The sequence below is a fragment of the Phaeobacter sp. JH20_37 genome (assembly GCF_048056015.1).
Classification (GTDB): domain Bacteria; phylum Pseudomonadota; class Alphaproteobacteria; order Rhodobacterales; family Rhodobacteraceae; genus Phaeobacter; species Phaeobacter bryozoorum.
This window is the reverse complement of the sequence record NZ_JAYMWW010000017.1, coordinates 224,301-272,829: the sequence shown is the minus strand read 5'-3', so window position 1 is coordinate 272,829 and position 48,529 is coordinate 224,301. Positions and strand designations below refer to the sequence as shown.

Here is a 48,529-nt window from a genome sequence, read left to right as displayed (position 1 = left end):
GGCGCGAGGCTCTTCGGGAGTCGGTAGCCCTGATGCTGCGCGTTGAATTGCGCCCGCATAGGTGGCTAAGAGGGTGTCAAAATCACGCCATAATAGTTTCACATTCCAAGCGTTTTCCTCCGCCAAGAAAGGGGAAAGCTTTTAGGGAGTTCTTTGAATGGGACGTTTAATTTATTTGTTTCTGATCGCCCCTTGGTGGGTATACGCAGCTGCTGCCGCAGGTTTCTTGTATTTGAGTGAGCAAGTTTATCAGAACGAGTTGAAAGAACAGGCCGATGCCACAGCTGCGTTGGCCCAGCCGATTCCGGGCCGGGTGGATTTGTCTGCTTTTGACAGGCAGAGCGATGTCGGTCTGGCGGACGAGGTTCACATTGGTGGGTGGATCAATACGAATTTCAATTATCATCTTCGCAAGACCAAGAAAGGCAGCGTCCGCACAGAAGGGTATATGTATGTGCTGCAAGGCGCCGCTGACACTTCGAGCACTAAACAGGTCCGTGCCATTATTTTGATGTCGGAGCGTGAGAAAGCTGATTTCATCAGCCGAATCTCCGAGTTTCAGGTCCCTGGTAAGCTGGACGAGACTGGGCATTCGTACTTTGCGTTCAATGGTGTGAGCACCAATGCAGGATCTTTTTCAGACCTGGTTAACGATGCCTTCAAAGAACAGGGGCTGACGAAGGGCCCGGACTTCATAGTCGTCGAGCCTTTTTGGGAAGGCCGGGAAAAGGGATTGACCTATGCGGGCGATCCTCAAAGGTTGCGCGGGAAGTTGTGGAAGCTTTCCGGCGTTCTGCTTGTACTGGCAGCGATCAAATTCGGATTGGCTCGCCGTAGCAAGCAGCGGCAGAGCGAACGGGACGCTGCCAGTGTCGAACGGGCAATCTTCGCCAGTTCTCCCATCGCCAGTGCTGGCGAGAAAGGTGCCCGGTTTGGCAGGCCGGACCCTGGAGTGTCTCAGCCGAAAACACTGCGCCAGACTGCAGCAAGAGTGCAGAAAACGTTACCTGAGCGGCCCAGTCCTGAACTGCAGTCCGAGGAAGAAGGGGAGGCCCATGGATTGGCAAAAGCAGGGTTTATGCAGCGATTTACCCAGGCGTCCAGAAAATCCCAGATGATCCTCTTGGGGATGGTTTTTATTCTTCCGTTTTGCGTAGTGAAACCCGCCTTTGGAGGGATGGTTCTGCCTGTCGCGTTTATGGTCTACATCTACTGGTCAATTGGCGCGAAGGCTGCGACATCAGTACGGAAGGCGTTGGAGGAGGTTGGCCTTCTCAAACCCAGAATCTCCCGCTTAGCAAAGCAGGACCCTTTCAGCCGGCTGGAAGCCCAAGCAAGGAATGTCCGATAGCGCAAGTCAGGGCGGTTGGCCTGACTGCCCTAACTATCTGGACAAGATGATAAACAAACCCCAAACCCGTCGCCCGCCCCAAACGCAAACGTATCGGTGCGGAACCCCTTGCCACACACGGCTATCAGGCGTATACGGCGCCATCCCGCACTGCGGGGCAAAGGCGGGGTGATTCCCGCCTTTTGGGTTCGATGAGGGTGCGCGGTGGTCGCTTGCCCTCCTCTCAACCCCAACGCCTGAAAAAAAGGCATGACTATGCAAAGCCAAAATATCCGTATCCGGCTGAAGGCATTCGACTTCCGCGTACTGGACGCCAGCACGCAGGAAATCGTGAACACTGCCAAGCGGACCGGCGCGCAGGTGCGCGGCCCGATCCCCCTGCCGAACAAGATTGAGAAATTCACCGTTCTGCGTGGCCCGCACGTTGACAAGAAATCTCGTGACCAGTTCGAGATCCGCACCCACAAGCGGCTCCTGGACATCGTTGATCCGACCCCCCAGACCGTGGACGCGCTGATGAAGCTCGACCTCGCCGCTGGTGTGGACGTCGAAATCAAGCTGCAATCCTAAGATCGGAGGGTAAACATATGCGCTCTGGTATTATCGCAAAGAAAGTCGGCATGACCCGGCTGTTCCTCGAAGACGGCAAGCAGGTTCCTGTGACCGTTCTTCAGCTGGACGGCCTGCAAGTGACCGCACAGCGCACCGAGGAAAAAGACGGCTACACCGCCGTTCAGCTCGGCGCAGGTTCGGCCAAGGTCAAGCGCGTCTCCAAAGCCATGCGCGGCCACTTCGCAGCAGCGAAGGTTGAGCCCAAGCGCAAGCTGGTTGAGTTCCGCGTGCCTGCGGACGCCCTGATCGAAGTGGGCGCGGAAATCTCCGCCGAGCACTTCCTGGAAGGTCAGAAGGTAGACGTGACCGGCACCTCCATCGGTAAAGGTTTTGCCGGTGCGATGAAGCGTTGGAACTTCGGTGGTCTGCGCGCCTCGCACGGTGTGTCGATCTCCCACCGTTCCCACGGTTCGACCGGTCAGTGTCAGGATCCCGGCAAGGTTTTCAAAGGCAAGAAAATGGCCGGCCACATGGGTGCTGCCCGCGTGACCACTCAGAACCTTGAAGTCGTCAAGACCGACGCCGATCGTGGCCTGATCATGATCAAAGGCGCCGTTCCCGGCTCCAAAGGTGGCTGGGTCACCGTCAAAGACGCCGTGAAAAAGAAAGCCCCCGAAGGTCTGCCTTTCCCGGCAGCTCTGAAGTCGGCTGCAGCGGAAGAAGTCTCCGCGGAAGGTGGTGAAGCATGAAACTTGATGTGATCAAACTGGACGGCGGCAAAGCCGGCGACATCGAGCTGGATGCAGAGCTGTTCGGCCTGGAGCCGCGCACCGACATCCTGCACCGTGTGGTTCGCTGGCAGCGTAACAACGCGCAGGCCGGTACCCACAAGGTCAAGACGCGGTCCGAGACCTCCTACTCGACCAAGAAGATCTATCGCCAGAAGGGCACCGGCGGCGCACGCCACGGTGACCGTAACGCGCCGATCTTCCGCAAGGGTGGTGTCTACAAGGGTCCGACCCCGCGTTCGCACGGCCACGAGCTGACCAAGAAATTCCGCAAGCTGGGTCTGCGCCACGCGCTGTCCGCCAAGGCAAAAGCGGGTGAACTGGTCGTTATCGAAAACGCCGATTCCGAAGGCAAGACCGCCGCTCTGGCCAAACAGGTCAAGGACCTGGGCTGGAAGCGCGCGCTGGTCATCGATGGTGCATCCGTGAACGAGGGCTTCGCCCGCGCCGCGCGCAACATCGAAGGTCTGGATATCCTGCCGACAATGGGCGCAAACGTCTATGACATCCTGAAGCGTGACACCCTGGTGCTCACCAAAGCAGGTGTCGAAGCACTGGAGGCTCGCCTGAAATGAGCGCGAAGGCAGAACACTACGACGTGATCCGCAAGCCGATCATCACCGAAAAAGCAACCATGGCATCCGAAACCGGTGCGGTGGTCTTCGAAGTGGCGATCGACTCCAACAAACCCCAGATCAAAGAAGCCGTTGAGGCGCTCTTTGGTGTGAAGGTCAAAGCGGTCAACACCACCATCACCAAGGGTAAGGTCAAGCGTTTCCGCGGCCAGCTGGGCAAGCGTAAAGACGTGAAAAAAGCCTACGTCACCCTGGAAGAAGGCAACACCATCGACGTGTCCACCGGACTCTGAGATCTGCCTTTTTACAAGATTGAGAGGCCCTCGCGGAAGCGGGGGCCTTTTTCGTTGGGGTTGTCCTGCCTGCAATCATTGATTGTGCCGTAGCCGCTGTCATATATAGTTGACATAATCAGCAGCTTTATGTAGAACAAAAAGAGAACGAATTGGCTATTCAGCGCGTCCGCGACCCCGTTCACAACTTGATAGAATTTGATACCCGCAACGAGCTAGAGAGAGTGGTTTGGAAACTTTTACAAAGCCGCCCTTTCCAGCGGCTACGGAGAGTTAAGCAGTTAGGGTTTTCCGAGCTAGTTTACCCCGGCGCCACTCATACTAGGTTTGCGCATAGTGTTGGGGTGTTTCATACGGCAAGGGAATTGATGGAGATTGTGCGAAGGAAGTGTGAAACACAGCAAAGCTCTCGCGAGCAGATCGCGCTTGCAGCCGCTATGGTTCATGATGTTGGCCACGGTCCTTTCAGCCATGCCTTCGAAACAGTGGGAAAGCGTTTGAATCTCAAACTTGCCGACCATGAAGTAATGAGCGATGAACTAATCCGGAATGGCGAGATAGCGGAAATCTTAAATCAAGATGTTATGCCGGGTTTCGCTTCGAACGTTGCCAATATGATCAAGAAGGAAGGGCAGATAACGGTACATAACTCGGTGGTGTCCAGCCAGTTTGATGCTGACCGCCTTGATTACATGCAGCGTGATAGGTTGATGACGGGGAGTAAGCACTCGGCAATCGACCTAACTTGGTTGTTGGCCAATCTTGATATCGGCGATGTTGAAACAGGGGTGGATGACATGCAGTTGGGTAAAATCCCGACGTTTGTTATCGGACCGAAAGCGATCCAGGCAGCAGAAGCATATGTTCTTGGACTGTTTCAACTTTATCCCACGATCTATTTTCACAAGACTACTCGTGGAGCGGAGAAGCTATTTGCCGAGGTTCTTGTGCGGCTCGTGGAGCTGGTAGGCGATGGTTTTCATGCAAAAACGGGCTTGCCAAAAAATCACCCCCTCATCAAGTTCGCGAAGGACCCTGAGAGCATCGAAACTGCGTTGGCCTTGGATGACACTGTCGTGTGGGGGGCGCTTCAGCTGTTGCGTGAAGCGGAAGATCCGGTTTTGTCCAAGTTTTCCGATCGATTGCTGAATCGTAAGTTGTTCAAGTGTTATGATATTCGGTCCGAAATCGCTCATAAGTGTGATCCGCACAACAGGAGGGATCCTCAAGATGTGGAGAAAATTGAAAGATGTTGCGCATCTGTGAACGTCAAACTACAATCTCTAGAAAAACAACAGGGAGACATTGTTCCGCGTATCATAACTGATACGGCAGAGAGGAAGCCGTACAAGCCTGGTGGTGGAAACAATGGCCAGACAGAGCAAATTAACGTTCGAACGGACGGCGGAGAGTTGATTGATATTTGTCAGCGCTCTGAGCTTGTTCAATCTTTGAGCGTTTACAAGCTGAACCGCGCGTACTACGACGGCGCAGATTCTGAAGCCCGTGACGTGATTACGAAGATCGTTGAAGGGGAGGTCACTTGATGTCTGAACTGAAAATCCAAGAAGTTACGAACATCATTCGCGATGCGGGTGGTAAAGTGGTGGGCCGTACTCGGCTTCAAAAAATTGCGTACCTTCTATATGCGACTGGATTGGACGATAACTTTCGGTTCGCTTACAAGCATTATGGACCTTTCAGTGAGCAACTTGCCTCATCCGCTGAAGTGGGCGCGTTGTTGGGGGAATTGAATGAACGCCAGTCTCCAACTTCGTGGGGAGGGACGTATTCGACCTATTCCCTTGATGAGGCGGACAGACGTGATGCCGACAGTCCAAGATGCGTTCTTGCATCAAAGGCCTCTGAGGCGGACTCCATTGTGTTGGAGCTGGCGGCCACCGCTGTATTCCTCATGATTGATGGTTACGGAGACCCTTGGGAAGAAACCGCACAGAGAAAGCCAGAAAAGGCCACTCAGGCTCGTTTAACTGCTGCCAAGGATCTTCTGAGCAGTATGTCGTCAATCAATGTGCCGAAGCCAATACCCCAGGCTCTATTCTCCTAAGGTCTGTGTGCGGGAAAGTCGTTGGAGCCCCCTAGACTCCCCCAAACACCTCTGCTAAGCCGCACCAATCCTGACGACCCCGGATTCGCTCCGGGGTTATTACGTTTGTCAGGATGTTCGAACCTGGGGACCTTCGGGGCCCTATAATCTGGCCACCCTAGTAGGGCGTCTCATTGTGGGACAACCGGGCGGGGGGCTTACACATAGCGGGCCCAAAGACAAAAACCTAAGGGTCTGCACGCTAAACGGAAGACAGAAAGCATGGCACTCAAGTCGTATAAGCCGACGACGCCGGGCCAGCGTGGGCTGGTTCTGATCGACCGTTCGGAGCTTTGGAAAGGGCGTCCGGTCAAATCTCTCACTGAGGGTCTGACCAAATCGGGCGGCCGGAACAACACCGGACGGATCACTTCACGTCGTCGTGGCGGCGGCGCAAAGCGTCTCTACCGGATCGTTGACTTCAAACGGAACAAATTTGATGTCGCGGCAACCGTTGAACGGATCGAATATGACCCGAACCGGACCGCATTCATCGCGCTGATCAAATACGAAGACGGCGAGCAGGCCTATATCCTCGCTCCGCAGCGTCTGGCAGTTGGTGACAAAGTCGTTGCATCCGCAAAGGCCGACATCAAGCCGGGCAACGCAATGCCGTTCTCGGGCATGCCGATCGGTACCATCGTTCACAACATCGAAATGAAGCCCGGCAAAGGCGGCCAGATCGCCCGTGCAGCCGGTACTTACGCTCAGTTCGTTGGTCGTGATGGTGGCTACGCTCAGATCCGCCTGTCCTCGGGCGAACTGCGCCTGGTTCGTCAGGAATGCATGGCCACCGTTGGTGCCGTCAGCAACCCCGACAACTCGAACCAGAACTTTGGTAAAGCCGGCCGTATGCGCCACAAGGGCAAGCGTCCTTCTGTGCGTGGTGTGGTTATGAACCCGATCGACCACCCGCACGGTGGTGGTGAAGGCCGTACCTCCGGTGGTCGTCACCCGGTGACACCCTGGGGTAAGCCGACCAAAGGCAAGCGTACCCGCAACAAAAACAAAGCGTCGCAAAAGCTTATCATCCGCTCGCGCCACGCCAAGAAGAAGGGACGTTAACATATGTCTCGCTCTGTATGGAAAGGCCCCTTTGTCGATGCTTACGTGCTGAAAAAAGCCGAAGCAGCGCGCGAGTCGGGCCGCAATGAAGTCATCAAGATCTGGTCGCGCCGCTCGACGATCCTGCCCCAGTTCGTGGGCCTGACGTTTGGCGTTTACAACGGTCAGAAGCACATCCCCGTCAACGTCTCGGAAGACATGATCGGTCAGAAGTTCGGTGAATATTCGCCGACACGGACCTACTACGGTCATGCTGCGGACAAAAAAGCGAAGCGGAAGTAAGTCATGGGCAAGGCAAAAAATCCCCGCCGCGTGGCAGACAACGAAGCAATGGCAAAACTGCGCATGCTCCGTACCTCCCCGCAGAAACTGAACCTCGTCGCCGCTATGATCCGTGGCAAGAAAGTTGAGAAGGCTCTGACCGACCTGACTTTCTCCAACAAGCGGGTCGCACAGGACGTGAAGAAATGCCTTCAGTCCGCCATCGCGAACGCCGAGAACAACCATAACCTGGACGTCGATGAACTGATCGTTGCCGAGGCTTATGTGGGTAAGAACCTGACCATGAAACGCGGCCGTCCTCGTGCCCGTGGCCGGTTTGGCAAAATCCTCAAGCCGTTTTCGGAGATCACCATCAAGGTGCGTCAAGTTGAGGAGCAAGCCTAATGGGACATAAAGTCAATCCGGTCGGCATGCGCCTTCAGGTCAACCGCACCTGGGACAGCCGTTGGTACGCCGACACCAAAGACTATGGTGATCTGCTGCTGGAAGACCTGCGCATCCGTGATTTCATCAAGGAAGAGTGCAAGCAGGCAGGCATCGCCCGCGTGATCATCGAACGCCCCCACAAGAAGTGCCGTGTGACCATTCACACCGCACGTCCGGGCGTGATCATCGGTAAAAAAGGTGCTGACATCGAAGTGCTGCGCAAGAAGCTCGCCTCGATGACAGACTCGGAACTGCACCTCAACATCGTTGAAGTCCGCAAGCCCGAGCTCGACGCACAGCTGGTTGGCGAGTCCATCGCTCAGCAGCTGGAACGTCGTGTGTCCTTCCGTCGCGCGATGAAGCGTGCCGTGCAGAACGCCATGCGTATGGGCGCCCTGGGTATCCGGGTGAACGTTGCAGGTCGTCTGGGTGGTGCTGAAATCGCACGGACCGAATGGTACCGTGAAGGTCGTGTGCCGCTGCACACGCTGCGCGCCGACATCGATTACGCTCACTCCGAAGCCATGACCCCTTACGGGATCATCGGGATCAAAGTCTGGATCTTCAAAGGCGAGATCATGGAACACGATCCTCAGGCGCGTGACCGTAAAGCACAGGAACTCCAGGACGGTCCGGCACCTCGCGGTGCAGGCGGTCGTCGCTAAGGAGGAGATGACATGCTTCAACCAAAGCGTACTAAATTCCGCAAAATGCACAAAGGCCGGATTTCCGGCGAAGCAAAAGGCGGTTCGGACCTGAACTTCGGCACCTATGGCCTGAAGGCAACCACTCCTGAGCGTGTTACCGCGCGTCAGATTGAGGCTGCTCGTCGTGCCATGACCCGCCACATGAAGCGTCAGGGTCGTGTCTGGATCCGCATCTTCCCGGATACCCCGGTAACCTCCAAGCCCGTCGAAGTTCGTATGGGTAAAGGTAAGGGCTCCGTGGATTACTGGGCATGCAAAGTGAAGCCCGGTCGCGTGATGTTCGAGATCGACGGCGTCAATGACGACATCGCACGCGAGGCCCTGCGCCTGGCCGCGATGAAGCTGCCGGTCAAGACCCGCGTCGTGGTTCGCGAAGACTGGTAAGCTGCGGCGCTCTTGCGCATCCGATGAAAAACAAAAAGCCCCCGCCGAGCAATCGGTGGGGGTTTTCTTATGTGCCTTCGGCGTAGAATGATTTGTCCGCCCCGGCGGCGGGCGGTCAGGCTAGCGATATTTTGCGGCGGTGATGAACTCTCCGAAGGCCTCACACCAGATCACCACGGTGGTGTAATCCTCGATGTTGATCCCTTCGGGGATGGGCAGGATCAGCCCGTCGAACATCTTCACATCGCCAATCCGCGCCGACGCGGCCTTAATCGCCTCGAACCCGGCCTCATCGTCAACAAACTCTGGCGTCAGGTAGAGTTTGTAGTCCGGTCCCGGTGCCAGCTCGCCCATATGGGTGATCTGCTGCGGCGACAGGCTGATGCTGCCGGTGCCCCAATGCAGGAAATCGCTGCCGGCCAGATTGCGGCTGAAACTGCCGGTAAAGCGTGCTCCCTTGGCGCTTTCGCTCAGGGTTGCGGCATCCGGGCTCTGCGGCGCGGTCAGGATCGGCAACATGTAGATTCCCAAAGCAAATCCGAACGCCAGCGCGATCCCATGGCTCAGCAGTCTCAATATCCAGCGCATGTTCTGCTCCTCATCCTGGGTGAGGCCAGCTTATGGGCGGGCGCGGTGAAAAGGGAAGGGGGCAGACCTATCTTGTCCGGCAAAGCATCTCGTACTCACCCTGATGTTGCGCTAAAGGACAGATATGGCACAGATAGATTCCCTCTTTGTAACCCGTCTCTACCGCGCAGCCCTGTCCGAACACGGACCAAAGGTTGATGCCGGTGAACTTGAAAACTCCTGCTTCGTGATCGCTCAGGATGATGAAGCCGGTCAGGATTGGTGCGAGGAGAACGGCTATCCCGGCTATACCTCCTATGCCTCGCTGACCGATCTGCCGTGGCGCTTCCCGATTTTTGCCGATCTGGTGAAGTCGCTTGATCTGCATGTCGCGGCCTTTGCCAAGGATCTGGAGCTGGATCTGGACGGACGTGCGTTGGTTCTGGAGGATCTCTGGATCAACATCCTGCCCGAGGGCGGCACCCACGCCAGTCACATCCACCCTCATTCGGTGATCTCCGGCACGACCTATGTGTCGATGCCCGAAGGCGCGAGCGCGCTGAAGCTGGAGGACCCGCGCCACGCCATGATGATGGCGCATCCCCCGCGCATGAAGGACTGCCGTCAGGAGCTGAAGACATTTGTCTACCAGTCGCCCGCCGTCGGGGATGTGCTGCTGTGGGAAAGCTTCATCCGCCACGAGGTGCCGATGAACATGGCCGAAGACGAGCGCGTTTCGGTGAGCTTTAATTACCGCTGGGAGTGAGGCTCCGCAGAGATTTCGGTCTCTGCTAGCAGAGCTATGATGGTTCTCGAACTTGCGGTGAGGCGCGGTTTTGTGAGAGTGTTTGGATATGGCGAAATCTACTAACTCTGAAACTGTAAAAGGTGGGAAGATTGCTCGAAGCGCGAATACAGGGCGCTTCGTCGAGGTTCGCACGGCTAAGGGTACCAGTAAGGCGACGGAGAAAACGTTGGCTGTGGTCAAGGAGGCTTCATCGAAACGTAAGGACGCGATGAAGAGGCTGGTCAATCGGTAGGCGTCATTATGTCGTGACGCTGGCGGATGCTATAACTGCGCACGACGAGGCGCTGACATATGGTGGTCGATCGGGAATAAGTAGCCTTGATCTGATCGAATCTGCCATAGGGCGGCCATACTCTGGATACCATCGTCCAATTTACCGCAAAGCGGCCGCGCTGCTCGAAAGCTTGGTCGGAAATCACGGCTTTATCGATGGCAACAAGCGAACGGCGTGGCTTGTGACTGAAATTTTGATTGAGCGGAGCGGGTATTTCCTGGCCATACCGGACGATGCGCGGGTAGATGATTTGGTTGTCGGTATCGCAGACGGCTCGCTTTCATTTGGTGACCTCTGTAAATGGTTCAAAGACCACTTGCAGCCTGCGTAGGAGCGATGGCGGCTAAAGCCCTCCAACCTTTCCCTTGCCCCCACCCTATATCTCCTCTATAGGGACCCATCGCCTGACCCCTGTCCCGCGTGGATCTGGGGCTGGTGATTCTTTTTGCCGCGTCTTTCGGCGCGGTGTGACATAACCCACCAGGTTTAAAGGTGACCCATCTCGGGGCCTTCTGGTGCTTAGGACAAGGAACAAAGGCGATGAACGCCAATGATCTGCGCGAGAAAACCGTGGATGAACTCCGCGATACCCTCGCATCCCTGAAAAAAGAGAGCTTCAACCTGCGTTTTCAGCAGGCAACCGGTCAGCTGGAATCGACCGCAGGCATCAAGGCGGCCCGCCGCAATGCTGCACGCGTCAAAACCATCCTGAACGAAAAAGCTGCTGCTGCAGCTGAATAAGGAGCTTCTCGAATGCCCAAACGTATCCTGCAAGGCGTTGTGACCTCCGACGCTAACGCACAGACCGTCACCGTTTCCGTTGAGCGCCGCTTTACGCATCCGGTTCTGAAGAAAACCATCCGTAAGTCCAAGAAGTACCGGGCTCACGATGAAAAGAACGCTTTCAAGGTCGGCGATTCCGTACGCATCATCGAGTGCGCGCCGAAATCGAAAACGAAACGCTGGGAAGTTCTGGAAGCCTAAGAGTCTCATCTCGAGACTCCTGGCGACTAGACTTAACAGTTAGTCGAAACCCTGGGGGATTACGCCACGCATCGGCGCCCCAAAGGTCGGGAGAAACCACATGATCCAGATGCAAACAAACCTGGATGTTGCTGACAACTCCGGCGCTCGCCGAGTTCAGTGCATCAAGGTTCTGGGTGGTTCCAAGCGTAAGTACGCATCCGTTGGCGACATCATTGTCGTCTCGGTCAAGGAAGCCATCCCGCGCGGCCGCGTGAAAAAAGGGGACGTCCGCAAGGCCGTCGTCGTACGCACCGCCAAAGAGGTCCGTCGTGAAGACGGTACCGCAATCCGTTTTGACCGCAATGCAGCTGTCATCCTGAACAACAACAACGAGCCGGTCGGTACCCGTATCTTTGGCCCGGTTGTTCGTGAGCTGCGCGCGAAAAACTTCATGAAGATCATCTCGCTCGCTCCGGAGGTGCTGTAATCATGGCTGCGAAACTCCGCAAAGGCGACAAGGTCGTCGTGCTGGCCGGTAAGGACAAGGGCAAAGAAGGCACCATCGCCTCCGTTGACCCCAAAGCCGGCAAAGCCATCGTTGACGGTGTGAACATGGCAATCCGCCACACACGTCAGACCCAGTCTGACCAGGGTGGCCGTCTGCCCAAGGCACTGCCCATCCAGCTGTCGAACCTGGCCCTGCTGGACGCAAACGGCAAAGCAACCCGCGTTGGCTTCCGTATGGAAGGTGACAAGAAAGTGCGCTTCGCCAAAACCACGGGGGACGTGATTGATGCTTGATAACGCAACCTATACCCCGCGTCTGAAAGCTCTCTACAAGGAAACCATCCGTGGCGCCCTGAAAGAAGAGTTCGGCTACAAGAACGACATGATGATCCCCAAGCTGGACAAAATCGTTCTGAACATCGGCTGCGGCCGTGCTGCCGTCAAAGACAGCAAGAAAGCCAAGTCTGCTCAGGCTGATCTGACCGCAATCGCGGGCCAGAAGGCACTGACCACAGTGGCAAAGAACTCCATCGCCGGCTTCCGCGTTCGCGAAGGCATGCCGATGGGCGCAAAGGTGACTCTGCGCGGCGACCGGATGTACGAATTCCTCGACCGTCTGACCACCATCGCGATGCCCCGTATCCGCGACTTCCGCGGCGTGTCGGGCACGTCTTTTGACGGCCGTGGCAACTATGCCATGGGTCTGAAAGAGCACATGGTCTTCCCTGAGATCGACTTCGACAAGATCGACGAAGCTTGGGGTATGGACATCGTGATTGCCACCACCGCGAATACCGACGCGGAAGCAAAGGCGCTGTTGAAAGCTTTCAACATGCCCTTCAATAGCTAAGCGCGGGAAGGAAGAGACATGGCTAAGAAAAGCATGATCGAACGCGAGAAGAAGCGCGAACGCCTGGTGGCAAAATACGCCGCAAAGCGTGCCGAGCTGAAAGAAATCGCAAACGACGAATCTCGCCCGATGGAAGAGCGCTTCAAGGCGCGCCTCGACCTGGCGAAACTGCCGCGTAACTCGTCGGCAACCCGTCTGCACAACCGCTGCCAGCTGACCGGCCGTCCTCACGCTTACTACCGTAAGCTGAAGATCAGCCGTATCGCACTGCGGGAACTGGGCTCGAATGGCCAGATCCCCGGCATGGTGAAATCGAGCTGGTAAGGGAGAGACTGATATGAACGATCCTATCGGCGATATGCTCACCCGTATCCGTAACTCGCAAATGCGCGGCAAATCCACTGTCATGACACCGGCTTCCAAGCTGCGTGCATGGGTTCTGGATGTGCTGAAGCAAGAGGGTTACATCCGCGGTTATGAGTCTGCGACTGATGCAAAGGGCCACCCGGCTCTGGAAATCAGCCTGAAATACTTCGATGGCGAACCTGTCATTCGTGAACTGAAGCGGGTCTCCAAACCCGGTCGTCGCGTTTACATGGGCGTCAATGACATCCCGTCGGTCCGTCAGGGCCTGGGTGTGTCGATTGTCTCCACCCCCAAGGGTGTGATGTCGGACGCAAGCGCACGCGCAGCCAACGTTGGCGGCGAAGTGCTCTGCACCGTCTTCTAAGGAGGCCCCACGATGTCCCGTATTGGTAAAAAACCGGTCGAACTTCCCAGCGGCGTAACTGCTTCTGTGTCCGGCCAGACCATCGAAGTCAAAGGCCCGAAAGGCGCCCGCAGCTTCACCGCGACCGACGACGTCACCCTGACTGTTGATGACAATGTCATCAAAGTGGATCCCCGCGGCAAATCCAAGCGCGCGCGCCAGCAGTGGGGCATGTCCCGCACCATGGTCGCGAACCTGGTTGCAGGCGTGACCACCGGCTTCAAAAAAGAGCTGGAGATCCAGGGTGTGGGTTACCGGGCTCAGATGCAGGGCAACACCCTGAAGCTGAACCTGGGCTACAGCCACGACGTTGATTTCACTGCCCCGGAAGGTGTCACCATCACCGCACCGAAGCAGACCGAAATCGTTGTCGAAGGTAATGATCAACAACTCGTTGGCGAAGTTGCGGCCAAAATCCGCGACTGGCGTCGTCCCGAGCCCTACAAGGGCAAAGGCATTCGCTACAAAGGCGAGTTTATCTTCCGCAAGGAAGGCAAGAAGAAGTAAGGACCAGCAAAATGGCAAACAGCAAACGTACCCTGTTTCTGAAGCGCCGGCTGCGCGTCCGGAACAAGCTTCGCAAGGTCAACGCAGGCCGTCCGCGCCTGTCCGTACACCGTTCGAACAAGAACATCTCTGTTCAGCTGATCGACGACGTACGCGGTGTGACCCTCGCTTCGGCATCGACCCTGGAAAAAGACCTGGGTCACGTTGGCAAGAACAACGTCGAAGCAGCTACCAAAGTGGGTTCGGTTATCGCCGAGCGCGCCAAGGCGGCTGGCGTCACCGAGGCCTATTTCGATCGTGGCGGCTTCCTGTTTCACGGCAAGGTGAAGGCTCTGGCCGACGCTGCGCGTGAAGGCGGCCTGAAGATCTAAGGATCTGTGCGCCTCGGTTCCGGCAGTCGTCGGGTCCGGGGCACACACCCAAAGTCAAAGTGGGTGGCGTTCGCGCCATCCCGATGATCCGGGGGCGGGCCGATCCGGTCCTAACCCACCTGGATTGAGTTCAAGTCAGGCGCTTGTCGTCAGAATGAAAAGGATTGCCTCATGGCAGAACGTGAAAATCGCCGTGGCCGTGGCCGCCGCGAAGAAGAAACCCCGGAATTCGCCGACCGTCTGGTCGCGATCAACCGGGTGTCGAAAACCGTAAAAGGTGGTAAGCGCTTCGGCTTCGCCGCTCTGGTGGTTGTTGGCGATCAGAAAGGCCGCGTCGGCTTTGGTAAAGGTAAAGCGAAAGAGGTCCCCGAGGCCATTCGTAAAGCCACCGAGCAGGCCAAGCGTCAGATGATCCGCGTGCAGCTGAAAGAAGGCCGCACCCTGCATCACGACATGCACGGCCGTCACGGCGCAGGCAAAGTTGTCATGCGCACTGCACCGGAAGGTACCGGTATCATCGCAGGTGGTCCGATGCGTGCCGTCTTCGAAATGCTCGGCGTCAAAGACGTTGTTTCGAAGTCGATCGGTTCGCAGAACCCCTACAACATGATCCGCGCCACCATCGACGGTCTGAAAAAAGAGCAGTCGCCCCGTTCGGTTGCTCAGCGTCGTGGCAAAAAAGTCGCCGACATCCTGCCCAAGCGGGATGAAGCCCCTGCTGCTGAAGCAGAAGCGTAAGGAGACGGACACATGGCAAAAACCATCGTCGTTAAGCAGATCGGTTCCCCGATCCGCCGCCCCGCAGACCAGCGCGCAACCCTCGTTGGCCTGGGCCTGAACAAGATGCACAAGACCCGCGAACTGGAAGATACCCCTTCCGTACGTGGTATGGTCAACAAGATCCCGCATCTGGTTGAGATCATCGAAGAGCGCGACTAAGCGCTCTCTCGTATGAGCCAAACAAAAGAAAGCGCCCCGATTTCGGGGCGCTTTTTTGTTGCAGAGATCAATTTGGGAGGAGGGGGTATCTATCTGATCCGCCGGGAGAGAGGCCCCCGGCCATCTGGACTGTCGGTTTTCAACATCAGCGATGATCACCGGATCCGCGATGGCACAGACTAGGGGCGGCCAGCGGTGGTCGGTAGATCAGCCGAAGTAGGTGCGGGCGTCGTAGTAGGGCAGATCAGGGGCGGTTTCAGCCGCGTCCCGGCGGTCGATGATGGCCTGCAGCAGGCGGGTCGCCAGCTCGGCAGTCAGAGGGTAGAGAACCAGCAGCGCCACCACGGTGGTGGAGAGGCCGATAAAGCCGGTTGCGATTGCGGTGACGGTTGCGCTTGCGCCGATGAGAGTGCTGAAGAGTGCCATGATCGTGTTCCTTGATGCTGATGATTTCCTTGTCCTCAATGTGCCATTTGCCTCAAATTGCATCAATCACACGAAAGGATAGTTCGCGGCTCCGGAGGCTAGCCCAGGCATCCCTAGGGTGACGGAAAACGCCGTTGGAGCGCGGAAATACCGGTATCTGCGGTGGTGGGGCGCAATCGCGCCAGCATCCGGCCTGCCGCGCCCCCTCCAGATCGGCCTTGCGCCGAACCTCCACGATTCCCACGGCCGCAAAGGCTGCGCGCCATCCGGCCCAGACCGCACGCCGGAGATTAATATCTCAGTCATCTCCTATGCTTGGCGTGCATAGCGGGCAGTCCGACCTGTCAGTTGTTTGCGCAAACATTTCCACCTATCTCTCGGGTGTCACTGAAACAGACATAACTGAGACCACCCGGAAATTCGTCCGGTCAGATAAAGGACCAACATTATGGCACATGTCATCAACACCACCGACACCGGCTTTAACCTCGCAGCGCGCCTGCGTGGCTTCGCAGAAGAGGTCAAGGACAGCTGGGCCCGTCGCGCCGAGTACAAACGCACCTTCGCCGAGCTGGACGGCCTGTCCAACCGCGACCTGGCGGACATCGGCGTGCGCCGCTGCGACATTCCGCAAATCGCCCACGCGCAGGCCTACGGCCAGTAAGGCGAGAGCCGCAACAGATTGTCATCCGGCGGGGACCGCAACGACGGCCCCCCCCGGATCGACCCAAGCTCCAGACCGTCTCTTTCTCCTCCCTCAGGGGTCGGGCTGGACACGCCTCCGCGCTGCGGGGGCGTTTTTGGTTTCTGGCGCGACGATGCCGATGGCCGACCCGTTGCCAGCCAGTCGCTGGCCGTTGCCACCCCGGCGCGCGCCCGCTCCATGATCCGTTTACGCGCCCGTGGCATTCTACACAGGATCGCGATCCCCGCCGGGCCTGACACCCCCGGCACCCATGACCAGGGCCCCGGTGTGGCAACCGGGGAGCTTGATAATATTATTTCGCACGGGAGAGATCCCGTTCCACATCCCCCGGCGGCGCCGCCACCCTTTATCGGTCGGCCACAGACGCAACGGACACCGCAACAGACCTGCAATAGCAGCCACCGACAGGGCCGACGCCCTGGCGGTCCTTGGTGCTTGGCAGCTGCCCTGATCCGCTTTGGAACCCGGTGTCCGCCGCATATGGACTGAACCCTTGATCCGGCGCGGTATCGGGTCTATACGCCCCCGGTGGTCCTCTGGACGACAGAATCAGAAAACCAAGAAACGCCGTGTTTGCCCTAATCCGCTTCGGGGGCAGTTCCGGCAAAGGAGAAGCGATATGAAACTCAATGAACTGCGCGACAATCCAGGCGCCGCCAAGAAACGCACCCGCGTAGCACGTGGTCCGGGTTCCGGCAAAGGTAAAATGGGTGGCCGTGGTATCAAAGGTCAGAAATCCCGTTCGGGTGTTTCGATCAATGGCTACGAAGGCGGCCAGATGCCCCTCTACCAGCGTCTGCCCAAGCGCGGCTTCAACAAGCCGAACCGCAAGTCCTACGCTGTTGTGAACCTGGGCCTGATCCAGAAATTCATCGACGAAGGCAAGCTGGAAGCCGGTTCCATCACCGAAGACACCCTGATCTCGTCGGGTCTGGTACGTCGTAAGCTGGACGGTATCCGCGTTCTGGCAAAGGGTGACTTCACCGCCAAGGCAACCATCGCTGTGACCGGCGCCTCCAAGGCCGCCGTAGACGCAGTCGCAAAGGCCGGTGGCGCCCTGACCGTGGCAAACACTGCCGCAGCTGAGTAACAGCTTGTGAGCGGCGCCGATGCCGCTTACATAGACTTCAGTTTTCCATTAACGCCGCCCGAGCCGGAAAACGGCCCTGGGCGGCGTTTTCGCAAGAAGAGACCTTTTTTATGGTATCAGCAGCAGAACAAATGGCGGCGAACACCAGCTGGGCCGCTCTTGGCAAAGCCACGGATCTGCGCAACCGTATCCTGTTTACGCTCGGGCTTTTGATTGTCTATCGCCTGGGCACGTATATTCCCGTTCCGGGGATTGATGCGGATGCACTGCGCCAGTTCATGACCTCGGCAGGGCAGGGCATCGGGGGCATGGTGTCCATGTTCACCGGCGGCGCGCTTGGCCGTATGGGCATCTTTGCACTTGGCATCATGCCCTATATTTCGGCGTCGATCATTGTGCAGCTGCTGACCTCGATGGTCCCGGCGCTCGAACAGCTCAAGAAAGAGGGCGAGCAGGGCCGCAAGAAGATCAACCAATACACCCGCTACGGCACCGTGCTTCTGGCGACAGCGCAGGCCTATGGTCTGGCGGTCTCGCTCGAATCGGGGGATCTGGCGACCGATCCGGGGCTCTATTTCCGCCTCGCCTGCATGATCACCCTGGTGGGGGGCACCATGTTCCTGATGTGGCTGGGCGAGCAGATCACCCAGCGCGGCATCGGCAATGGTATCTCCCTGATCATCTTCGTTGGCATCATCGCCGAAGTGCCCGCCGCGATTGCCCAGTTCCTGGCCTCAGGCCGCTCCGGCGCGATCAGCCCGGCGGTGATCATCGCGGTGATCGTGATGATGATCGCCATCATCATGTTCGTGGTGTTCATGGAGCGCGCCCTGCGCAAGATCCATATCCAGTACCCGCGCCGTCAGGTCGGCATGAAGGTCTATGACGGTGGCTCCAGCCACCTGCCGGTCAAGGTGAACCCCGCAGGCGTGATCCCGGCGATCTTTGCGTCCTCGCTGCTGCTGCTGCCGGTGACCATCTCGACCTTCTCCGCAGGCAGCACCTCCGGCCCGATCATGTCCTGGCTGCTGGCCAACTTCGGCCCCGGTCAGCCGCTCTACCTGCTGTTCTTTGTCGGTATGATCGTGTTCTTCGCCTATTTCTACACCTTCAACGTGTCCTTCAAACCTGATGAGGTCGCGACCAACCTGAAGAATCAGAACGGCTTTGTTCCCGGTATCCGTCCCGGCAAGAAAACCGCCGAATACCTCGAATATGTGGTCAATCGCGTGCTGGTTCTGGGTTCGGCCTATCTCGCGGCTGTCTGTCTGCTGCCGGAAATCCTGCGTGGTCAGCTTGCAATCCCGGTTTACTTTGGCGGCACCTCCGTGTTGATTGTGGTTTCTGTTGTGATGGACACCATTCAACAGGCACAAAGCCACCTGCTTGCGCACCAATACGAAGGTCTCATTGAAAAGAGCCAGCTGCGCGGCCGCAATAAGAAACGGACACGACGGGGACCTGCACGCCGATGAGCAATATTATCCTTCTGGGCCCGCCCGGCGCGGGCAAGGGAACACAAGCACGCTACCTGGTTGAATCGCGCAATATGGTTCAGCTCAGCACCGGCGACATGCTGCGCGATGCGCAGGCGTCGGGCAGCGAAATGGGCAAGCGGGTTGCCGCTGTGATCGCCCGCGGCGAGCTGGTGACTGACCGTATCGTGATTGGGCTCATTCGCGAAAAGATCGAAGAAGGAGCCGAGGGCGGCTTTATCTTCGACGGTTTCCCGCGGACGCTGGCGCAGGCGGATGCGCTGGCCGAACTGCTGAGCGAAACCGGCCAGAAGCTGGACGCGGTGATCGAGATGCAGGTGGATGACGCCGCGCTGGTTGCCCGCATCACCGGTCGTTCGACCTGTGGCGATTGCGGTGAAGTCTATCACGACGAGACCAAGCCCTGGCCTGCCGATGGCAAATGCGCCAACTGCGGCGGTACCTCGCAGAAACGTCGCCCCGACGACAACGAGGAAAGCCTGCGCACCCGGCTGATGGAATACTACAAGAAGACCTCGCCGCTGATCGGCTACTACTACGCCAAGGGCAACCTTCAGCGTCTCGACGGTCTGGCCTCCATCGAAGAGGTTCGCAAGAATCTCGGCTGGATCATGGGCGACTGAACCACGGCCTCTCCAGCACTGATAGATCATCGCCCCGCGCCATTCTGGCCGGGGCGTTTTTGTTGCGGGGGAGGGCAATATGCAGATAAAACGTCACAAATGCTGCCGTTGACGGTTGACCTTGCGGGAAACTTCGGTCCCAGTCTTGCCGATGGGTTGACCATAGCACGATTTCCACATACGGAAGCCCATCCCTTCTGGGAATCATCACAGGTGCGCGCAATTTTTGCCTGCCCTGACCACCTCGAAATGCTGGACCCACGGGCGACACTGCCAAGGTCAAGCGTTGTGAAAAAAGGTTCCGGCGCTACGGAACCGCAACGAAAAGGAAAGTGACACGTGGCACGTATTGCCGGCGTAAACATCCCGACTGCAAAGCGGGTACCTATCGCCCTTACCTATATCACCGGCATTGGCACGACCTCTGCTCAAGCCATCTGCGAAGCCGTAGGCATCGACGCAACCCGTCGTGTGAACGAGCTGTCCGACGCTGAAGTTCTGGCCGTGCGTGAGCACATCGACGCCAACTACACCGTCGAAGGCGACCTGCGCCGTGAAGTTCAGATGAACATCAAGCGTCTGATGGACCTGGGCTGCTACCGCGGTCTGCGCCATCGTCGTAACCTGCCCGTTCGCGGTCAGCGTACCCACACCAACGCTCGTACTCGCAAAGGCCCCGCAAAGGCCATTGCTGGTAAGAAGAAATAAGGGAGGGTTTGATCAATGGCACGCGATAAGACTCGTACCAAGCGCAAAGAGCGCAAGAACATCGCCTCCGGCGTTGCACATGTGAACTCCTCGTTCAACAACACCAAGATCCTGATCTCGGATGTGCAAGGCAATGCGATTTCCTGGTCCTCCGCAGGCACCATGGGCTTCAAAGGGTCGCGTAAATCGACTCCTTATGCCGCTCAGATGGCTGCTGAAGATGCAGGCAAAAAAGCGCAGGAACACGGCGTTAAAACTCTGGAAGTCGAAGTTCAGGGCCCCGGTTCGGGCCGTGAATCCGCACTGCGCGCCCTGGCCGCAGTGGGCTTCAACATCACCTCGATCCGTGATGTGACCCCGATCGCGCACAACGGCTGCCGCCCGCCGAAGCGCCGCCGCGTCTAAGCGACACTGATTTTTTGCTGGGGCTTTGCGATTTCTGCAAGGCCCCAGTACGCCATTTGAAACCTCGGGCGTCTGTACCTTTCGGACATGAGGTACGGACAGGAATGGAGGGACCGCATGATCCACAAGAATTGGGCTGAACTGATCAAGCCGACTCAGCTTGACGTGAAGCCGGGCAATGATCCCGCACGCCAGGCCACCGTTGTGGCTGAACCGCTGGAACGCGGCTTTGGCCTGACACTGGGCAACGCGCTGCGCCGCGTTCTGATGAGCTCGCTGCAAGGCGCCGCCATCACCTCCGTGCAGATCGACAATGTTCTGCATGAATTCTCCAGCGTCGCCGGCGTTCGCGAAGATGTCACCGACATCATCCTGAACCTCAAAGGCGTATCGCTGCGCATGGAAGTCGAAGGCCCCAAGCGCCTGTCGATCAATGCCAAAGGCCCCGCAGTTGTCACCGCCGGTGACATCTCCGAATCCGCTGGCATCGAAGTGCTGAACCGTGAGCACGTGATCTGCCACCTTGACGATGGTGCCGATCTGTTCATGGAACTGACCGTCAACACCGGCAAGGGCTATGTCTCTGCTGACAAGAACAAGCCTGAAGATGCGCCCATCGGTCTGATCCCGATCGACGCCATCTACTCGCCGGTCAAGAAGGTCTCCTATGACGTTCAGCCGACCCGTGAAGGTCAGGTTCTGGACTATGACAAGCTGACCATGAAGATCGAAACCGATGGCTCCATCACGCCCGACGACGCGGTCGCCTATGCGGCCCGTATCGTGCAGGATCAGCTGTCGATCTTCGTCAACTTCGACGAGCCGGAATCGGCAAACCGTCAGGACGACGACGACGGTCTCGAGTTCAACCCGCTTCTGCTGAAGAAAGTGGACGAACTGGAACTGTCTGTCCGGTCTGCAAACTGCCTGAAGAACGACAACATCGTCTACATCGGCGATCTCATCCAGAAGACCGAAGCAGAAATGCTGCGCACGCCGAACTTTGGCCGCAAGTCGCTGAACGAGATCAAAGAAGTGCTGTCGGGCATGGGTCTGCACCTTGGCATGGATGTCGAGGACTGGCCGCCGGACAACATCGAAGATCTGGCCAAGAAGTTCGAAGACAGCTTCTAAGAGATTGGGCGGCCTCTAGGGCCGCCCGAAATGCCCCGGTTGCGGGGGAAGACCCGGGCACCTGCCCCAAGGAGAGCAGCTGACACGCATCAGCCGCCTGACAAAGCAAAACGCGAAGTAAAGGATTGAAAAAATGCGTCACGCACGTGGTTACCGCCGCCTGAACCGTACTCATGAGCACCGTAAGGCCCTGTTCTCCAACATGGCCGGCTCGCTGATCGAGCACGAGCAGATCAAGACAACCCTTCCCAAAGCAAAAGAACTGCGCCCGATCATCGAAAAGATGATCACCCTGGCAAAGCGTGGCGACCTGCACGCCCGCCGTCAGGCCGCGTCCAAGCTGAAGGAAGACAAGGACGTTGCAAAACTGTTCGACGTTCTGGGCCCGCGCTACAAAGACCGTCAGGGCGGCTATGTCCGTATCCTGAAAGCCGGTTTCCGCTATGGCGACATGGCACCGATGGCGATCATCGAATTCGTTGATCGTGATCGCGATGCCAAAGGCGCCGCCGACAAGGCACGCCTGGCCGAAGCAGAAGCTGCTGCTGACGAATAAGAACTCCCGGTTTCCACCGGACCTGACCCCCGCTCTGGCAACAGGGCGGGGGTTTTTCGTTCTGCGCCCCCGTTTCGCGGGAGGCCCCCGGTTGGGGATAGGGGCCAAAGTCGCGGATTTTCCCCTGTGAATCCTACCTTGTAAAAGACGGCAGCGGTCCGCATATCCTGTTCACAAGAACAATCGGAGTCGTCATGTTTCGTGCCATCCTGACCGCAGCGGGCCTGTTTCTGGCCACTCAGATCCCCTCCACACAGGCCTTTGCCGAAACCCGCGTGCCCCAGTCGCAGGCAGAAATCTCGCTTGGTTTTGCGCCTCTGGTGAAACAGGCGGCGCCTGCGGTGGTGAACATCTATGCCAAGATCGTGCAGGAACAGCGCCGCACGCCTTTTATGAACGATCCCTTCTTCGACGATTTCTTTCGCGGCCTGTCAAAGCCGCAGCCACGGGTGCAGAACTCGCTTGGCTCCGGGGTGATCCTGTCGGCTGATGGCATCGTGGTGTCGAACTACCATGTGGTTGGCATGGCGACGGATATCCGGGTGGTGACCACCGACCGGCGCGAATATGCCGCTCAGGTGGTGCTGGCGGATGAGGCCAGCGATCTGGCCATTCTCCAGCTACAGGACGCCAAGGACCTCCCCTTTCTGGAGCTGCGTGACAGTGACCGGGTAGAGGTGGGCGAACTGGCACTGGCGATCGGCAACCCCTTTGGGGTGGGCCAGACCGTCAGCAGCGGCATCGTCTCCGGGCTGGCGCGCTCCGGCGCGGCGACGGGCGAGGGGATCGGCTATTTCATTCAGACCGACGCGCCGATTAACCCCGGCAACTCTGGTGGGGCGCTGATTGATGTGAATGGCAATCTGATTGGCATCAACACCCGCATCGTCACCCGCTCCGGCGGCTCTAACGGGATCGGTTTTGCGATCCCGGCCAATCTGGTGCGGGCCTTCATGCGGCAGGCCCATGATGGTGCCGAGGAATTCCAGCGCCCCTGGGCAGGCATGATGGGCCAGCCGGTCGATGCCGATCTGGCGGCGTCGCTTGGGATGGAGCTGCCAGAAGGCATGGTGATCTCGGAACTGCATCCCGCCAGCCCCTTTGCCAAGGCCGGGTTCGAGGTGGGGGATGTGGTGCTCGACGTGGCGGGGGAGGCGGTGAATTCGCCCTCCGAAATGGTCTTCCGCATGTCGGTGGCCGGTCTGGGCGACAGCGCCGAGGTGACCAGGCTGCGCGGCACCGAGCGCAGCACGGTGATGGTCGAGATGATGCTGGCCCCCGATGATCCGCCCGCCGATCCGCTTACCCTGCCCGAAGGGACGCCGCTGCCGGGGCTGACCCTTGCGCGGATCAACCCGCAGTCGATTGTTCGTTTGCAGCTGCCGATGACCGCCACAGGTGTGGTGATCACCGATCCCGGCGCCTATGGCGGCCGTGTCGGTCTGCGCGCCGGTGACATTATCCTTGGCATCAACAATGAGGCCATCGAGACCCCCTCCGATGTCTCTGCCGTGCTGGCGGCGATTGGCCGCTGGATGAAGATTGATCTGAACCGTCAGGGCCAGCGCGTGTCGCTGCGTTACCGGCTCTGATCATGGCTGATCTCTTTGACAGCGGTGATGCCGCGCCCCGGCCAGATCCGACCGCCGAGCTGAACCGCCCGCTGGCGGATCGGCTGCGGCCGAAGACGCTGGCAGAGGTGATCGGCCAGACGCAGGTTCTGGGCGAGGACGCCCCGCTGGGGGTGATGCTGGCATCGGGCTCGCTGTCATCGCTGATCTTCTGGGGACCACCGGGCGTGGGCAAGACCACCATCGCCCGGCTGCTGGCCCGTGAAACCGATCTCCATTTCGTGCAGATCTCGGCCATTTTCACCGGCGTGCCGGATCTGAAAAAGGTGTTCGAAGCCGCAAGGATCCGCCGTCAGAACGGGCAGGGGACATTGCTGTTCGTGGATGAGATCCACCGGTTCAACAAGGCGCAGCAGGACGGCTTCCTGCCGCACATGGAGGATGGCACCATTCTGCTGGTGGGGGCGACCACTGAAAACCCGTCGTTTGAACTGAACGCCGCTGTGCTGAGCCGGGCGCAGGTGCTGGTGCTGGAACGCCTGTCTCTGGTCGATCTGGAGCGGCTGACCCAGCGCGCCGAGCAGGAGCTGGGCCGCGCCCTGACGCTGACGCCCGATGCCCGCGACGCGCTTCAGGGGATGGCCGACGGCGACGGGCGGGCGCTGCTGAACCTCATCGAACAGATCGCCGCGTGGACCGTGGACAGCCCGCTGGGCCGCGAGGCGCTGGCCACCCGGCTGATGCGGCGGGCGGCGAAATACGACAAATCCGGCGATGAGCATTACAACCTGATTTCTGCCCTGCATAAATCCGTGCGCGGCTCCGACCCGGATGCAGCCCTCTACTGGTTTGCCCGGATGCTGGAGGGTGGCGAGGATCCGCGCTATCTGGCGCGCCGGCTCACCCGCATGGCTGTGGAGGATATCGCGCTGGCCGATCCGCAGGCGCAGGGCATCTGCATCGAGGCCTGGGAGACCTATGAGCGCCTTGGCAGCCCGGAGGGCGAGCTGGCGCTGGCCCAGGCGGTGATCTACCTGGCCCTCGCCCCCAAGACCAACGCGGGCTACATGGCCTATAAGGCGGCGCGACGGCTCGCGAAACAGACCGGCAGCGCGCCGCCGCCCAAACATATCCTGAACGCGCCGACCAAGCTGATGAAGTCGCAAGGCTACGGTGAGGGTTATGATTACGATCACAACGCCGCCGACGGGTTTTCGGGGCAGAACTATTTTCCCGACGACGTGCCGCGCCCGGTGCTTTATCAGCCGGTCGAGCGGGGCTTTGAGCGCGAGTTGAAGCGCCGGACCGAGTATTTTGCCAATCTGCGCGCCAAGCGGAACAGCTGATCCGGCTTTGCCGGGCAAAGCCGGGCCTGCGGCGCGAGTATTTCTGGAAAGATGACGGGCCTGCGCCGTGGCTGCAATGCTGCCATGCAGCGCGCAAAACTTGACATCACCGCGCCAGCCGGCGACAGACCGCAGATGGTTTTTTCGGTTCTATATGTGGCTCTGGGCGGCGCGATCGGCGCGGCCTGCCGCTATCTGGCCGGTTTGGGGATCCACCGCGTCTTCGGGGTGGGGGATTTTCCGGTGGCGATCCTTGCGGTGAATGTGATCGGTTCCTTTGTTATGGGGCTGTTTGTGGTTGCTGCCGCCCATAAGGGGCTGACCCATCTCAGCCCGTTTGTGATGACCGGCCTGCTGGGCGGCTTCACGACGTTTTCGGCCTTCTCGCTTGAGACGGCCACCCTGATCGAGCGCGGCGCCCTGGGGCAGGCTGCGCTATATGTGCTGTTGTCCGTTGGCCTGTCGGTCGGCGGGCTGTTTTTGGGCCTGATGGCCGCCAGAGGAGTGTTCGCATGAGCGGCGTACAGATGATTACTGTCACTGAAGACGACGCAGGCCAGCGTATCGACCGCTGGTTGCGCCGCCTGTTTCCCCATGTGAGCCAGGGCCGCATCGAGAAGATGTGCCGCAAGGGCGAGCTGCGTCTGGATGGGGGCCGGGTCAAGGCCAGTTCCCGCGTCGAGGCCGGGCAGGTGGTGCGGGTGCCGCCGCTTGGCGCCAGCGATCTGAAACCGGCAGAGGCGCCGAGCTACCGGATTTCCGAGGCCGACGCCAAGATGATCCGGGGCTGCGTGATCTACAAGGATGATGCCGTCATCGTGCTGAACAAACCCGCGGGTCTGGCGGTGCAGGGCGGCAGCGGCACCACCAAACATGTCGACGGGCTGAGTGCCGCCTTGCAGTTCGACGCCGAGGAGAAGCCGCGTCTGGTGCACCGGCTGGACAAGGATACCTCCGGTGTTCTGGTGCTGGCGCGCACCCGTCTGGCGGCGCAGTCGCTGACGGCGGCGTTCCGGCATCGTGCCACGCGCAAGATCTACTGGGCGCTGGTGGCGGGCGTGCCGACTCCCTATCTGGGCGAGATCAAATGCGGGCTGGTCAAGGCTCCGGGCCATGGCAAAAGCGGCGAAGGCGAGAAGATGATCGCCATCCATTCCAACGAGGTGGACAGCACACCCGGCGCCAAACGCTCGCATACCCAATATGCCACGCTCTACCGGGTTGCCAGCCGGGCGGCCTGGGTGGCGATGGAGCCGATCACCGGTCGCACCCATCAGCTGCGCGCGCATATGGCCGAGATCGGCCATCCGATTGCGGGCGACGGCAAATACGGCGGCTCGGGGCAGGAGAACCTTGGCGATGGCTGGGGCGCGCAGCTGGGCGGCATCATCTCCAAGAAGCTGCATCTGCACTGCCGCCGCATGGCGTTTGAACATCCGGTGACGCGCAAGACGCTGTCGATCACCGCGCCCTTGCCCGATCATATGAAGGACAGCTGGGACACCTTTGGCTGGTCCGAAGATCTGGCGGCAGAAGATCCGTTTGAGAGCCTGCAATAAGGGCGCGCGTGGATGAGCCGTGACCTGCGCCTGATCCTCTTTGATGTGGATGGTACGCTGGCCGACAGCCAGGGTGCCATCACCTCGGCGATGGCGGCGGCGTTTGCCGGGGTCGGGCTGGCCCTGCCCAGCCGGCAGGACATCCTGTCGATTGTTGGATTGTCCCTGCCGCAGGCGATGGCCGAGCTGGCGCCGGGGCAGAGCGCTGCCGTCCAGGCCGGCTTGGTCGACGGCTATAAATCCGCTTATAAATCGGCCCGTCTGGCGGCGGGCGCGGGGCATTCACCGCTCTATCCCGGGGCGGCGGAGGTGCTGGCGGAGCTGAATGCCGTGCCGCACTACCTGCTGGGGGTGGCCACCGGAAAATCACAGCGCGGGCTGGATGCGCTGATCGCGTCCCATGACCTGCGCTGTTTCGTAACCCGGCAATGTGCCGATCACCACCCGTCGAAACCGCATCCGTCGATGGTGCTGCGGGCGATGGCCGACTCCGGGGTGGCACCTGCGCATACGGTGATGATTGGCGATACCAGTTTTGACATCGACATGGGGCGCGCAGCCGGGGTGCATACGATTGCGGTCAACTGGGGCTTTCACCCGGCCGAGCGCCTTGGGGCGGATCATATTATCGACAGTTTCGCCGCGCTGGCGCCGCTGTTGCAGGACATCTGGAAAGACTGACGACATGAGCGAGTGGAAACAGAAACGGTTTTGGAAAGAGGTCGCCGTGGCGGAGGCCGAGAGCGGCTTTGCCATCGAGCTGGACAGCCGCCGCGTGAAGACGCCGGCCAAGGCGCCGCTGATCGTTCCGACCCGTGAGATGGGCGATGCAATTGCCGCGGAATGGGACGCGCAGACCGAATCAGTTGACCCTTTGTCGATGCCTATGACGCGTTCTGCGAATGCTGCAATCGACAAGGTGTCGCATCAACATGGCGAAGTGTCGGATATGCTGGCGGATTACGCAGATTCCGATCTTTTGTGCTATCGCGCCGAAATGCCGGTCGAATTGGTGCAGCGTCAGGCCGAGATCTGGGACCCGGCGCTGGACTGGGCTGCGGAAGCGCTGGCGGCCCGGTTGCAGCCGCGCACGGGCATCCTGCATGTGCCCCAGGACCCTGAGGCGCTGCACCGTCTGCGCGGCTTAGTCCATGAAATGACACCCTTTCAGCTGGCGGCCTTCCATGATCTGGTGGCGATGTCGGGCTCTCTGGTGCTGGGGTTTGCGGCCGCACGGGGCTGGCGGCCGGCAGATGAAATCTGGGAAATGTCGCGGTTGGACGAGCTGTGGCAGGAGCAGCAATGGGGCCGGGACGACGAGGCTCAGGCCACCGCAGACCTGAAACGCACAGCGTTTTTGCACGCTAAGCGGTTCTACGATTTTTCCTGTTAGCGCAATATATTACCCAGATCGGGGCGCTGCCGCAAAAATCGTTCGCGACCGCAAAAATGTTCGCTATGCGCCCATCGAATTTCCTGATCCCACCCTTGACGTTTGTTGATGAATGCGCCCACACTCGGTCGCGAAATGGGGTCACCCTTGTTTCACCACCTATCTCCGGCATGGCTGGTGCCGGGCAAAAAGAGCCGCCAAATAGGCGGACAATCAGGAAGAGGTAAACATGAAGAATAAGGTAATTTTGGGTGCGCTGACTGTTGCTGGTCTGGCCGCCGGTGCCGCTGCGGCGGGCACGCTGGACGACGTCAAGGCCCGCGGCAAGCTGAACTGCGGTGTGACCACCGGTCTGGTCGGTTTTGCGGCGCCCAATGCCAACGGCGAATGGGAAGGTTTTGACGTTGCTGTCTGCCGCGCGGTTGCTGCGGCTGTTCTGGGCGACTCGACCGCCGTTGAATTCGTGCCGACCACCGGCAAAACCCGCTTCACCGCTCTGGCCTCCGGCGAGATCGACATGCTGGCCCGTAACACCACCTGGACCTTCAGCCGCGACGTCGACCTGAAGTTCGAATTCGTTGGTGTGAACTACTACGACGGTCAGGGCTTCATGGTTCCCAAGGAACTGGGCGTGTCCTCCGCGAAGGAACTGGACGGCGCGACCGTCTGCATCCAGACCGGTACCACCACCGAGCTGAACCTGGCGGATTTCTTCCGTTCCAACAACATCAGCTACGAGCCGGTTCCGATCGAAACCAACGCCGAAGCGCAGCAGCAGTATCTGGCTGGTGCCTGTGACGTTTACACCACCGACGCCTCCGGTCTGGCGGCAACCCGCGCGACCTTCGATGATCCTTCGGCACATGTTCTGCTGCCCGAAATCATCTCCAAAGAGCCGCTCGGCCCGCTGGTTCGCCACGGCGACCACGAGTGGGGCGATGTTGTTCGCTGGAGCCTGATGGCGCTGATCGCAGCTGAAGAGCTGGGCGTGACCTCCGCCAACATCGGTGAAATGGCCGCTGGCACCGAGAACCCGGAAATCAACCGTCTGCTGGGCGCCGAAGGCACCCTGGGCGAGATGCTGGGCCTGTCTGCTGACTGGGCGAAGAACGCAATTGCCGCTGGTGGCAACTACGGCGAAGTCTTTGCAAAGAACATCGGCGAAGACACTCCGATTGGTCTGGCACGTGGTCTGAACGCACAGTGGACCGAAGGTGGCCTGCTCTACGCACCGCCTTTCCGCTAAGATCTACTGAGGAAAGGGCGCAGGACCAACCTGCGCCCTTTTACCTCCCGACCTATCCTAACAAAAACGCTTAAGGTCTGGACGCGAGCAGGGACCCAACCCCGCCGAACAGTCGACCTATAAGCCACGGGGATCACACATTCATGTCAACTCTCACTGACCCTCCAAAGGCACAGTTTCAGCTGTCCATGTTGGTCAACGATACCCGCTATCGTTCGTTGACCTTCCAGGCGATTGCTGCGCTGGTTCTGGCCTTGGCCATCTGGTATCTGGGGAACAACCTTATTCAGAACCTGCGCGCCGCGGGTCTGAATATTTCATACGGGTTCCTTGGGGATCCATCCGGTTACGACATCAACCAGCGTCTGATCGAATACGACAGCCAGTCCAGCCATGCGCGTGCTGCTGTGGTCGGCATTTTGAACACGCTGCTGGTGGCCTTTCTCTCCTGTATCACGGCCACCGTCTTTGGTGTGATCGCGGGTGTTCTACGCCTGTCGAACAACTGGCTCGTCTCCAAATTGATGGCCGTTTATGTGGAAATCTTCCGCAATATTCCGGTGCTGATCTGGATCATCATCATTTTCACGATCATGACAGCCGTGATGCCCGGCCCGCGGGAATTCCGCGGTGACGATGCCACGTCGAGCATGGTGTTTGACCTCTTTGCCTTCACCAACCGCGGTGTCTACATCCCGATGCCCTGGTTCGAGAGCGGTCTGTTTGCCTCCACCACGATGAACTGGCTGGTGGTTCTGGCGGCACTGGCCCTGTCCTTCTTCGTGATGCGCAAGGTCGAGACCAACGCGACCAAGACGCAGGAAGAAACAGGCGTGCGCCCCAATACCACATGGATTGGCCTGGGCGTCTGGCTGGTGCCGGTGCTCCTGGTGCTGTTCCTGATGGGGCTGTCCTGGGAAGTACCGGAGCTGAAAGGCTTCAACTTCACCGGCGGTATCAAAATCGGTGGTCCGCTGATCGCGCTGTGGTTCGCTCTGTCGATCTACACCGGTGCTTTCATCGCGGAAAACGTGCGTGCGGGTATTCAGGCGATCAACAAGGGTCAGACCGAAGCCGCAGCGGCACTGGGTCTGCGTCCCGGCCGGATCATGAATCTGGTGGTGCTGCCGCAGGCGCTGCGCGTCATCATTCCACCGCTGATCTCCAACTTCCTCAACATCACCAAAAACTCCTCGCTGGCGATCGCCGTTGGTTACGCCGATATCACCGCGACCCTGGGCGGCATCACGCTGAACCAGACCGGCCGTGCAATCGAATGTGTTCTGCTGCTGATGCTGTTCTACCTCACCGCATCGCTGCTGATTTCGATGGTGATGAACGTCTACAACGCATCTGTGAAACTGAAGGAGCGCTGAGACATGAGCGATACACACTCTCAAACTATCGCCTTTGTCCGCGATACGGAAATCCCGCCGGCCCCGCCGCCGGCGCGTGAAACCGGTGCCTATAAATGGATGCGAGAGAACCTGTTCTCCAGCATTCCCAATTCGATCCTGACGCTGGCGGCGCTGGTGCTGATCTATCTGCTGCTGAGCACCACGGTTCCGTGGCTGCTGAACGGTGTATGGACCACCAACTCGCTTGCCGAATGTCGCGAGGTTCTGGATGGCAAGGTTGGTGCCTGTTTCTCGGTCCTGACCGAGCGCTGGAACCAGCTGCTCTATGGGTTCAAATATCCGGCCAGTGAATACTGGCGCCCGAATCTGGCCCTTGTGCTGCTGTTGATTGCGCTGGCACCGGTTCTGTTCTTTGACCTGCCGCGCAAGCTCTTGGCCTTCACCGCGATCTACCCGTTCCTGGCCTTCTGGCTGATCTGGGGCGGCTCGATCCTGGTGCCGATCGTTGCCTTGCTTGGCTTTGTTGCCGCCGGGTTTGTGTTCCAGAAATACGGCAAGGGCAGTTTTGCTCTGGGGTTCTTCGGCGCGATTGTTGCAGCGGTCGTGGTCTGGAATGTCGGTGGCTATCTGATCCCGGAAGGGGCGTCTGACACCGCGATGCTGTCAGCTGTGCCTTCGCGCGATCTGGGTGGCTTCATGCTGAACATGATGCTGGGTGTGACCTGCGTGTCGCTGTCGGTGCCGCTGGGTATCGCGCTGGCACTGGGCCGTCAGTCCAACATGCCGCTGATCAAGTGGATCTGCGTCGTCTTCATCGAATTCGTGCGTGGCGTGCCGCTGATCACCCTGCTGTTCGTGGCATCGGTGATGCTGTCCTACTTCTTCCCGCCAGATGCCACCGTGGACCTGTTCCTGCGCGTGGTCATCATGATCACCCTGTTCTCCGCGGCCTATATCGCCGAAGTGATCCGGGGCGGTCTGGCCGCGCTGCCCAAGGGGCAGTATGAAGCAGCAGACAGTCTGGGTCTCGACTACCCGCAGGCCATGCGTCTGATCATCCTGCCGCAGGCACTGAAGATCTCGATCCCCGGTATCGTGAACGTGGCCGTTGGCCTGTTCAAGGATACCACACTGGTGTCGGTCATCTCGATGTTCGACCTGGTGGGCATGATCCGGGGCCCAATCCTCGCCTCCACCGAGTGGAACGGCGTCTATTGGGAACTCCTCGGCTTTGCCGCCTTCCTGTTCTTCATCGTCTGCTACGGCATCTCTCAGTACTCACAGTGGCTCGAGCGCCGTCTCGCCACCGATCACCGTTAAGGAGTTCAACATATGTCTGAACTTATGTCTGACCGCGCAATCGACCGCTCGAAAATGCAAGTGAGCGACGAGGTTGCCATTGAAATCAACAATATGAACAAGTGGTACGGTTCGTTCCACGTGCTGCGCGACATCAATCTGACCGTCAATCAGGGCGAGCGGATTGTTATCGCAGGCCCCTCGGGGTCCGGCAAATCCACCCTGATCCGCTGCCTCAATGCGCTGGAAGAGCACCAGCAGGGCAAGATCGTGGTGGATGGCACCGAACTGTCGAATGATCTCAAGAACATTGACAAGATCCGGTCCGAGGTTGGCATGGTGTTCCAGCACTTCAACCTGTTCCCGCATCTGACCATTCTGGAAAACTGCACCCTGGCGCCGATCTGGGTCCGCAAGACCCCCAAGAAGGAAGCCGAAGAACGGGCGATGCACTTCCTTGAGAAGGTGAAGATCCCCGAGCAGGCCAATAAATATCCGGGCATGCTCTCCGGTGGTCAGCAGCAGCGTGTGGCGATTGCGCGCAGCCTCTGCATGATGCCGCGCATCATGCTGTTCGATGAACCGACATCGGCGCTCGATCCGGAGATGATCAAGGAGGTCTTGGACACCATGATCGAACTGGCCGAGGAAGGTATGACCATGCTCTGCGTCACCCACGAGATGGGCTTTGCCCGTCAGGTGGCGAACCGTGTGATCTTCATGGATGCGGGTCAGATCGTGGAGCAGAACGAGCCGGAAGAGTTCTTCAACAACCCGCAGAGTGAGCGGACAAAGCTGTTCCTGAGCCAGATTCTCGGCCACTGAGCGCCGCACTAGTGTAAGACGGCCAAGGCCGGGCAGATTTGCCCGGCCTTGGTCATTCTGGGTCGATGCAGGGGGCGCTGCCCCCTGACCCCCGGAGTATTTATCGGAAAGATGACAGGGGCAGAGATGCAAGGGCGCTGTGCCGCGCGTCAGCCGTGCTGGGCAAAGGCCTCGGTGCTGCCGTCTGCCCGGATCAGGAGCGTGGAGAAAGGCTCTTTGCTGTCGCCCATTTCCATCCCCGGTGAGCCAACAGGCATGCCCGGAACCGTGAGGCCCAGGGCATCAGGCCGCTCTGTCAGCAGGCGTTTGATATCGCTGGCGGGGACATGGCCTTCGATCACATAGGGGCCGAGGGTGGCGGTGTGGCAGGAGGCAAGATCATCTGAGATGCCAAGCCGGGATTTCATCTCCCAGAGCTGATCGTCAGGGATATTGCGGACCTCGGTTTTCAGGCCGGCGGCGGTAAGATGCTCCACCCATCCGGTGCAGCAGCCGCAGCTGGGGGATTTCATCACCTTAATCACCGGGTCGTTGATGGCCGTCGCAGCCACCAGCGGTGTGGTGGCCAGCGGCAGGGTTGCAGCGGCGAGAAGGAAGGCGCGGCGGTTCATCTCAAAGGCTCCATTGCTGAGAATGCGGATCTTGGGATCATAGCGGATCTGCGGATGTTCGGCGGCATGGCTTCCCGCGTGGGAGCGACAGCATGTCACAGGATCATATCGCGGCCGCTTTTGTTGTCCTGTCACCTGCGGAGCGACCGCGCCGCGCCAGCGGCGCCATGCCCAACGGGAGCGGTTGCATATTCATGCGACCGGGACGGGCGGGAGCGCTTATGGTCTCCGCTGGTTGACGGGCCGCAGGAGGGCGCGCAGGCTGGCCCCTGTCACGCGCCAAGCAATTCGCGGGGGACGGTGAATTCCGCCACCTTGCCGCTGCTCCACGTGAGATCGGCCCAGCTGTCGATATCAAAGCTTGCGATCAGTGTCGCGCCGGTTGGGAAATCGTCAAACCGTGAATGATCCGGTGGGTGGCGGACGATGGAATGGGCAAAGGCGGCAAGGCCGGGATTATGGCCCAGTATCAGCACCCGCTTGTGTTCGGCCTCGCGCAGCACCTGAAACAGGATGTCGGCGCTGGCGTGATAGAGCCGTTCGATGAACACCGCAGGGGCACCCAGTTCCATCAGCTCGCAGGTTTCACGGGTTCGCTGGGCGGAGGAGGAGATCACCTGATCCGGGATCATTCCGAGCTCGCGCAGCCAGGTGCCAACCGCCGCGGCGGAATGGCGGCCGCGGGTGTTCAGCGGGCGGGCGTGGTCACTGGGGGAGGAGGTGTCCCAGGCGGACTTGGCGTGGCGGGTCAGGATCAGCGTGCAGGTCATTTTATGTGAAAATACCTCATATGATGGGCGGATTGCGCCGGGATACGGTCAGCGCCTGTGCTCAGCGGGCAGGCGCGGCGGGCAAGGCAGCCGGTGGAGAGGCAGGGGGTTCCCTCGGTGCTCTCCAGGTGCCTGTGGCAGGCTGCCAGATCATAGGGGCCGCCCTCTTTCAAAGCCGTGACGGGGCAGCGGCTCAGGCAGGGGCGATCCTCACAGCCAAGGCAGGGGGCCAGGGCCAGCGGGGCGGGCGGAAGATCAAAGTGGTGCGCGAAATAGAGGGCGCCGCGAAAGGAAATCATCATGCCATAGCGATCATGCACCAGCATTTGCGACGGCGATGTGAAACTGCGGCCCGAGGCCAGCGCCCAGTCGACGAAGGGCGCATAGGGGGGGCCGGTGAAGGGGTAGGCCGGGATTGCGCCCCAGCTCTGCGCCAGATCACCGATGACCCGGCTGGACCAGCGGTCGACCGGGTCTGCCCTGCCATCGTGATATTCCGGGCTGGTGACAAACCCCGGCCAGAAGGAGGGGGCGGTGCCCAGCAGGATCAGCGTTCCCTGTGGGCCGCTGTCGGTTTCGCTGCCTGTTGCGATGTCCGGTGCCGCCGCTTCGATAAAGCCCCGAAGCTGTCCGGCTGTTGGGTGAAATCCGCCATAGATATCCAGCCCAAGTGCCGCAACAGACCGTTGCAGCCTGTCATAGGTCAGTGGGGGTTCGACAGGGGTGGAGACAGGCACCGATGCAGAGCGGTCTGCAAGGTCCCTGTCCGGGTTTAGGGGGCGGATCATAGGGACAGTCTAGCGCAGGTTGGCGCGTTTCCCTATGGGGATTTCGCAGCCGTAAACCCGTCGCAAAGCGAGACAGCTGGCCCGCGACGGGTGAGATCCGGCCGGTTGGCTGATGTCTGCCGCCTCAGGGACGGATCATCGAACCGGCGCCGTGATCGGTGAAGAGTTCCAGCAGCACGGCATTGGGTACCCGGCCATCAACGATGGTACAGGCCCGCACACCGCTGCGCACGGCGGAGAGCGCGGTTTCCGTCTTCGGGATCATGCCGCCGAGGATCACGCCGTCGCGGGTCATCGCTTCGACATCGGCGGCCTTCAGCTCGGTCACGACATCGCCGTCGCTGTTCTTTACGCCAGACACATCCGTGAGCAGCAGCAGCCGGTCAGCCTTGAGCGATGCGGCGATGGCGCCGGCGGCGGTGTCGCCGTTGATATTGAACGTCTCGCCGTTGGGGCCTGCGCCGATGGGGGCGATCACCGGGATCATATCCTGTTCAAAGAGATGGTTCAGCACGCTTGGATCCATTTCAGACGGGGTGCCGACATAGCCCAGATCCGGGTCGGTCTGGGTGCAGGTGATCAGATTGGCATCCTTGCCGGACAGACCGACAGCAGCGCCGCCCTGGCGGTTGATGGCCTGCACGATACGTTTGTTCACCACGCCGGAGAGCACCATCTCCACCACTTCCATCGTGGCGGCATCGGTGACCCGTTTGCCGTTCACGAAATCGGATTTGATCTGCAGCTTGTCGAGCATGGCATTGATCATCGGGCCGCCGCCATGGACGATCACCGGGTTCACCCCGACCTGACGCATCAGCACGATGTCGCGGGCAAAGGTATCCATGGCCTCGTCGCTGCCCATGGCGTGACCGCCCAGCTTGATCACGACGATGGCGCCGTCATAGCGCTGCAGATAGGGCAGGGCGCTTGAAAGGGTCTCGGCTGTGGCAATCCAATCGCGGTTCATGTCTTGTTTCTTCATCGTTGCAATCCCTGGGACGGGCCGTCCGTCGCAGACGGCGCAGGCGGCTGTGCCATGGGGATTGTGTTACGCGGTTCTGGGCGCGGTGCCAAGCGCCGGCCCTGCATTCGCGGCATTGCAGCTGTCGCAAAGGCTGCTAGGGTCGCCGCGACAGATACCGAAACGGGGCCTGCGGGCTGTGAGGTCAGAGCGGCCTCCGACACGGGCCTGAGGCCAAGGAATGGTAGCCATGCGTAAGAAAACCCTGTTGCTGACCGGTGCAAGCCGCGGCATTGGCCATGCGACGGTGCAGCGGTTCAATGCCGAAGGCTGGCGGGTGATCACCTGTTCGCGCCAGCCGTTTCCGGCGGAATGCCCCTGGGGCGGAGGTGCGGAGAATCACATACAGGTGGACCTGTCCGATCCGACCGACACGATAAACAAGGTGGGTGAAATTCAGGACCTCTTGGGTGGACAGCTGGATGCGCTGGTCAACAATGCGGGCGTGTCCCCCAAGGGTCCGAATGGCGCGCGGCTGAACACGCTGGACACAGATCTGATGACCTGGGGCAAGGTGTTCCACGTGAATTTCTTCTCCTCCGTTGTGCTGGCGCGGGGGTTGAAGGACGAATTGGCGGCGGCCAAGGGCTCGGTTGTCAATGTGACCTCGATCGCGGGCAGCCGGGTGCATCCGTTTGCGGGCGCGGCCTATGCCACCTCGAAGGCGGCGCTGGCGGCGCTGACCCGCGAGATGGCGCATGATTTCGGCCCGCTTGGGGTGCGCGTCAATGCGATTGCGCCGGGCGAGGTGGAGACCGCGATCCTGTCGCCGGGCACCGACAAGATCGTCGAGAAACTGCCGCTGCAACGGCTGGGTCAGCCGGAGGAGGTGGCGGCCGCGATCTATTTCCTGTGTTCGGGCGAAAGCTCCTATATCTCCGGTGCGGAGATTGAGGTGAATGGCGCGCAGCACGTCTGATAGCGGCTCTAATACAGCTATCAGAGACGAAAACGCCCCCGGGATCGGCTGATCGCGGGGGCGGTTCCATGTGGCGGGCTGCGCAACAGCTGCGTTATTCCAGACCCGCGATGATCGAGCGCAGTGTGGCGATGCCGTCGCCTTTCTCCGAGGAGGTCAGCACGATCTCCGGGTAGGCTGCCGGGTGTTTGGACAGCGCCTTGCGGACCTGCTCCATGATTGCGGCGCGGTCCTTGTCCTTGACCTTGTCGGCTTTGGTCATCACGCATTGAAAGGTGACCGCAGAGCTGTCGAGCCGGGTCATGATCTCGTCATCGACGGCTTTGATGCCGTGACGGCTGTCGATCAGCACAAAGGCGCGGCGCAGGGTCTGGCGACCGGAGAGATATTGTTTCAGCAGGCGCTGCCATTTCTCGACAATCGGCAGCGGCGCATTGGCGTAACCATAGCCCGGAAGGTCGACCAGATAGAGATCGGGGCCTTGGGTGAAGTAGTTGATTTCCTGTGTGCGCCCCGGCGTGTTGGAGGCCCGCGCCAGACCTTTGGTCCCGGTCAGCGCGTTGATCAGGCTGGATTTGCCCACGTTGGAGCGGCCCGCGAAACAGACCTCGATCCGGTCGGCGGGGGGCAGGCCGGACATGGCGACCACGCCTTTGACAAATTCCGACTGGCCGGCAAACAGCTTGCGGCCTTTTTCGGTCATGATTTCATCTGGCGATTCGGCCAGGGGGAACGGCATCTGCATCAGAGCACCTTTATACTATCGCCGACGCGGATCGCGCCGTCTTTGATGACCTCTGCATAGACAGCGAATTCCTGGTGACCCCAGGTGTCGCGCAGCGTCTTGAGCGTATCTGCGTCACGCTCGCCGGTCTCGGGGTTGGTTGTGGTGGCCAGACAGCGCACGGTGCGTTCACGGACGGTCAGCACTGCCTCGCCGATCTGCACGTCGCGCCCGATCCAGGTGTTTTCTTCCCAGGCGGTGCCGGTGTCAAACCAGATGTTGCCGCGCCAGCGCTGCGGCGACAGCCCATGGCCAATGGCGGTTTCCACCGCGCGGTGAGACGCCCAGTTGCACAGGCTGATCGACGGGAAATCGCTGTCGGTCATGCCACGGCCCGGAACCCGCAGAATGCGGGTTGAGGCGGCGCGGTCCTCTGGCATCAGGGGGCGCACCCAGTCCAGAAACCGCGGCAGATCCGCCGCGTCATCGGGGCTGAAGCTGAGGTTGTCCAGCTGCGGGTGGCTCAGGGTGACCTGGCCCGTGGCCTCGTCATAGCGGGCTTCAAGCGCCATCAGCTGCGGTGCCTTGGCGACACGGCTGAAATTGGCGCAGGGCGCCCAGGCGCTGCCGTCAGCCTTGGAGGCCTCATGCGCAACCGCCCAAACGCGATCGCCGGGCAGACACTGCCCGGCGACCAAAGAGGCGCTCTCCAGCGGCTCCCGACCATGTGATTTGATCGGATGCCGCCAGATATGAGTTATGCCTTCGCTCATTTCTTTTCAGCCTTTGGCGTCTTCTTGAAGCCGGATTTGATATTGCCGAAGACATCCGGCTTGTAGCCGTGGCTGCGCATGATCAAATACTGCTGCGTGAAGGTGATGGTGTTGTTCGCGATCCAGTAGACCACCAGACCGGAGGCAAAGCCGCCCAGCATGAACATGAAGACCCACGGCATCCAGGCAAAGATCATCTGCTGGGTCGGATCGGTGGGTGCCGGGTTCAGTTTCTGCTGCAACCACATCGAGATACCGAGAAGGATCGGCAGAATCCCGATGAAGATCGTCGCCATCAGCGTGCCCTCGACCGGAGCGGCAAACGGCAGCAAGCCAAAGAGGTTCATGATCGAGGTCGGATCCGGCGCGCTCAGATCCTGGAACGGACCAAAGAAGGGCGCGTGACGCAGTTCCAGCGTCACAAAGATCACCTTGTAGAGCGAGAAGAAGATCGGGATCTGGATCAGGATCGGCAGACAGCCGGCTGCCGGGTTGACCTTTTCCTTCTTGTAGAGCGCCATCATCTCCTGCTGGAGTTTCTGGCGGTCGTCGCCCGCCTTCTCCTTGATCTCCTCCATCCGCGGCTGCAGCTCTTTCATCTTCGCCATGGAGGCGTAGGATTTATAAGCCAGCGGGAAAACGAGGAGCTTGATCAGCACGGTCAGGCCGATGATCGCCCAGCCCATGTTGCCAATCAACGCGTTCAGCCAGTGCAGAACCGCAAAAATCGGCTTGGTCAGGAAGAAGAACCAGCCCCAGTCGATGCTGTCGAGGAAGCCCTCGATGCCGTCTTTCTGGTAGCCGCGAATGGTCGCCCATTCCTTGGCACCGGCAAACAGCATGGTTGTGGCTGCGCTGGTTTCGCCATCGGCGACGGTGACGGTCGGCAGCACGATATCGGTCTGGTAGATGTCGCGGCGCTCATCGAATTTGGCGATGGAGCGGAACGGCTGGCCGGGATCCGGCACCAGGGTCGACATCCAGTAATGATCGGTGAAGCCGATCCAGCCGTTGGTCTCGACCGCGGTCACGGCGGCGCGGGCGCCGGTGCGGGGGTCGATCTCGAAATCGGTCATGTCGTCATAGTCGATTTCGGCCAGGGTGCCGTCGGCCATGCCGATCACGCCTTCATGCAGGATGAAGAAATTCTTCAGGTCCTGCGGCTCACCATGGCGCGCCAGGGTGCCATAGGGCGCCAGCGCCACGGTCGCGCCGGAGGCGTTGGTGACCGACTGGGTGATGGTAAAAAGGTAATCCTCATCCACCGCGATGGTGCGGGTGAAGGTGAGCCCCTTGCCATTATCCCAGCTGAGCGTGACCGGGGTGTCCGGGGTCAGAGTTGCCTCGGTATCGGCCTGCCACAGGGTGTTGGCTCCGGGCACGTCGTCGGGACCCAGCCCGGCACCGGGCGCCCAGCCGTAAAGGGCGTAATAGGCATTGGGATCACCGGCGGGGGACAGCATCTTGACGATGGCGGCACCCTCTTCCAGCGAGACGCGGTAATCCTTGAGAGACAGATCGTCGAGACGCCCGCCTTTCAGGGAAATGCTGCCGGAGACGCGCGGCGTGTCGATGGTGAGACGCGGCGCATCCGCAGCGGCCTCAGCTTCGGCGCTGACATCAGCGCCATCGGTTCCGGCCGCAGGATTGGCCGCAGCAGGCGCGGTCACGACATCGCCTGTGGCGGTTGTCTCCGCGACCACGGCGTCCGGCTGGATCTGCGGCTCTGGTGGGGGGAAAAAGATATACCACCCCAGAATCACCAGGAAGCTAAGCGCGGTTGCGAGAAGAAGGTTCTTGTTCTGATCGTCCATTGGGGACTGCCACCTCGTGTATGGAATGACAGGGTGTGGTTCAACAGAGATGCCCCCCAAAGGTCAAGCGGAATCGCCCCCATCGTGTCCTTGCGACGCGGTTGAAGGGGGATTTCGTCCGATCCCTGGCGCAATTGCCGGATCAGGACGGCATGTCGCGACCCGTCGGGCGCGGCGCGCGGCCTACGACAGCAGATCCATGTCGCGGTGGATCAACCGGCGGTGCAAGCCGCCCCGGGTGGGAGCGAGGAGGCGGCAAGGCTGCGGGAGGGCGGGACAGGGAACGGGGAGCTGGGAACGGGCGGGGCTGGGAGCGGGGAGCTGGGAACGGGCAGGGCTGGGAGCGGGCGGGATTGAGACCGGGCGGGACTGGGCAGCGCGCGTGACTGGACCGCAAGAGACCGCGCGCCAAAGATGCCCGCAAGCATAAGGCACAAGACCCTCAGCGGCCGAGGGCGCCCGTTTTGCTGTGCCGAACCTGCCGGGGCCGAGCCGGTCGCCGGGAGTTCCTGCGCAGAACCGCCGGATCGCTGCGCCAGGACAAAGCAGAACCCGTGACTGGGCGGCGCGCGCAGACAGGGGGCAACCGAAACCAACCGAAACCAACCGAAACCAACCGGAACCAATCGGGGCCGATTGCGTAGATGGTCGCCGAAGGGCGGGGGACTGGGATGTCAGCGGATCAGCTGCTGTGGCGCCCGATACTGGGGGCCTCCTGCAGCTTTGCCTCATGGGCGGCGATCCAGTCGAGAGTCTGATCAAAGGGCATCGGACGGCCAATGCCAAAGCCCTGCACGTGATCGCAGCCCAGCTGGGACAGGAGGGCGTGTTCGCCAACGGTCTCCACCCCTTCGGCGAGGGTTTCCAGCTCCAGCCGTTCGGCCATGGTCAGGATGGCGGCAATCAGCTTTTGCTGTTCGGGGTCGCGGTCGGCCTTCATGACGAAGGAGCGGTCGATCTTGATCCGGGATACGCGGAACCGCTGGACCGCCGCGATGGAGGCATGGCCGGTGCCGAAATCATCCAGATCAATGCCGCAGCCCAATTCGCCAAGGGCGGCGATATTGCGGACGATCATGTCATCCGGGCGGTCGGTCATCACGGTTTCGAGGATCTCGACGCAGAGCCGGTCCGGGGTGAGGCCAAAACGCTCAAGCTCCCATTGAATACGCTCCACCAGATTGGCGTTGCGCAACTCGTCGGTGGCGAAATTCACACCGACCGAGGGGACATGCAGGCCGGCGGCATCCCAGGCTTTGAGCGCGGTGAGCGCGTTGTAGAGCATGATTTCGCTCAATCGTTCCATCAGCCCGGCGCTCTCCAGATAGGGCAGGAAGGACATGGGCGCGATCATCCCGCGTACCGGATGGGACCAGCGGGCCAGCGCCTCAAACCCGGAGACACGGCCGGTGTCGGTGCAGATCTGCGGCTGGAACCAGGCCTGGATCTGACCGTTTTCCAGTGCCTCGGTCACCTCGTCGATCATGTCGCCGCGCGCCTTGCTGCGCTGATCCATTTCGGGGGAGAAGGCGCGAATGCCGGAGGGGCCATTGTTCTGCGCGTCCAGCAGGGCCGTGCAGGCGGCGCCCATCCAGTCGCTGCCTGCCGGTTTCGGGCTGCGGCTATGGAGGCAGAATCCGATGGAACAGGAAATATAGAGAGAGGCACCATCAACCGAAATCGGCTCTTCGATGGCGGCCTGAAGCCGTCCGGCCATCTGGATCGAGAGTTCCAGATCCATTTGCAACACCGGTGTGAGGCAGATGGCAAACCGAGAATCGCCAATCCGGGCGACATAGTCCTGCGGGCGCAGGATGGAGATGATGCGGTCGCCACAGCGGTTGACCAGCTGATCGGCGGTTTCCTGGCCGTGGCGCTGCGCCAGCTCCTTGAAGTCATCAAGCTCAAGCACAAACACGGCCGAGCGCAGGCCGGTATCCGCGGCGCTGTCATAAACTTCCGAGACGATTTCGCTGAACCCGTCGCGCATCATCATGCCGGTCAGGCTGTCGCGTGGCATGGTGGGGCGGCGGAAATAGGAAAAGCCACCGGAGGCGACAAGAACCAGCGGCAGGCCAAGAGCAACGGCCAGCAGCGCCACCTCGCCACCCATCCAGAAAGTTGCCAGTGTCAGGGCCGGCAAAAACGCAAGCAGCGGCGGCCCCAGCAGCACCGGGGCAATCCGTTTCCTGACCTGTGTCAGCGTCTGCGACAGCATTTTTGTCATCTGTAGACCTTTCACCTACGGCATGTGGTGCTGGCTACAGATTAAGGTCGCGGTCTGACCGGCAAGTTAACGCAAATCGGGAATTTCGTCCGAATCCGTCCCCAAATCAGGTTTTTTCAACATAAGAGCGGAAAAATCGAACAGCTTGGGGTCCAGAAGATGCGAGGGGCGGGCATTCATCAAGGCCCGGAACATCACCTGACGGCGTCCGGGGCTGTTTGATTCCCACTGATCGAGGATCTGTTTCACCTGCTGGCGCTGCAACCCGTCCTGGCTGCCGCAGAGATCGCAGGGAATGATCGGATAATTCAGAGCCTTGGCGAATTTTTCACAGTCCACCTCGGCGACATGGGCGAGGGGGCGAAACACGAACAGATCGCCCTCTTCGTTGACCAGTTTCGGCGGCATGGTTGCCAGACGACCCCCGTGGAACAGGTTCATGAAGAAGGTTTCCAGAATGTCGTCGCGATGATGGCCGAGCACCACCGCAGAGCAGCCTTCCTCGCGCGCGATGCGGTAGAGGTTGCCCCGGCGCAGGCGCGAGCAGAGCGCGCAGAAGGTGCGGCCCTGCGGGACCTTATCCATCACGATACTATAGGTGTCCTGATATTCGATGCGGTGCGGCACGCCCATCTTTTCCAGAAACTCCGGCAGCACGGTGGCCGGAAAACCGGGCTGGCCCTGATCGAGGTTGCAGGCCAGGAGATCCACGGGCAGCAATCCCCGCCACTTCAGCTCGTAAAGCACCGCCAGCAGGGTATAGCTGTCCTTGCCGCCCGACAGGCAGACCAGCCATTTCGGCGTGCTGCCGTCCTCGCGCCGCTCGACCATGCCATATTGGTCAATCGCCTCACGGGCGTAGCGCACGATCCGTTTGCGGAGTTTCTTGAACTCCGTCGTCGAGGGGGCGCCGGCAAACAGCGGGTGGATATCGTCCAGATCATCATCAAGCATGGGCGCGCCCTAGCCGAGGATCGGCGTTTTGCCAAGGAAAAAAGGTGATCCCGGTGGGTAGCAGGCTTCTGCCCGCCGGGATCGTCAGCCGGGATCGTCAGCCGGGATCAGAAATAGGGGCGCGACGATGGCAGCCTGTCGGCGAGCGGCGGCAGGCCAATATCCCGGCGCAGATGGTTGCAGATCGGCAGCGTGCTGGCGCGTCTGCGCGGCGGGCTTTGTGCGGCAATCATCTGGCGCAGGATCGCCGTCAGGGTCCGGCGCAGACCAAGATCGGCCAGAATCTGCGCCAATGCGGCATGGGGGTCGCGGAGCGGGGTGGGAAATTGTGTAGATGTCATGCGTGTTTCCGGCTGCATGCAGACGGGTCCTTTGTTGTGAAAGATGACAGATGTGCCCAGACCGTGCAGCAAAGACGGGGTCGAAGACCGGATCAAAGACAGGCGTCGACGATGGCTTCGCTAGGGGTGGTCTGGGATGGTACGATCAGATCGGGCGCACATCAGTGCTGAGCCGCGATCAAGGCAGACTGGATCAGGCGCGTGCCTGTCCCGTATTGCCCCCAGGAGCACGTCGCCATTGAACAAACTTATTCATAAACAGCCCTCCTGCATCTATAGGTTGATCGTTTCAGAGCCTTAGCACGGCCCGACTGCCCCGGTTATACCGGTATTCCATACTGTGGCAGAAATGGCGCGCAGCTTTGGCGGGCATCGGCCCGGACTGGTTATCGTCGATCTGCGGTCTTGTCATGGCTGTGGTCACAGCCCGGCACCGGGTCGTAGCCATCGCCGCCAAACGGGTGACAGCGGCCGATCCGGCGCAGCGTCAGCCAGGCCCCACGGAGGGCGCCGTGTTTCTCCAGCGCTTCAAGCGCATAGGCCGAGCAGGTGGGCTGATAGCGGCAGTTGAAGCCGACCCAGGGGCTGAACAGCAGCCGATAGGCGCGCACGGGCAGGGCAAGGAGATGGGCCAGCGGGGTCATGGGAGTTAGATAGGCAGAGTTGAGCGGTATGGCAATCAGGACCGCGCCTGAGTGCGGGGACAGCGGAGCCGCCTTTCTGTGGGGAGAGGGGCCGTGTGCTGCGCCAGTTCCCTGCCGGGCAAATCGCCTTCGGAAACGATTACTTACCGTGGATTTTCTTCAGCGCGTAGATGAGATCGTTTTGCAGATCTTCAAAGGGGCGCTCGGCGGTCTCTGTCGCGCGCCCGATCAGGACATAGTCCCAGCCGGACCGGCCATGCAGGGGCAGAATCAGCCGGGCGACTTCGCGCAGGCGGCGTTTGGCGCGGTTGCGGGCCACCGCATTGCCGACCTTCTTGGAGCAGGTAAAGCCCATGCGGATGGCATCGCCGCCGGCTTCGCTGTCCTGGCGGCGTTTGCGACCCTGTACCATCATTCCCTTGGTGCCCTGACGGCGGGCGCGTGCCGCCGCGAGAAAGTCGCGGCGTTTGGCGATCACCTCCGGGCGGGGCAGTGGGCGGTCCAAGGTATCAGATACGCAAACGGACACCGCCGGAGACCTGGTCCCTTGGGCAGCTGAGCCGTCCTTGGGGGTCTCCGGCGGTGTCATGTCCGTCTGAACAGTGCTGGGCGCGATTACGCGCTCAGCGACTTGCGACCGCGTGCGCGGCGTGCGTTCAGGATCTTGCGGCCTGCCTTGGTGGCCATGCGCGCACGGAAGCCGTGGCGGCGTTTGCGAACCAGGTTCGAAGGCTGATAGGTGCGTTTCATCGCTCCGGTCTCCAACTGTTTACATCGGGACGGCGCGGAATCGGCCACCCGGGGGTCTATCTCGAAGCCCGGTCTCTAGAAGGGAATGACCGGCGAGTCAAACCCCAAGGCGGTTGTTTTCTGCACGAAATGCAACATTTCCATGAAAACCGGGCGCTGAAGCCCCTTTAGCAGAAGATATTTGTAACAGACAGAGGGGCGCGCGCTGTTTGGCTCACTTTTTTGCAGGCAATGATCAAGCGGGCGTGAAGATATCGCCCGTGGTCTCGTACCGGGGCCATTTAGCAGGTAGCCAGAGACACAGACCCGCCGCGTCTGCGGTGCCGACCATGACCGGCCAGCCACTGGCCCAAGACAGCAGGATTTGACCACCGATGCCAGATCATCCCGAGCAGCCCGATATCGCGGAGCATTCTCCGGCCCAGCCCACCGCATCCGAATCGCGTGACAGGGCAGAGAAGAAACCGGCGCTGACCCGGTTCCTGCCGCTGGCCGTGGTGCTGGTTGTTGCGGTGATCGGGGCGATGACGCTGGGCGATTACCTGACGTTTGAGACCCTGCGCGACAATCGGGTGGCGCTGATGGCGTTTCGCGATGAGAATTATCTGGGCCTCGTTGGCCTGTTTGTGCTGGCCTATGTGACAATTGTTGTATTCTCGCTGCCGGGCGCCGCTGTGGCCTCTGTCACTGGCGGGTTCCTGTTTGGTCTGGTGGCGGGCACGCTGTTCAACGTGCTGGCAGCCACCATTGGTGCGGTTGGCATCTTTCTGGCGGCGCGCTGGGGGCTTGGAGCGATGCTGACCCACCGGCTGGAAGCGGCGGAGGGGCGCGTGCGCATCCTCAAACAGGCCCTGCGGGAAAATGAGATCGAGGTGCTGCTGCTGCTGCGGCTGGTGCCTGCGGTGCCGTTTTTTGTCGCCAATCTGCTGCCCGCGCTGGTCGGGGTGAAGCTGGTGAATTTCCTGTGGACCACGGCGGTGGGGATCATCCCCGGCGCCATCGTCTTTACCTGGATTGGCGTGGGCCTTGGTGCGGTGTTTGACCGGGGCGGGACACCTGATCTGTCGCTGTTGTGGGAGCCGTTTGTGATCGGGCCGATCCTTGGTCTGTGCGTGTTGGCGGCGCTGCCCATCCTGCTGAAGAAACGCCGTCCCGCGGCCTCCGGAAAGGACCAGTGACCATGCAAGAGCTAACCTGCGATCTTCTTGTGATCGGCGCCGGGTCGGGCGGTCTCTCTGTTGCGGCAGGGGCAAGTCAGATGGGCGCGGATGTCGTGCTGCTGGAAGGGCACAAGATGGGCGGCGACTGTCTGAACTATGGCTGCGTGCCGTCGAAATCGCTGCTGGCCAGTGCCAAGGTGGCCTATGGGCAGGCCCATGCCAGCGCCTATGGTGTGGCCGATCAGCTGCCGGTGGTGGATTACGCCGCCGCCAAGGACCACGTGCAGGACGTGATCGCGACCATCGCCCCGGTCGACAGCCAGGAGCGGTTCGAAGGGTTTGGTGTGCGGGTGATCCGCGCCTATGGACGGTTTGTCGATGATCGTGTGGTCGAGGCCGGGGAGCACCGCATCACCGCCCGGCGCATCGTGATTGCCACCGGATCCTCGCCCCTGGTGCCCCCAATCGACGGGCTGGCCGATGTGCCCTATTATACCAATGAGACGCTGTTTGACCTGCGCGAGCGGCCCGATCACCTGCTGATCATCGGCGGTGGTCCGATTGGCATGGAGATGGCGCAGGCGCACATCCGGCTGGGCAGTCAGGTCACGGTGATCGAGGGCGACAAGGCGCTGGGCAAGGACGACCCGGAGCTGGCGGCCATCGTGCTGGAGCAGCTGCGCGAGGAGGGCGTCGAGATTGCCGAAGGCGCGCAGGCGGAAACTGTCGCCTCCACCGAGGAGGGCGGCATTCGCGTCACCGCGAAGGATGGCCGGGTGTTCGACGGCAGCCACCTCCTGATGGCGGTGGGGCGCAAGGCCAATATCGACCGGCTGAATCTGGAGGCCGCCGGTGTCGAGACCAACCGCGCGGGCGTGGTGGTGGACGACAGCCTGCGCAGCAGCAACCGCCGGGTCTATGCCATTGGCGATGTCGCGGGCGGGATGCAGTTCACCCATGTGGCGGGCTATCATGCCAGTGTGATCATCCGGTCGATCCTGTTCGGCCTGCCGTCGAAGGCCAAGACCAGCCATATTCCCTGGGCCACCTATACCGCGCCCGAGCTGGCGCAGGTCGGGCTCACAGAAGCGCAGGCGCGCGAGAAACATGGCGACCGGATGGAGGTGGCGCGGTTCGACTATCACCACAACGACCGCGCGCTGGCCGAACGTCACAGCACCGGCCTGATCAAGGTCATGGTGGTCAAGGGGCGCCCGGTCGGCGCCTCTGTCGTGGGGCATCAGGCGGGGGAGCTGGTGGCGCTGTGGTCGATGGCCATCGCCAATAACCTGAAGATGAGTGAGGTCGCGGCCATGGTGGCGCCCTATCCCACCATTTCAGAAGTGAATAAACGCGTCGCAGGGGCCTATTTCTCGCCACGGCTTTTTGATAGTCCAATGGTGAAACGAGTGGTGCAATTTGTGCAGCGCTGGCTCCCGTAACGCCGGAAGGGGCTGAATGCTCAATACGCTTTCAGGCAGATTCCTGATCCTGACCACGGTCTTCGTGATGTTGGCCGAGATCCTGATCTTTGTGCCCTCCGTATCCCGGTTCCGTCTCGATTATCTGGCCGACCGTCTGGAGCGGGCGCAGATCGCGTCGCTGGCGCTATTGGCGGATGACATGCTGGACACCGAGCTGGAGGCGGAGCTTTTGGAGAATGCCGGTGTCTTCAACGTGGTTCTGCGGCGGGACGAAGTGCGCCAGCTGGTGCTGTCCTCACCGATCCCGGCGCCGATTTCGGGCACTTATGATCTGCGGATGAGCAGCCCGTTTGCACTGATCGGCCACGCCATGCAGCGGCTGGTCACGCCGGAAAACCAGATCATCCGGGTGATTGGGGCGCCGGTGCGAGACGCTGGTCTTCTGATTGAAATCACGATTGAAACCAAGGGTCTGCGCGATGCGATGATTGATTACGGGCTGCGTATTCTGCTGCTCTCTGCGGTGATCTCGATCTTTACTGCCGTTCTGCTGTTTGCTGCGGTGCGCCGGTTCATGGTGAAGCCGATCAAGGGGGTCATCGGCTATATGCAGCGCTATGCGGCGGCGCCGGAGGATGCCCGTGGGATCATCCACCCCAGCGCCGGTGTGCGTGAGCTGCGCGAGGCCGAAGAGGCGCTGATGCAGTTGCAGACCGAGCTCACCCATGCGCTGAAACAGCGCGAACGGCTGGCCCAGCTGGGCGGCGCTGTTGCCAA

Annotated in this window: 62 protein-coding genes (1 of these 62 running past the window's edge); 47 read left to right on the top strand and 15 right to left on the bottom strand. The window is 60.3% G+C overall.

Features of this window, described 5'->3' with window-relative positions:
• The first annotated feature begins 157 nt into the window (after window positions 1-157).
• The 12 genes from VWZ87_RS16655 (at window position 158) to rplP (ending at window position 8,530) form a co-directional block, all read left to right on the top strand.
• The gene (locus VWZ87_RS16655; protein WP_416535610.1) at window positions 158-1,351 is read left to right on the top strand and encodes a hypothetical protein; all 1,194 of its coding nucleotides are present in this window, start codon (window positions 158-160) and stop codon (window positions 1,349-1,351) included.
• A gap of 255 nt (window positions 1,352-1,606) precedes the next feature.
• Window positions 1,607-1,921 (top strand): 30S ribosomal protein S10, encoded by a 315-nt coding sequence (gene rpsJ, locus VWZ87_RS16650; protein ID WP_008563081.1) that lies wholly within the window; start codon window positions 1,607-1,609, stop codon window positions 1,919-1,921.
• A gap of 17 nt (window positions 1,922-1,938) precedes the next feature.
• The gene (gene rplC / locus VWZ87_RS16645) at window positions 1,939-2,652 is read left to right on the top strand and encodes a 50S ribosomal protein L3 (protein WP_102870588.1); all 714 of its coding nucleotides are present in this window, start codon (window positions 1,939-1,941) and stop codon (window positions 2,650-2,652) included.
• On the top strand, window positions 2,649-3,266 hold the full coding sequence (gene rplD, locus VWZ87_RS16640) for a 50S ribosomal protein L4 (protein ID WP_340546591.1): 618 nt from the start codon (window positions 2,649-2,651) through the stop codon (window positions 3,264-3,266). Before rplC ends, rplD begins: the two co-directional genes overlap by 4 nt.
• On the top strand, window positions 3,263-3,559 hold the full coding sequence (locus VWZ87_RS16635; protein WP_102849743.1) for a 50S ribosomal protein L23: 297 nt from the start codon (window positions 3,263-3,265) through the stop codon (window positions 3,557-3,559). Before rplD ends, VWZ87_RS16635 begins: the two co-directional genes overlap by 4 nt.
• Before the next feature lie 152 nt (window positions 3,560-3,711).
• Window positions 3,712-5,106 carry an HD domain-containing protein gene (locus VWZ87_RS16630; protein ID WP_416535609.1) on the top strand — a complete coding sequence of 465 codons (1,395 nt, stop codon included), beginning with the start codon at window positions 3,712-3,714 and terminating at the stop codon, window positions 5,104-5,106.
• Complete coding sequence (locus tag VWZ87_RS16625) at window positions 5,106-5,627, top strand: hypothetical protein (RefSeq protein ID WP_416535608.1); 522 nt, start codon at window positions 5,106-5,108, stop codon at window positions 5,625-5,627. The genes VWZ87_RS16630 and VWZ87_RS16625 overlap by 1 nt, the downstream gene beginning before the upstream one ends.
• 261 nt (window positions 5,628-5,888) lie before the next feature.
• Complete coding sequence (gene rplB, locus VWZ87_RS16620; RefSeq protein ID WP_014876006.1) at window positions 5,889-6,731, top strand: 50S ribosomal protein L2; 843 nt, start codon at window positions 5,889-5,891, stop codon at window positions 6,729-6,731.
• Window positions 6,732-6,734: 3 nt separating this feature from the next.
• Window positions 6,735-7,013, top strand: a complete 279-nt coding sequence (gene rpsS, locus VWZ87_RS16615) for a 30S ribosomal protein S19 (protein ID WP_005980699.1) — start codon at window positions 6,735-6,737, stop codon at window positions 7,011-7,013.
• A 3-nt stretch (window positions 7,014-7,016) separates the two neighbouring features.
• Window positions 7,017-7,397, top strand: a complete 381-nt coding sequence (rplV, locus tag VWZ87_RS16610) for a 50S ribosomal protein L22 (protein WP_340546592.1) — start codon at window positions 7,017-7,019, stop codon at window positions 7,395-7,397.
• Entirely contained in the window at window positions 7,397-8,104 is a 708-nt protein-coding gene (gene rpsC / locus VWZ87_RS16605; protein WP_024095828.1) for a 30S ribosomal protein S3, read from the top strand. Before rplV ends, rpsC begins: the two co-directional genes overlap by 1 nt.
• Window positions 8,105-8,116: 12 nt before the next feature.
• Window positions 8,117-8,530 (top strand): 50S ribosomal protein L16, encoded by a 414-nt coding sequence (gene rplP / locus VWZ87_RS16600; RefSeq protein ID WP_008559969.1) that lies wholly within the window; start codon window positions 8,117-8,119, stop codon window positions 8,528-8,530.
• Window positions 8,531-8,650: 120 nt separating this feature from the next.
• Here rplP and VWZ87_RS16595 read toward each other — a convergent pair whose 3' ends face one another.
• Window positions 8,651-9,118 carry a DM13 domain-containing protein gene (locus tag VWZ87_RS16595; RefSeq protein ID WP_416535607.1) on the bottom strand — a complete coding sequence of 156 codons (468 nt, stop codon included), beginning with the start codon at window positions 9,116-9,118 and terminating at the stop codon, window positions 8,651-8,653.
• 124 nt (window positions 9,119-9,242) lie between these two features.
• On the opposite strand from VWZ87_RS16595, the gene VWZ87_RS16590 reads away from it, so the two are divergent.
• From VWZ87_RS16590 to rpmD, 13 genes are all read left to right on the top strand, one after another.
• Window positions 9,243-9,863 (top strand): TIGR02466 family protein, encoded by a 621-nt coding sequence (locus VWZ87_RS16590; RefSeq protein WP_416535606.1) that lies wholly within the window; start codon window positions 9,243-9,245, stop codon window positions 9,861-9,863.
• A gap of 287 nt (window positions 9,864-10,150) precedes the next feature.
• On the top strand, window positions 10,151-10,510 hold the full coding sequence (locus VWZ87_RS16585; RefSeq protein WP_416535605.1) for a type II toxin-antitoxin system death-on-curing family toxin: 360 nt from the start codon (window positions 10,151-10,153) through the stop codon (window positions 10,508-10,510).
• A 209-nt stretch (window positions 10,511-10,719) separates the two neighbouring features.
• Window positions 10,720-10,920: a 50S ribosomal protein L29 gene (rpmC, locus tag VWZ87_RS16580; RefSeq protein ID WP_014876000.1), complete on the top strand. Its 201-nt coding sequence runs from the start codon at window positions 10,720-10,722 to the stop codon at window positions 10,918-10,920.
• Window positions 10,921-10,932: 12 nt separating this feature from the next.
• Window positions 10,933-11,163 carry a 30S ribosomal protein S17 gene (gene rpsQ, locus VWZ87_RS16575; RefSeq protein ID WP_005621877.1) on the top strand — a complete coding sequence of 77 codons (231 nt, stop codon included), beginning with the start codon at window positions 10,933-10,935 and terminating at the stop codon, window positions 11,161-11,163.
• Window positions 11,164-11,263: 100 nt separating this feature from the next.
• Window positions 11,264-11,632, top strand: coding sequence for a 50S ribosomal protein L14 (gene rplN / locus VWZ87_RS16570; protein ID WP_005621870.1), 369 nt, complete (start codon window positions 11,264-11,266; stop codon window positions 11,630-11,632).
• Window positions 11,633-11,634: 2 nt separating this feature from the next.
• Complete coding sequence (gene rplX / locus VWZ87_RS16565; RefSeq protein ID WP_014875998.1) at window positions 11,635-11,946, top strand: 50S ribosomal protein L24; 312 nt, start codon at window positions 11,635-11,637, stop codon at window positions 11,944-11,946.
• Window positions 11,939-12,502 (top strand): 50S ribosomal protein L5, encoded by a 564-nt coding sequence (gene rplE, locus VWZ87_RS16560; protein WP_340546596.1) that lies wholly within the window; start codon window positions 11,939-11,941, stop codon window positions 12,500-12,502. The genes rplX and rplE overlap by 8 nt, the downstream gene beginning before the upstream one ends.
• A gap of 18 nt (window positions 12,503-12,520) precedes the next feature.
• A complete protein-coding gene (gene rpsN / locus VWZ87_RS16555) occupies window positions 12,521-12,826 on the top strand; it encodes a 30S ribosomal protein S14 (protein ID WP_008561382.1) in 306 nt (101 codons plus the stop codon).
• A 13-nt stretch (window positions 12,827-12,839) separates the two neighbouring features.
• Window positions 12,840-13,232, top strand: coding sequence for a 30S ribosomal protein S8 (gene rpsH / locus VWZ87_RS16550; RefSeq protein ID WP_014875996.1), 393 nt, complete (start codon window positions 12,840-12,842; stop codon window positions 13,230-13,232).
• 12 nt (window positions 13,233-13,244) lie between these two features.
• A complete protein-coding gene (rplF, locus tag VWZ87_RS16545; RefSeq protein WP_340546597.1) occupies window positions 13,245-13,778 on the top strand; it encodes a 50S ribosomal protein L6 in 534 nt (177 codons plus the stop codon).
• An 11-nt stretch (window positions 13,779-13,789) separates the two neighbouring features.
• Window positions 13,790-14,149 (top strand): 50S ribosomal protein L18, encoded by a 360-nt coding sequence (gene rplR, locus VWZ87_RS16540; protein WP_340546598.1) that lies wholly within the window; start codon window positions 13,790-13,792, stop codon window positions 14,147-14,149.
• A gap of 171 nt (window positions 14,150-14,320) precedes the next feature.
• Window positions 14,321-14,887, top strand: coding sequence for a 30S ribosomal protein S5 (gene rpsE / locus VWZ87_RS16535; RefSeq protein WP_340546599.1), 567 nt, complete (start codon window positions 14,321-14,323; stop codon window positions 14,885-14,887).
• 12 nt (window positions 14,888-14,899) lie between these two features.
• On the top strand, window positions 14,900-15,088 hold the full coding sequence (gene rpmD / locus VWZ87_RS16530) for a 50S ribosomal protein L30 (protein ID WP_008559881.1): 189 nt from the start codon (window positions 14,900-14,902) through the stop codon (window positions 15,086-15,088).
• A 207-nt stretch (window positions 15,089-15,295) separates the two neighbouring features.
• Here the strand turns inward: rpmD and VWZ87_RS16525 are convergent, their stop codons facing one another.
• A complete protein-coding gene (locus VWZ87_RS16525) occupies window positions 15,296-15,514 on the bottom strand; it encodes a hypothetical protein (RefSeq protein WP_061049066.1) in 219 nt (72 codons plus the stop codon).
• Window positions 15,515-15,962: 448 nt separating this feature from the next.
• On the opposite strand from VWZ87_RS16525, the gene VWZ87_RS16520 reads away from it, so the two are divergent.
• From VWZ87_RS16520 to VWZ87_RS16435, 18 genes are all read left to right on the top strand, one after another.
• On the top strand, window positions 15,963-16,178 hold the full coding sequence (locus VWZ87_RS16520; RefSeq protein ID WP_340546600.1) for a DUF1127 domain-containing protein: 216 nt from the start codon (window positions 15,963-15,965) through the stop codon (window positions 16,176-16,178).
• Window positions 16,179-16,839: 661 nt separating this feature from the next.
• On the top strand, window positions 16,840-17,310 hold the full coding sequence (gene rplO, locus VWZ87_RS16515; protein WP_260089702.1) for a 50S ribosomal protein L15: 471 nt from the start codon (window positions 16,840-16,842) through the stop codon (window positions 17,308-17,310).
• 110 nt (window positions 17,311-17,420) lie between these two features.
• Window positions 17,421-18,785 carry a preprotein translocase subunit SecY gene (gene secY, locus VWZ87_RS16510; RefSeq protein ID WP_340546601.1) on the top strand — a complete coding sequence of 455 codons (1,365 nt, stop codon included), beginning with the start codon at window positions 17,421-17,423 and terminating at the stop codon, window positions 18,783-18,785.
• Window positions 18,782-19,429: an adenylate kinase gene (locus tag VWZ87_RS16505; protein WP_340546602.1), complete on the top strand. Its 648-nt coding sequence runs from the start codon at window positions 18,782-18,784 to the stop codon at window positions 19,427-19,429. Before secY ends, VWZ87_RS16505 begins: the two co-directional genes overlap by 4 nt.
• Window positions 19,430-19,768: 339 nt before the next feature.
• The gene (gene rpsM, locus VWZ87_RS16500) at window positions 19,769-20,137 is read left to right on the top strand and encodes a 30S ribosomal protein S13 (RefSeq protein WP_340546603.1); all 369 of its coding nucleotides are present in this window, start codon (window positions 19,769-19,771) and stop codon (window positions 20,135-20,137) included.
• A 15-nt stretch (window positions 20,138-20,152) separates the two neighbouring features.
• Window positions 20,153-20,542 carry a 30S ribosomal protein S11 gene (gene rpsK, locus VWZ87_RS16495; RefSeq protein WP_014875982.1) on the top strand — a complete coding sequence of 130 codons (390 nt, stop codon included), beginning with the start codon at window positions 20,153-20,155 and terminating at the stop codon, window positions 20,540-20,542.
• 117 nt (window positions 20,543-20,659) lie between these two features.
• Window positions 20,660-21,676, top strand: coding sequence for a DNA-directed RNA polymerase subunit alpha (locus VWZ87_RS16490; RefSeq protein WP_014875981.1), 1,017 nt, complete (start codon window positions 20,660-20,662; stop codon window positions 21,674-21,676).
• Between the two features lie 133 nt (window positions 21,677-21,809).
• A complete protein-coding gene (gene rplQ / locus VWZ87_RS16485) occupies window positions 21,810-22,232 on the top strand; it encodes a 50S ribosomal protein L17 (RefSeq protein ID WP_340546604.1) in 423 nt (140 codons plus the stop codon).
• Window positions 22,233-22,426: 194 nt separating this feature from the next.
• Window positions 22,427-23,824 (top strand): trypsin-like peptidase domain-containing protein, encoded by a 1,398-nt coding sequence (locus VWZ87_RS16480; RefSeq protein ID WP_416535604.1) that lies wholly within the window; start codon window positions 22,427-22,429, stop codon window positions 23,822-23,824.
• A gap of 2 nt (window positions 23,825-23,826) precedes the next feature.
• A complete protein-coding gene (locus VWZ87_RS16475) occupies window positions 23,827-25,149 on the top strand; it encodes a replication-associated recombination protein A (RefSeq protein ID WP_416535603.1) in 1,323 nt (440 codons plus the stop codon).
• Window positions 25,150-25,284: 135 nt separating this feature from the next.
• Entirely contained in the window at window positions 25,285-25,665 is a 381-nt protein-coding gene (gene crcB / locus VWZ87_RS16470) for a fluoride efflux transporter CrcB (RefSeq protein ID WP_416535602.1), read from the top strand.
• Window positions 25,662-26,708, top strand: coding sequence for an RluA family pseudouridine synthase (locus tag VWZ87_RS16465; protein WP_416535601.1), 1,047 nt, complete (start codon window positions 25,662-25,664; stop codon window positions 26,706-26,708). Before crcB ends, VWZ87_RS16465 begins: the two co-directional genes overlap by 4 nt.
• 12 nt (window positions 26,709-26,720) lie before the next feature.
• On the top strand, window positions 26,721-27,389 hold the full coding sequence (locus VWZ87_RS16460) for an HAD-IA family hydrolase (RefSeq protein ID WP_416535600.1): 669 nt from the start codon (window positions 26,721-26,723) through the stop codon (window positions 27,387-27,389).
• Window positions 27,390-27,393: 4 nt separating this feature from the next.
• Window positions 27,394-28,101 carry an ATP12 family chaperone protein gene (locus VWZ87_RS16455; RefSeq protein ID WP_416535599.1) on the top strand — a complete coding sequence of 236 codons (708 nt, stop codon included), beginning with the start codon at window positions 27,394-27,396 and terminating at the stop codon, window positions 28,099-28,101.
• Between the two features lie 229 nt (window positions 28,102-28,330).
• Window positions 28,331-29,347, top strand: coding sequence for an amino acid ABC transporter substrate-binding protein (locus tag VWZ87_RS16450; protein WP_340546609.1), 1,017 nt, complete (start codon window positions 28,331-28,333; stop codon window positions 29,345-29,347).
• Between the two features lie 143 nt (window positions 29,348-29,490).
• Window positions 29,491-30,723, top strand: a complete 1,233-nt coding sequence (locus VWZ87_RS16445; RefSeq protein WP_340546610.1) for an amino acid ABC transporter permease — start codon at window positions 29,491-29,493, stop codon at window positions 30,721-30,723.
• Between the two features lie 3 nt (window positions 30,724-30,726).
• Entirely contained in the window at window positions 30,727-32,025 is a 1,299-nt protein-coding gene (locus tag VWZ87_RS16440) for an amino acid ABC transporter permease (RefSeq protein WP_416535598.1), read from the top strand.
• 12 nt (window positions 32,026-32,037) lie between these two features.
• The gene (locus VWZ87_RS16435) at window positions 32,038-32,829 is read left to right on the top strand and encodes an amino acid ABC transporter ATP-binding protein (RefSeq protein WP_340546612.1); all 792 of its coding nucleotides are present in this window, start codon (window positions 32,038-32,040) and stop codon (window positions 32,827-32,829) included.
• Window positions 32,830-32,978: 149 nt separating this feature from the next.
• Here VWZ87_RS16435 and VWZ87_RS16430 read toward each other — a convergent pair whose 3' ends face one another.
• The 4 genes from VWZ87_RS16430 to argB form a co-directional block, all read right to left on the bottom strand.
• Window positions 32,979-33,440: a DUF411 domain-containing protein gene (locus VWZ87_RS16430; RefSeq protein WP_416535597.1), complete on the bottom strand. Its 462-nt coding sequence runs from the start codon at window positions 33,438-33,440 to the stop codon at window positions 32,979-32,981.
• A 272-nt stretch (window positions 33,441-33,712) separates the two neighbouring features.
• Window positions 33,713-34,210 carry a SixA phosphatase family protein gene (locus VWZ87_RS16425; RefSeq protein WP_416535596.1) on the bottom strand — a complete coding sequence of 166 codons (498 nt, stop codon included), beginning with the start codon at window positions 34,208-34,210 and terminating at the stop codon, window positions 33,713-33,715.
• The gene (locus tag VWZ87_RS16420; RefSeq protein ID WP_416535595.1) at window positions 34,207-34,998 is read right to left on the bottom strand and encodes a ferredoxin; all 792 of its coding nucleotides are present in this window, start codon (window positions 34,996-34,998) and stop codon (window positions 34,207-34,209) included. Before VWZ87_RS16420 ends, VWZ87_RS16425 begins: the two co-directional genes overlap by 4 nt.
• A 124-nt stretch (window positions 34,999-35,122) precedes the next feature.
• Window positions 35,123-35,983, bottom strand: a complete 861-nt coding sequence (gene argB, locus VWZ87_RS16415; RefSeq protein ID WP_416535594.1) for an acetylglutamate kinase — start codon at window positions 35,981-35,983, stop codon at window positions 35,123-35,125.
• Window positions 35,984-36,212: 229 nt separating this feature from the next.
• Between argB and VWZ87_RS16410 the strand changes: the two genes are divergently transcribed.
• Complete coding sequence (locus VWZ87_RS16410; RefSeq protein WP_416535593.1) at window positions 36,213-36,941, top strand: SDR family NAD(P)-dependent oxidoreductase; 729 nt, start codon at window positions 36,213-36,215, stop codon at window positions 36,939-36,941.
• A gap of 94 nt (window positions 36,942-37,035) precedes the next feature.
• On the opposite strand, the gene yihA is transcribed toward VWZ87_RS16410, so the two are convergent.
• The 9 genes from yihA to rpmH all read right to left on the bottom strand — a co-directional run bounded on the left by yihA (window position 37,036) and on the right by rpmH (window position 45,168).
• A complete protein-coding gene (yihA, locus tag VWZ87_RS16405; RefSeq protein ID WP_340546618.1) occupies window positions 37,036-37,686 on the bottom strand; it encodes a ribosome biogenesis GTP-binding protein YihA/YsxC in 651 nt (216 codons plus the stop codon).
• Window positions 37,686-38,438, bottom strand: coding sequence for an MOSC domain-containing protein (locus VWZ87_RS16400; RefSeq protein ID WP_416535592.1), 753 nt, complete (start codon window positions 38,436-38,438; stop codon window positions 37,686-37,688). The genes yihA and VWZ87_RS16400 overlap by 1 nt, the downstream gene beginning before the upstream one ends.
• Window positions 38,435-40,252: a membrane protein insertase YidC gene (gene yidC / locus VWZ87_RS16395; RefSeq protein ID WP_340546620.1), complete on the bottom strand. Its 1,818-nt coding sequence runs from the start codon at window positions 40,250-40,252 to the stop codon at window positions 38,435-38,437. The genes VWZ87_RS16400 and yidC overlap by 4 nt, the downstream gene beginning before the upstream one ends.
• Before the next feature lie 682 nt (window positions 40,253-40,934).
• Window positions 40,935-42,479: a putative bifunctional diguanylate cyclase/phosphodiesterase gene (locus tag VWZ87_RS16390; RefSeq protein WP_416535591.1), complete on the bottom strand. Its 1,545-nt coding sequence runs from the start codon at window positions 42,477-42,479 to the stop codon at window positions 40,935-40,937.
• Between the two features lie 66 nt (window positions 42,480-42,545).
• Window positions 42,546-43,433, bottom strand: a complete 888-nt coding sequence (gene ttcA / locus VWZ87_RS16385) for a tRNA 2-thiocytidine(32) synthetase TtcA (protein ID WP_340546622.1) — start codon at window positions 43,431-43,433, stop codon at window positions 42,546-42,548.
• Between the two features lie 107 nt (window positions 43,434-43,540).
• Complete coding sequence (locus VWZ87_RS16380) at window positions 43,541-43,774, bottom strand: hypothetical protein (protein ID WP_340546623.1); 234 nt, start codon at window positions 43,772-43,774, stop codon at window positions 43,541-43,543.
• A gap of 386 nt (window positions 43,775-44,160) precedes the next feature.
• Window positions 44,161-44,418, bottom strand: coding sequence for a membrane protein insertion efficiency factor YidD (yidD, locus tag VWZ87_RS16375; protein ID WP_340546624.1), 258 nt, complete (start codon window positions 44,416-44,418; stop codon window positions 44,161-44,163).
• Window positions 44,419-44,557: 139 nt separating this feature from the next.
• The gene (gene rnpA / locus VWZ87_RS16370; protein ID WP_340546625.1) at window positions 44,558-45,007 is read right to left on the bottom strand and encodes a ribonuclease P protein component; all 450 of its coding nucleotides are present in this window, start codon (window positions 45,005-45,007) and stop codon (window positions 44,558-44,560) included.
• Window positions 45,008-45,033: 26 nt separating this feature from the next.
• Window positions 45,034-45,168, bottom strand: a complete 135-nt coding sequence (rpmH, locus tag VWZ87_RS16365) for a 50S ribosomal protein L34 (protein WP_005980833.1) — start codon at window positions 45,166-45,168, stop codon at window positions 45,034-45,036.
• A gap of 374 nt (window positions 45,169-45,542) precedes the next feature.
• Here rpmH and VWZ87_RS16360 point away from each other — a divergent pair, with 374 nt between their 5' ends.
• The 3 genes in view from VWZ87_RS16360 to VWZ87_RS16350 are tightly spaced (at most 16 nt apart) and all read left to right on the top strand, a layout consistent with a single transcriptional unit that may run on beyond the window.
• The gene (locus VWZ87_RS16360; protein ID WP_416535590.1) at window positions 45,543-46,346 is read left to right on the top strand and encodes a TVP38/TMEM64 family protein; all 804 of its coding nucleotides are present in this window, start codon (window positions 45,543-45,545) and stop codon (window positions 46,344-46,346) included.
• Window positions 46,347-46,348: 2 nt separating this feature from the next.
• Window positions 46,349-47,770 (top strand): dihydrolipoyl dehydrogenase family protein, encoded by a 1,422-nt coding sequence (locus VWZ87_RS16355; protein WP_416535589.1) that lies wholly within the window; start codon window positions 46,349-46,351, stop codon window positions 47,768-47,770.
• 16 nt (window positions 47,771-47,786) lie between these two features.
• A protein-coding gene (locus VWZ87_RS16350) for a sensor histidine kinase (protein WP_340546628.1) crosses the window boundary here: on the top strand, window positions 47,787-48,529 show its 5' portion. The gene runs 646 nt beyond the window's last position; only the first 743 of its 1,389 coding nucleotides appear in the window; its start codon is at window positions 47,787-47,789; its stop codon lies beyond the right edge, outside the window.

Excerpts from the sequence above, each read along its gene's own strand:
- VWZ87_RS16450 (WP_340546609.1), top strand. The coding sequence starts at position 28,331 with ATGAAGAATAAGGTAATTTTGGGTGCGCTGACTGTTGCTGGTCTGGCC.
- VWZ87_RS16490 (WP_014875981.1), top strand. The coding sequence starts at position 20,660 with ATGATCCACAAGAATTGGGCTGAACTGATCAAGCCGACTCAGCTTGAC.
- crcB (WP_416535602.1), top strand. The coding sequence starts at position 25,285 with ATGGTTTTTTCGGTTCTATATGTGGCTCTGGGCGGCGCGATCGGCGCG.
- VWZ87_RS16355 (WP_416535589.1), top strand. The coding sequence starts at position 46,349 with ATGCAAGAGCTAACCTGCGATCTTCTTGTGATCGGCGCCGGGTCGGGC.
- secY (WP_340546601.1), top strand. The coding sequence starts at position 17,421 with ATGGTATCAGCAGCAGAACAAATGGCGGCGAACACCAGCTGGGCCGCT.
- VWZ87_RS16400 (WP_416535592.1), bottom strand. The coding sequence starts at position 38,438 with ATGAGCGAAGGCATAACTCATATCTGGCGGCATCCGATCAAATCACAT.
- rpmC (WP_014876000.1), top strand. The coding sequence starts at position 10,720 with ATGAACGCCAATGATCTGCGCGAGAAAACCGTGGATGAACTCCGCGAT.
- rplF (WP_340546597.1), top strand. The coding sequence starts at position 13,245 with ATGTCCCGTATTGGTAAAAAACCGGTCGAACTTCCCAGCGGCGTAACT.
- rplN (WP_005621870.1), top strand. The coding sequence starts at position 11,264 with ATGATCCAGATGCAAACAAACCTGGATGTTGCTGACAACTCCGGCGCT.
- rplB (WP_014876006.1), top strand. The coding sequence starts at position 5,889 with ATGGCACTCAAGTCGTATAAGCCGACGACGCCGGGCCAGCGTGGGCTG.
- rplO (WP_260089702.1), top strand. The coding sequence starts at position 16,840 with ATGAAACTCAATGAACTGCGCGACAATCCAGGCGCCGCCAAGAAACGC.
- rpsQ (WP_005621877.1), top strand. The coding sequence starts at position 10,933 with ATGCCCAAACGTATCCTGCAAGGCGTTGTGACCTCCGACGCTAACGCA.
- VWZ87_RS16425 (WP_416535596.1), bottom strand. The coding sequence starts at position 34,210 with ATGACCTGCACGCTGATCCTGACCCGCCACGCCAAGTCCGCCTGGGAC.
- rplD (WP_340546591.1), top strand. The coding sequence starts at position 2,649 with ATGAAACTTGATGTGATCAAACTGGACGGCGGCAAAGCCGGCGACATC.
- VWZ87_RS16635 (WP_102849743.1), top strand. The coding sequence starts at position 3,263 with ATGAGCGCGAAGGCAGAACACTACGACGTGATCCGCAAGCCGATCATC.
- rpsE (WP_340546599.1), top strand. The coding sequence starts at position 14,321 with ATGGCAGAACGTGAAAATCGCCGTGGCCGTGGCCGCCGCGAAGAAGAA.
- VWZ87_RS16525 (WP_061049066.1), bottom strand. The coding sequence starts at position 15,514 with ATGGCACTCTTCAGCACTCTCATCGGCGCAAGCGCAACCGTCACCGCA.
- VWZ87_RS16390 (WP_416535591.1), bottom strand. The coding sequence starts at position 42,479 with ATGACAAAAATGCTGTCGCAGACGCTGACACAGGTCAGGAAACGGATT.
- ttcA (WP_340546622.1), bottom strand. The coding sequence starts at position 43,433 with ATGCTTGATGATGATCTGGACGATATCCACCCGCTGTTTGCCGGCGCC.
- VWZ87_RS16380 (WP_340546623.1), bottom strand. The coding sequence starts at position 43,774 with ATGACATCTACACAATTTCCCACCCCGCTCCGCGACCCCCATGCCGCA.
- rpsK (WP_014875982.1), top strand. The coding sequence starts at position 20,153 with ATGGCACGCGATAAGACTCGTACCAAGCGCAAAGAGCGCAAGAACATC.
- VWZ87_RS16445 (WP_340546610.1), top strand. The coding sequence starts at position 29,491 with ATGTCAACTCTCACTGACCCTCCAAAGGCACAGTTTCAGCTGTCCATG.
- argB (WP_416535594.1), bottom strand. The coding sequence starts at position 35,983 with ATGAAGAAACAAGACATGAACCGCGATTGGATTGCCACAGCCGAGACC.
- VWZ87_RS16505 (WP_340546602.1), top strand. The coding sequence starts at position 18,782 with ATGAGCAATATTATCCTTCTGGGCCCGCCCGGCGCGGGCAAGGGAACA.
- VWZ87_RS16590 (WP_416535606.1), top strand. The coding sequence starts at position 9,243 with ATGGCACAGATAGATTCCCTCTTTGTAACCCGTCTCTACCGCGCAGCC.
- VWZ87_RS16455 (WP_416535599.1), top strand. The coding sequence starts at position 27,394 with ATGAGCGAGTGGAAACAGAAACGGTTTTGGAAAGAGGTCGCCGTGGCG.
- rpsS (WP_005980699.1), top strand. The coding sequence starts at position 6,735 with ATGTCTCGCTCTGTATGGAAAGGCCCCTTTGTCGATGCTTACGTGCTG.
- rpsH (WP_014875996.1), top strand. The coding sequence starts at position 12,840 with ATGAACGATCCTATCGGCGATATGCTCACCCGTATCCGTAACTCGCAA.
- VWZ87_RS16420 (WP_416535595.1), bottom strand. The coding sequence starts at position 34,998 with ATGATCCGCCCCCTAAACCCGGACAGGGACCTTGCAGACCGCTCTGCA.
- rplX (WP_014875998.1), top strand. The coding sequence starts at position 11,635 with ATGGCTGCGAAACTCCGCAAAGGCGACAAGGTCGTCGTGCTGGCCGGT.
- rplP (WP_008559969.1), top strand. The coding sequence starts at position 8,117 with ATGCTTCAACCAAAGCGTACTAAATTCCGCAAAATGCACAAAGGCCGG.
- VWZ87_RS16655 (WP_416535610.1), top strand. The coding sequence starts at position 158 with ATGGGACGTTTAATTTATTTGTTTCTGATCGCCCCTTGGTGGGTATAC.
- rplR (WP_340546598.1), top strand. The coding sequence starts at position 13,790 with ATGGCAAACAGCAAACGTACCCTGTTTCTGAAGCGCCGGCTGCGCGTC.
- rpmH (WP_005980833.1), bottom strand. The coding sequence starts at position 45,168 with ATGAAACGCACCTATCAGCCTTCGAACCTGGTTCGCAAACGCCGCCAC.
- VWZ87_RS16360 (WP_416535590.1), top strand. The coding sequence starts at position 45,543 with ATGCCAGATCATCCCGAGCAGCCCGATATCGCGGAGCATTCTCCGGCC.
- VWZ87_RS16410 (WP_416535593.1), top strand. The coding sequence starts at position 36,213 with ATGCGTAAGAAAACCCTGTTGCTGACCGGTGCAAGCCGCGGCATTGGC.
- rplQ (WP_340546604.1), top strand. The coding sequence starts at position 21,810 with ATGCGTCACGCACGTGGTTACCGCCGCCTGAACCGTACTCATGAGCAC.
- rpsC (WP_024095828.1), top strand. The coding sequence starts at position 7,397 with ATGGGACATAAAGTCAATCCGGTCGGCATGCGCCTTCAGGTCAACCGC.
- VWZ87_RS16465 (WP_416535601.1), top strand. The coding sequence starts at position 25,662 with ATGAGCGGCGTACAGATGATTACTGTCACTGAAGACGACGCAGGCCAG.
- yidD (WP_340546624.1), bottom strand. The coding sequence starts at position 44,418 with ATGACCCCGCTGGCCCATCTCCTTGCCCTGCCCGTGCGCGCCTATCGG.
- yidC (WP_340546620.1), bottom strand. The coding sequence starts at position 40,252 with ATGGACGATCAGAACAAGAACCTTCTTCTCGCAACCGCGCTTAGCTTC.
- VWZ87_RS16440 (WP_416535598.1), top strand. The coding sequence starts at position 30,727 with ATGAGCGATACACACTCTCAAACTATCGCCTTTGTCCGCGATACGGAA.
- rnpA (WP_340546625.1), bottom strand. The coding sequence starts at position 45,007 with ATGACACCGCCGGAGACCCCCAAGGACGGCTCAGCTGCCCAAGGGACC.
- rpmD (WP_008559881.1), top strand. The coding sequence starts at position 14,900 with ATGGCAAAAACCATCGTCGTTAAGCAGATCGGTTCCCCGATCCGCCGC.
- VWZ87_RS16435 (WP_340546612.1), top strand. The coding sequence starts at position 32,038 with ATGTCTGAACTTATGTCTGACCGCGCAATCGACCGCTCGAAAATGCAA.
- rplE (WP_340546596.1), top strand. The coding sequence starts at position 11,939 with ATGCTTGATAACGCAACCTATACCCCGCGTCTGAAAGCTCTCTACAAG.
- rpsJ (WP_008563081.1), top strand. The coding sequence starts at position 1,607 with ATGCAAAGCCAAAATATCCGTATCCGGCTGAAGGCATTCGACTTCCGC.
- VWZ87_RS16475 (WP_416535603.1), top strand. The coding sequence starts at position 23,827 with ATGGCTGATCTCTTTGACAGCGGTGATGCCGCGCCCCGGCCAGATCCG.
- VWZ87_RS16480 (WP_416535604.1), top strand. The coding sequence starts at position 22,427 with ATGTTTCGTGCCATCCTGACCGCAGCGGGCCTGTTTCTGGCCACTCAG.
- rplC (WP_102870588.1), top strand. The coding sequence starts at position 1,939 with ATGCGCTCTGGTATTATCGCAAAGAAAGTCGGCATGACCCGGCTGTTC.
- VWZ87_RS16595 (WP_416535607.1), bottom strand. The coding sequence starts at position 9,118 with ATGCGCTGGATATTGAGACTGCTGAGCCATGGGATCGCGCTGGCGTTC.
- VWZ87_RS16625 (WP_416535608.1), top strand. The coding sequence starts at position 5,106 with ATGTCTGAACTGAAAATCCAAGAAGTTACGAACATCATTCGCGATGCG.
- VWZ87_RS16520 (WP_340546600.1), top strand. The coding sequence starts at position 15,963 with ATGGCACATGTCATCAACACCACCGACACCGGCTTTAACCTCGCAGCG.
- rpsN (WP_008561382.1), top strand. The coding sequence starts at position 12,521 with ATGGCTAAGAAAAGCATGATCGAACGCGAGAAGAAGCGCGAACGCCTG.
- VWZ87_RS16430 (WP_416535597.1), bottom strand. The coding sequence starts at position 33,440 with ATGAACCGCCGCGCCTTCCTTCTCGCCGCTGCAACCCTGCCGCTGGCC.
- yihA (WP_340546618.1), bottom strand. The coding sequence starts at position 37,686 with ATGCAGATGCCGTTCCCCCTGGCCGAATCGCCAGATGAAATCATGACC.
- VWZ87_RS16460 (WP_416535600.1), top strand. The coding sequence starts at position 26,721 with ATGAGCCGTGACCTGCGCCTGATCCTCTTTGATGTGGATGGTACGCTG.
- rplV (WP_340546592.1), top strand. The coding sequence starts at position 7,017 with ATGGGCAAGGCAAAAAATCCCCGCCGCGTGGCAGACAACGAAGCAATG.